General features: G+C 39.3%; 69 protein-coding genes, 2 tRNA genes and 1 pseudogene. 51 read left to right on the top strand and 21 right to left on the bottom strand.

The genetic code is table 11. From position 1 onward, the window contains the following. Positions 1 to 347 precede the first annotated feature (347 nt). Complete coding sequence (locus ORI89_RS18475) at positions 348 to 1,124, bottom strand: hypothetical protein (protein WP_268232001.1); 777 nt, start codon at positions 1,122 to 1,124, stop codon at positions 348 to 350. 516 nt (positions 1,125 to 1,640) lie between these two features. On the opposite strand from ORI89_RS18475, the gene ORI89_RS18480 reads away from it, so the two are divergent. The 6 genes from ORI89_RS18480 (at position 1,641) to ORI89_RS18505 (ending at position 5,198) form a co-directional block, all read left to right on the top strand. After that, positions 1,641 to 2,402: a hypothetical protein gene (locus ORI89_RS18480; RefSeq protein WP_268232002.1), complete on the top strand. Its 762-nt coding sequence runs from the start codon at positions 1,641 to 1,643 to the stop codon at positions 2,400 to 2,402. Then, positions 2,402 to 2,809, top strand: coding sequence for a DUF5675 family protein (locus ORI89_RS18485; protein WP_268232003.1), 408 nt, complete (start codon positions 2,402 to 2,404; stop codon positions 2,807 to 2,809). Before ORI89_RS18480 ends, ORI89_RS18485 begins: the two co-directional genes overlap by 1 nt. Continuing rightward, positions 2,806 to 3,048 carry a hypothetical protein gene (locus tag ORI89_RS18490; protein ID WP_268232004.1) on the top strand — a complete coding sequence of 81 codons (243 nt, stop codon included), beginning with the start codon at positions 2,806 to 2,808 and terminating at the stop codon, positions 3,046 to 3,048. The genes ORI89_RS18485 and ORI89_RS18490 overlap by 4 nt, the downstream gene beginning before the upstream one ends. Continuing rightward, on the top strand, positions 3,041 to 3,211 hold the full coding sequence (locus ORI89_RS18495; RefSeq protein ID WP_268232005.1) for a hypothetical protein: 171 nt from the start codon (positions 3,041 to 3,043) through the stop codon (positions 3,209 to 3,211). The genes ORI89_RS18490 and ORI89_RS18495 overlap by 8 nt, the downstream gene beginning before the upstream one ends. Positions 3,212 to 3,317: 106 nt before the next feature. Further along, on the top strand, positions 3,318 to 3,926 hold the full coding sequence (locus ORI89_RS18500) for a hypothetical protein (RefSeq protein WP_268232006.1): 609 nt from the start codon (positions 3,318 to 3,320) through the stop codon (positions 3,924 to 3,926). A gap of 351 nt (positions 3,927 to 4,277) precedes the next feature. Continuing rightward, positions 4,278 to 5,198, top strand: coding sequence for a DUF2971 domain-containing protein (locus ORI89_RS18505; protein ID WP_268232007.1), 921 nt, complete (start codon positions 4,278 to 4,280; stop codon positions 5,196 to 5,198). A gap of 869 nt (positions 5,199 to 6,067) precedes the next feature. Here the strand turns inward: ORI89_RS18505 and ORI89_RS18510 are convergent. The 7 genes from ORI89_RS18510 to ORI89_RS18540 all read right to left on the bottom strand — a co-directional run bounded on the left by ORI89_RS18510 (position 6,068) and on the right by ORI89_RS18540 (position 10,730). After that, positions 6,068 to 6,517 (bottom strand): protein-disulfide reductase DsbD domain-containing protein, encoded by a 450-nt coding sequence (locus tag ORI89_RS18510; RefSeq protein ID WP_268232008.1) that lies wholly within the window; start codon positions 6,515 to 6,517, stop codon positions 6,068 to 6,070. A gap of 66 nt (positions 6,518 to 6,583) precedes the next feature. Beyond that, positions 6,584 to 7,639, bottom strand: coding sequence for an ArsO family NAD(P)H-dependent flavin-containing monooxygenase (locus ORI89_RS18515; RefSeq protein WP_268232009.1), 1,056 nt, complete (start codon positions 7,637 to 7,639; stop codon positions 6,584 to 6,586). Positions 7,640 to 7,663: 24 nt separating this feature from the next. Further along, complete coding sequence (arsB, locus tag ORI89_RS18520) at positions 7,664 to 8,695, bottom strand: ACR3 family arsenite efflux transporter (RefSeq protein WP_268232011.1); 1,032 nt, start codon at positions 8,693 to 8,695, stop codon at positions 7,664 to 7,666. A gap of 8 nt (positions 8,696 to 8,703) precedes the next feature. Next, positions 8,704 to 9,312 (bottom strand): arsenate-mycothiol transferase ArsC, encoded by a 609-nt coding sequence (locus tag ORI89_RS18525; protein ID WP_268232013.1) that lies wholly within the window; start codon positions 9,310 to 9,312, stop codon positions 8,704 to 8,706. Positions 9,313 to 9,324: 12 nt separating this feature from the next. Further along, a complete protein-coding gene (locus ORI89_RS18530; protein ID WP_268232071.1) occupies positions 9,325 to 9,780 on the bottom strand; it encodes a DUF6428 family protein in 456 nt (151 codons plus the stop codon). A 55-nt stretch (positions 9,781 to 9,835) separates the two neighbouring features. Continuing rightward, positions 9,836 to 10,402, bottom strand: coding sequence for a hypothetical protein (locus ORI89_RS18535; protein ID WP_268232014.1), 567 nt, complete (start codon positions 10,400 to 10,402; stop codon positions 9,836 to 9,838). Between the two features lies 1 nt (position 10,403). Next, positions 10,404 to 10,730 carry an ArsR/SmtB family transcription factor gene (locus ORI89_RS18540; RefSeq protein WP_268232015.1) on the bottom strand — a complete coding sequence of 109 codons (327 nt, stop codon included), beginning with the start codon at positions 10,728 to 10,730 and terminating at the stop codon, positions 10,404 to 10,406. A gap of 311 nt (positions 10,731 to 11,041) precedes the next feature. On the opposite strand from ORI89_RS18540, the gene ORI89_RS18545 reads away from it, so the two are divergent. The 3 genes from ORI89_RS18545 to ORI89_RS18555 all read left to right on the top strand — a co-directional run bounded on the left by ORI89_RS18545 (position 11,042) and on the right by ORI89_RS18555 (position 14,090). After that, entirely contained in the window at positions 11,042 to 11,359 is a 318-nt protein-coding gene (locus ORI89_RS18545) for a hypothetical protein (protein WP_268232016.1), read from the top strand. Positions 11,360 to 11,490: 131 nt separating this feature from the next. Next, positions 11,491 to 11,850, top strand: coding sequence for a hypothetical protein (locus ORI89_RS18550; protein ID WP_268232017.1), 360 nt, complete (start codon positions 11,491 to 11,493; stop codon positions 11,848 to 11,850). Further along, entirely contained in the window at positions 11,847 to 14,090 is a 2,244-nt protein-coding gene (locus ORI89_RS18555) for a TonB-dependent receptor (RefSeq protein WP_268232018.1), read from the top strand. The genes ORI89_RS18550 and ORI89_RS18555 overlap by 4 nt, the downstream gene beginning before the upstream one ends. 62 nt (positions 14,091 to 14,152) lie before the next feature. On the opposite strand, the gene ORI89_RS18560 is transcribed toward ORI89_RS18555, so the two are convergent. Then, positions 14,153 to 14,947, bottom strand: coding sequence for a cation transporter (locus tag ORI89_RS18560; protein ID WP_268232019.1), 795 nt, complete (start codon positions 14,945 to 14,947; stop codon positions 14,153 to 14,155). 2 nt (positions 14,948 to 14,949) lie between these two features. Then, entirely contained in the window at positions 14,950 to 17,112 is a 2,163-nt protein-coding gene (locus ORI89_RS18565) for a TonB-dependent receptor (protein WP_268232020.1), read from the bottom strand. Positions 17,113 to 17,302: 190 nt separating this feature from the next. Between ORI89_RS18565 and ORI89_RS18570 the strand changes: the two genes are divergently transcribed. Beyond that, positions 17,303 to 17,488 (top strand): hypothetical protein, encoded by a 186-nt coding sequence (locus ORI89_RS18570; protein WP_268232021.1) that lies wholly within the window; start codon positions 17,303 to 17,305, stop codon positions 17,486 to 17,488. 7 nt (positions 17,489 to 17,495) lie between these two features. Here the strand turns inward: ORI89_RS18570 and ORI89_RS18575 are convergent, their stop codons facing one another. Continuing rightward, positions 17,496 to 17,900, bottom strand: coding sequence for a helix-turn-helix domain-containing protein (locus tag ORI89_RS18575; RefSeq protein WP_268232022.1), 405 nt, complete (start codon positions 17,898 to 17,900; stop codon positions 17,496 to 17,498). Positions 17,901 to 18,067: 167 nt separating this feature from the next. On the opposite strand from ORI89_RS18575, the gene ORI89_RS18580 reads away from it, so the two are divergent. Genes ORI89_RS18580 through ORI89_RS18600 form a run of 5 tightly spaced genes read left to right on the top strand, consistent with a single transcriptional unit; the run spans position 18,068 to position 22,383 of the window. Then, positions 18,068 to 18,922: a hypothetical protein gene (locus ORI89_RS18580; protein ID WP_268232023.1), complete on the top strand. Its 855-nt coding sequence runs from the start codon at positions 18,068 to 18,070 to the stop codon at positions 18,920 to 18,922. Then, on the top strand, positions 18,923 to 19,291 hold the full coding sequence (locus ORI89_RS18585; protein WP_268232024.1) for a hypothetical protein: 369 nt from the start codon (positions 18,923 to 18,925) through the stop codon (positions 19,289 to 19,291). It abuts the gene before it with no gap. Continuing rightward, positions 19,284 to 20,312 (top strand): hypothetical protein, encoded by a 1,029-nt coding sequence (locus tag ORI89_RS18590; RefSeq protein WP_268232025.1) that lies wholly within the window; start codon positions 19,284 to 19,286, stop codon positions 20,310 to 20,312. Before ORI89_RS18585 ends, ORI89_RS18590 begins: the two co-directional genes overlap by 8 nt. A 2-nt stretch (positions 20,313 to 20,314) precedes the next feature. Next, entirely contained in the window at positions 20,315 to 21,541 is a 1,227-nt protein-coding gene (locus ORI89_RS18595; RefSeq protein ID WP_268232026.1) for a hypothetical protein, read from the top strand. Continuing rightward, positions 21,541 to 22,383: a hypothetical protein gene (locus ORI89_RS18600; RefSeq protein ID WP_268232027.1), complete on the top strand. Its 843-nt coding sequence runs from the start codon at positions 21,541 to 21,543 to the stop codon at positions 22,381 to 22,383. The genes ORI89_RS18595 and ORI89_RS18600 overlap by 1 nt, the downstream gene beginning before the upstream one ends. Before the next feature lie 3 nt (positions 22,384 to 22,386). Here ORI89_RS18600 and ORI89_RS18605 read toward each other — a convergent pair whose 3' ends face one another. The 7 genes and pseudogenes from ORI89_RS18605 to ORI89_RS18635 form a co-directional block, all read right to left on the bottom strand. Then, positions 22,387 to 22,734 carry a hypothetical protein gene (locus ORI89_RS18605; RefSeq protein ID WP_268232028.1) on the bottom strand — a complete coding sequence of 116 codons (348 nt, stop codon included), beginning with the start codon at positions 22,732 to 22,734 and terminating at the stop codon, positions 22,387 to 22,389. A gap of 250 nt (positions 22,735 to 22,984) precedes the next feature. Then, a complete protein-coding gene (locus tag ORI89_RS18610) occupies positions 22,985 to 23,602 on the bottom strand; it encodes a hypothetical protein (protein ID WP_268232029.1) in 618 nt (205 codons plus the stop codon). 160 nt (positions 23,603 to 23,762) lie between these two features. Next, entirely contained in the window at positions 23,763 to 24,038 is a 276-nt protein-coding gene (locus ORI89_RS18615) for a helix-turn-helix domain-containing protein (protein WP_268232030.1), read from the bottom strand. Positions 24,039 to 24,121: 83 nt separating this feature from the next. Next, a complete protein-coding gene (locus tag ORI89_RS18620) occupies positions 24,122 to 24,970 on the bottom strand; it encodes an RteC domain-containing protein (RefSeq protein ID WP_268232031.1) in 849 nt (282 codons plus the stop codon). Positions 24,971 to 25,051: 81 nt separating this feature from the next. Continuing rightward, positions 25,052 to 25,975, bottom strand: a complete 924-nt coding sequence (locus tag ORI89_RS18625; protein ID WP_268232072.1) for a site-specific integrase — start codon at positions 25,973 to 25,975, stop codon at positions 25,052 to 25,054. A 78-nt stretch (positions 25,976 to 26,053) separates the two neighbouring features. Next, positions 26,054 to 26,299 (bottom strand): annotated as a pseudogene (locus ORI89_RS18630) (Arm DNA-binding domain-containing protein); the annotation flags it as partial. A gap of 262 nt (positions 26,300 to 26,561) precedes the next feature. Next, positions 26,562 to 26,646, bottom strand: a tRNA-Ser gene (locus ORI89_RS18635). 341 nt (positions 26,647 to 26,987) lie between these two features. Here ORI89_RS18635 and ORI89_RS18640 point away from each other — a divergent pair. Together ORI89_RS18640 and ORI89_RS18645 are read left to right on the top strand one after the other, a co-directional pair. Further along, positions 26,988 to 27,061: transfer RNA gene (locus tag ORI89_RS18640), tRNA-Arg, on the top strand. A gap of 114 nt (positions 27,062 to 27,175) precedes the next feature. After that, entirely contained in the window at positions 27,176 to 28,402 is a 1,227-nt protein-coding gene (locus tag ORI89_RS18645; RefSeq protein ID WP_268232032.1) for a phage integrase SAM-like domain-containing protein, read from the top strand. Here the strand turns inward: ORI89_RS18645 and ORI89_RS18650 are convergent. The 3 genes from ORI89_RS18650 to ORI89_RS18660 form a co-directional block, all read right to left on the bottom strand. Beyond that, positions 28,364 to 28,615 (bottom strand): helix-turn-helix domain-containing protein, encoded by a 252-nt coding sequence (locus ORI89_RS18650; protein ID WP_268232033.1) that lies wholly within the window; start codon positions 28,613 to 28,615, stop codon positions 28,364 to 28,366. The two genes, ORI89_RS18645 and ORI89_RS18650, sit on opposite strands and share 39 nt — an antisense overlap. 1 nt (position 28,616) lies before the next feature. Beyond that, the gene (locus ORI89_RS18655; protein WP_268232034.1) at positions 28,617 to 29,003 is read right to left on the bottom strand and encodes a hypothetical protein; all 387 of its coding nucleotides are present in this window, start codon (positions 29,001 to 29,003) and stop codon (positions 28,617 to 28,619) included. A 248-nt stretch (positions 29,004 to 29,251) separates the two neighbouring features. After that, a complete protein-coding gene (locus tag ORI89_RS18660; protein WP_268232035.1) occupies positions 29,252 to 29,944 on the bottom strand; it encodes a helix-turn-helix domain-containing protein in 693 nt (230 codons plus the stop codon). 118 nt (positions 29,945 to 30,062) lie between these two features. Between ORI89_RS18660 and ORI89_RS18665 the strand changes: the two genes are divergently transcribed. The 34 genes from ORI89_RS18665 to ORI89_RS18830 all read left to right on the top strand — a co-directional run. Beyond that, positions 30,063 to 30,260 (top strand): hypothetical protein, encoded by a 198-nt coding sequence (locus ORI89_RS18665; RefSeq protein WP_268232036.1) that lies wholly within the window; start codon positions 30,063 to 30,065, stop codon positions 30,258 to 30,260. 27 nt (positions 30,261 to 30,287) lie between these two features. Beyond that, a complete protein-coding gene (locus ORI89_RS18670) occupies positions 30,288 to 30,593 on the top strand; it encodes a hypothetical protein (RefSeq protein WP_268232037.1) in 306 nt (101 codons plus the stop codon). Positions 30,594 to 30,676: 83 nt separating this feature from the next. Next, on the top strand, positions 30,677 to 30,811 hold the full coding sequence (locus tag ORI89_RS18675) for a hypothetical protein (RefSeq protein ID WP_268232038.1): 135 nt from the start codon (positions 30,677 to 30,679) through the stop codon (positions 30,809 to 30,811). 19 nt (positions 30,812 to 30,830) lie between these two features. Next, complete coding sequence (locus tag ORI89_RS18680) at positions 30,831 to 31,667, top strand: AAA family ATPase (protein ID WP_268232039.1); 837 nt, start codon at positions 30,831 to 30,833, stop codon at positions 31,665 to 31,667. After that, positions 31,667 to 32,374: a hypothetical protein gene (locus tag ORI89_RS18685; RefSeq protein WP_268232040.1), complete on the top strand. Its 708-nt coding sequence runs from the start codon at positions 31,667 to 31,669 to the stop codon at positions 32,372 to 32,374. The genes ORI89_RS18680 and ORI89_RS18685 overlap by 1 nt, the downstream gene beginning before the upstream one ends. An 80-nt stretch (positions 32,375 to 32,454) precedes the next feature. Next, on the top strand, positions 32,455 to 33,033 hold the full coding sequence (locus ORI89_RS18690) for a 3'-5' exonuclease (protein ID WP_268232041.1): 579 nt from the start codon (positions 32,455 to 32,457) through the stop codon (positions 33,031 to 33,033). Then, positions 33,024 to 33,377 carry a DUF3127 domain-containing protein gene (locus ORI89_RS18695; RefSeq protein ID WP_268232042.1) on the top strand — a complete coding sequence of 118 codons (354 nt, stop codon included), beginning with the start codon at positions 33,024 to 33,026 and terminating at the stop codon, positions 33,375 to 33,377. Before ORI89_RS18690 ends, ORI89_RS18695 begins: the two co-directional genes overlap by 10 nt. Before the next feature lies 1 nt (position 33,378). Next, positions 33,379 to 33,705 (top strand): hypothetical protein, encoded by a 327-nt coding sequence (locus ORI89_RS18700; protein WP_268232043.1) that lies wholly within the window; start codon positions 33,379 to 33,381, stop codon positions 33,703 to 33,705. Continuing rightward, positions 33,638 to 34,102 (top strand): hypothetical protein, encoded by a 465-nt coding sequence (locus ORI89_RS18705; protein WP_268232044.1) that lies wholly within the window; start codon positions 33,638 to 33,640, stop codon positions 34,100 to 34,102. Before ORI89_RS18700 ends, ORI89_RS18705 begins: the two co-directional genes overlap by 68 nt. Then, complete coding sequence (locus ORI89_RS18710; RefSeq protein ID WP_268232045.1) at positions 34,083 to 35,114, top strand: AAA family ATPase; 1,032 nt, start codon at positions 34,083 to 34,085, stop codon at positions 35,112 to 35,114. The genes ORI89_RS18705 and ORI89_RS18710 overlap by 20 nt, the downstream gene beginning before the upstream one ends. 317 nt (positions 35,115 to 35,431) lie before the next feature. Beyond that, positions 35,432 to 35,740 (top strand): hypothetical protein, encoded by a 309-nt coding sequence (locus ORI89_RS18715; RefSeq protein WP_268232046.1) that lies wholly within the window; start codon positions 35,432 to 35,434, stop codon positions 35,738 to 35,740. A 430-nt stretch (positions 35,741 to 36,170) separates the two neighbouring features. Continuing rightward, positions 36,171 to 36,524: a hypothetical protein gene (locus ORI89_RS18720; RefSeq protein WP_268232047.1), complete on the top strand. Its 354-nt coding sequence runs from the start codon at positions 36,171 to 36,173 to the stop codon at positions 36,522 to 36,524. A gap of 10 nt (positions 36,525 to 36,534) precedes the next feature. After that, the gene (locus ORI89_RS18725; protein WP_268232048.1) at positions 36,535 to 37,380 is read left to right on the top strand and encodes a DUF6371 domain-containing protein; all 846 of its coding nucleotides are present in this window, start codon (positions 36,535 to 36,537) and stop codon (positions 37,378 to 37,380) included. A gap of 44 nt (positions 37,381 to 37,424) precedes the next feature. After that, positions 37,425 to 37,964 carry a hypothetical protein gene (locus ORI89_RS18730; RefSeq protein ID WP_268232049.1) on the top strand — a complete coding sequence of 180 codons (540 nt, stop codon included), beginning with the start codon at positions 37,425 to 37,427 and terminating at the stop codon, positions 37,962 to 37,964. Beyond that, positions 37,939 to 39,360 (top strand): hypothetical protein, encoded by a 1,422-nt coding sequence (locus ORI89_RS18735; RefSeq protein WP_268232050.1) that lies wholly within the window; start codon positions 37,939 to 37,941, stop codon positions 39,358 to 39,360. Before ORI89_RS18730 ends, ORI89_RS18735 begins: the two co-directional genes overlap by 26 nt. A gap of 46 nt (positions 39,361 to 39,406) precedes the next feature. After that, entirely contained in the window at positions 39,407 to 40,786 is a 1,380-nt protein-coding gene (locus tag ORI89_RS18740; RefSeq protein WP_268232051.1) for a phage portal protein, read from the top strand. A 2-nt stretch (positions 40,787 to 40,788) separates the two neighbouring features. Next, complete coding sequence (locus ORI89_RS18745) at positions 40,789 to 40,929, top strand: hypothetical protein (protein WP_268232052.1); 141 nt, start codon at positions 40,789 to 40,791, stop codon at positions 40,927 to 40,929. Further along, positions 40,926 to 41,165: a hypothetical protein gene (locus ORI89_RS18750; protein ID WP_268232053.1), complete on the top strand. Its 240-nt coding sequence runs from the start codon at positions 40,926 to 40,928 to the stop codon at positions 41,163 to 41,165. Before ORI89_RS18745 ends, ORI89_RS18750 begins: the two co-directional genes overlap by 4 nt. Positions 41,166 to 41,489: 324 nt before the next feature. Further along, on the top strand, positions 41,490 to 41,762 hold the full coding sequence (locus ORI89_RS18755; protein WP_268232054.1) for a hypothetical protein: 273 nt from the start codon (positions 41,490 to 41,492) through the stop codon (positions 41,760 to 41,762). Continuing rightward, positions 41,759 to 42,622 carry a phage minor head protein gene (locus tag ORI89_RS18760; RefSeq protein ID WP_268232055.1) on the top strand — a complete coding sequence of 288 codons (864 nt, stop codon included), beginning with the start codon at positions 41,759 to 41,761 and terminating at the stop codon, positions 42,620 to 42,622. Before ORI89_RS18755 ends, ORI89_RS18760 begins: the two co-directional genes overlap by 4 nt. 141 nt (positions 42,623 to 42,763) lie before the next feature. Next, a complete protein-coding gene (locus ORI89_RS18765) occupies positions 42,764 to 43,477 on the top strand; it encodes an HK97 family phage prohead protease (RefSeq protein WP_268232056.1) in 714 nt (237 codons plus the stop codon). 1 nt (position 43,478) lies between these two features. Further along, entirely contained in the window at positions 43,479 to 44,675 is a 1,197-nt protein-coding gene (locus tag ORI89_RS18770) for a phage major capsid protein (protein ID WP_268232058.1), read from the top strand. A gap of 53 nt (positions 44,676 to 44,728) precedes the next feature. After that, positions 44,729 to 45,172 carry a hypothetical protein gene (locus tag ORI89_RS18775; RefSeq protein ID WP_268232059.1) on the top strand — a complete coding sequence of 148 codons (444 nt, stop codon included), beginning with the start codon at positions 44,729 to 44,731 and terminating at the stop codon, positions 45,170 to 45,172. A gap of 29 nt (positions 45,173 to 45,201) precedes the next feature. Then, positions 45,202 to 45,753, top strand: a complete 552-nt coding sequence (locus tag ORI89_RS18780) for a head-tail connector protein (RefSeq protein WP_268232060.1) — start codon at positions 45,202 to 45,204, stop codon at positions 45,751 to 45,753. Between the two features lie 33 nt (positions 45,754 to 45,786). Beyond that, a complete protein-coding gene (locus tag ORI89_RS18785; RefSeq protein ID WP_268232061.1) occupies positions 45,787 to 46,125 on the top strand; it encodes a phage head completion protein in 339 nt (112 codons plus the stop codon). Next, positions 46,125 to 46,646 carry an HK97 gp10 family phage protein gene (locus tag ORI89_RS18790; protein ID WP_268232062.1) on the top strand — a complete coding sequence of 174 codons (522 nt, stop codon included), beginning with the start codon at positions 46,125 to 46,127 and terminating at the stop codon, positions 46,644 to 46,646. Before ORI89_RS18785 ends, ORI89_RS18790 begins: the two co-directional genes overlap by 1 nt. Then, positions 46,643 to 47,074, top strand: a complete 432-nt coding sequence (locus ORI89_RS18795) for a hypothetical protein (protein WP_268232063.1) — start codon at positions 46,643 to 46,645, stop codon at positions 47,072 to 47,074. Before ORI89_RS18790 ends, ORI89_RS18795 begins: the two co-directional genes overlap by 4 nt. Then, positions 47,064 to 47,504 (top strand): hypothetical protein, encoded by a 441-nt coding sequence (locus ORI89_RS18800; RefSeq protein WP_268232064.1) that lies wholly within the window; start codon positions 47,064 to 47,066, stop codon positions 47,502 to 47,504. Before ORI89_RS18795 ends, ORI89_RS18800 begins: the two co-directional genes overlap by 11 nt. Then, positions 47,501 to 47,818, top strand: coding sequence for a hypothetical protein (locus tag ORI89_RS18805; RefSeq protein ID WP_268232065.1), 318 nt, complete (start codon positions 47,501 to 47,503; stop codon positions 47,816 to 47,818). Before ORI89_RS18800 ends, ORI89_RS18805 begins: the two co-directional genes overlap by 4 nt. Further along, a complete protein-coding gene (locus ORI89_RS18810) occupies positions 47,806 to 48,270 on the top strand; it encodes a hypothetical protein (protein WP_268232066.1) in 465 nt (154 codons plus the stop codon). Before ORI89_RS18805 ends, ORI89_RS18810 begins: the two co-directional genes overlap by 13 nt. A gap of 139 nt (positions 48,271 to 48,409) precedes the next feature. After that, complete coding sequence (locus ORI89_RS18815) at positions 48,410 to 48,874, top strand: hypothetical protein (protein ID WP_268232067.1); 465 nt, start codon at positions 48,410 to 48,412, stop codon at positions 48,872 to 48,874. Between the two features lie 32 nt (positions 48,875 to 48,906). After that, on the top strand, positions 48,907 to 49,134 hold the full coding sequence (locus tag ORI89_RS18820) for a hypothetical protein (protein WP_268232068.1): 228 nt from the start codon (positions 48,907 to 48,909) through the stop codon (positions 49,132 to 49,134). Positions 49,135 to 49,138: 4 nt separating this feature from the next. Continuing rightward, positions 49,139 to 51,352 carry a hypothetical protein gene (locus ORI89_RS18825; protein ID WP_268232069.1) on the top strand — a complete coding sequence of 738 codons (2,214 nt, stop codon included), beginning with the start codon at positions 49,139 to 49,141 and terminating at the stop codon, positions 51,350 to 51,352. Continuing rightward, the coding region (locus ORI89_RS18830) for a hypothetical protein (RefSeq protein ID WP_268232070.1) at positions 51,349 to 53,968 on the top strand (2,620 nt) is incomplete at its 3' end. The genes ORI89_RS18825 and ORI89_RS18830, both read left to right, overlap by 4 nt.

Here is a 53,968-nt window from a genome sequence, read left to right on the forward strand (position 1 = left end):
ACCCACCCCCCCAACCACATGTCCTGAACCTCCTACGGATCGAACCCCGGCCAGCCCTTCTGCTTCTCATCCCTCTTAAACGCAAAAAACCTCCATCTTTCGATGAAGGTTTTGCTGCGGAGAGCGAGGGATTCGAACCTTTCTCTTAACGCATTGATATTGTATCTTTTATAGACTCTGATTTTTACGGGTCTCTAAAGGGTCTCGCTAAATCAATTTCTCGTCTTCCCTACTTCGATTTTCTATTACAAATATACGAAATGAACAGCGAAATTAGGTAAGATTGAGCTAGTATTTGCATATGCAGATGGCTGATATTTGGTCAAGTATTAGCTATTTAAATCCATCTAATTTCTACTTTTCTTCCATAGGTCGTATTCTTTTTGAGGCGAATCAATTACTTTTTCGCTACGCATTTCTTGGACTTTTAATCCTTTGGGGAAATCCCTCACCAATGCATCGACCTGCCATTTTGTTAAGCTGATAAGTTCATTATAATTATAGATTCCAGATAAATTATGTTCATGATTCTTTAATATAGCCTTAGTAATTGCACTTTTTGAATTATCATTCCAAGGAATATTGTTGTTATCCATTTTATTTACATCAAAATATAATAAGGCGCATTCTTTGGATACATTATAAGTAAAAGTAGAGACGGCATTATCATTCATATCAAAATCAGCATTTGGATATTGGATCATTATTTTTTGCACAACACAGTTACACCAATTGTCAACCATTTCACCGGTGTATCCAAGCTTACTTGCTTCCTTATTAAATTCTTGTAACAATTGAGACTCTTTTAAAAGATGCCATTTAAATTTCGTTGAATCGCTATATAATAAAATGGATTCCTTGACTGGATCCATGAAGTAATTATCGGTTAGCTTAATATTATCTTTGAATGACTGTTGATCGTATTTTCTTCTAAAATTTTGTATTGCAGTTTCTTTAACTTTCTTCTTGCTTTCTGGTGTTAGTTTAAAATGTTTCAAACTCTCATCAAAAACTCTTGATACATCACTAATTAATTGATCGTAAGATTGATGAAGCCTCTGTGCTTTCAAGCTTGAAAAGGTTAATAAAGCTAATGTGAGAAAGCATATCTTTTTGATATTCATATAATGATAATTGATTTCTTCAAATATATGAATTAAGCCTTGTTATCGTAGTTAATTATAAGATTCGCATTACAACTTTACTTTCTAAGCCTAAATATGTGCATACCTCATCGAGAGTAACTAACTGGTGAGGCTCTTTGTTATTGATTCTTTTGATGCTGTTGTAGATGCGTAGGCTCTGTCGATAGCTCTTGCCTGTGATCCTGGCGATGTCCTTTGGGTAAATACAAATTCTATTCATACCAATACTTTATGTATTCTTTATCTCTACTGTTGATACGCTGATTACCTACAGCAGCTGACTAGTTTTTGATGCTACCAAGTTGGTAACAACTTGTGTTTTGTATTGGTGACTTTTCATTGTTGCAATTTACGAATTCTTTATGGCTTGATTGTGTGTATCTATGTCTATTAACGCCATATGGTATAGATTGGCTTTGTTCTACGGGCTGTTTTGTCAAGATTTGGTTCTATATCACGATTGCTGCAGCGGTGATGGATTAAATTTTTAAGGAAATGGCAAGACAATCAAGTATTATCAAATTGAAAGGTACTATCGGGGATATTACCTTTTACAAAAGTAAGGATGGGTATCTAGCCCGTCAGAAAGGTGGCGTGGATCGAGACCGCATTATGAACGACCCGAAGTTTCAACGGACGCGTGAGAATGCTCAGGAATTTGGGCGCGCTGGAAAAGCGAGTAAGACTTTGTGTACGGCAATTCGACCGGTACTGAACAAGACGCAGGATTCGCGTATGATCTCGCGCCTGGTGAAGAAGATGATGGCGGTGATCAAAGCGGATGCGGTGAGCGATCGTGGGCAGCGTAATGTGTTGGATGGTGAGCTAATCTTGTTGCAAAGCTTCGACTTTAACGGTAATGCGGGTCTTTCGGCTACGGTGTATGCGCCTTTTACGGCTTCTATCGATCGTGTTGCCGGTGTGTTGGACGTAAATGTTGCGGCATTTACTCCGGAGAGCCAGATCGTGGCTCCTGGTGGGACTACGCATTTTCGATTGATCTCGGCGGGTGTGGAAGTGGATTTTGAGAATGAGACGTTCAAATTGGCGCAGAGTTCTTCTTCTGAAATTGCGTACGGCAACACGTTGTCTGCAGCAATTCCGTTAAGCAACGATATCGGTGTGGCGGATTCGACGAAACCGTTATTTTTAGTGTTCGGCATTGAGTTCCTTCAACAAGTGAATGGTTCTTTCTACTCGTTGAACAACGGTGCGTTTAACGCATTGAATCTGGTTGCTGTAGATACGGGCGTGTAATGATAGTTCGATTATTGCGGACTTATCATGGTCAAGGTACCAATGGTGAGATTTGGGTCGATGGTGAGTTTGTTAGCTATGCTATTGAGCTGCCCTGGCTAGGTAATGTCCGCAATAATTCCTGCATTCCGGAAGGCAGGTATTCACTGGCTGAGCGATACAGTAAAAAGTTTAAATGGCATATTTTGGTGAAGGATGTTGTGGGGCGAAGTGAGATTCTATTTCATCCGGCTAATAATGCATTGAGTGAGTTGCGAGGCTGTATTGCTCCGGTTAGTCGGCTTTCTGGAGTCGGGAAAGGTTTTGAGTCTATAAAAGCCTTTAATAAGTTAAAGGAGATGGTTTATGCTTCTATTGACGCAGGGAAATCGGTGTCTTTGGAAATTATTGAGAAAGGAAAATCATGAATGTAGTTGAACGGGCTCAGGCCCCTACCCCGAAGTTTTTTAAGATACTGCGTAATATTGGTATTGTGGTGGCGACGATTGGTGGAGCTATTCTGACGGCACCAGTTGCTTTGCCTGCTGCAATTGTCACCGTCGGTGGTTACTTGGCGGTGGCTGGTGGAGTGATATCGGCGATTAGCCAGGTGACTGTTGATGATAAGCAATTGAAGAAAGATGCGGAGGGTGTGAACGATGAATAGAGCTGCTATTGGACATGGTACTTTCGGAGGTATTCTATTGGGTGTTTACCCTGCCCTGATTATGGGTGATATCCTGAAAACTATTTTGTTAGCAGTGATTGGTGCAACTGTTAGTTTTTGCGTATCTTTATTGCTAGGGTCTTTGACCGAAAGAAAAAAATAAGGTTGTGGTGACTTTATTCTCAAAAGCTCAGCGTCATGTTGGGCTTTTGTTAAAACTGATAAAAATTGGTTTTTAACACCCTAATGCCAACCATTGTAAGCACATTATGTATAGACTGATCATCAATTATTTCATTGCTTTTTCACTGGCTGTAATGATATTATTGTGTTGCGGATCATGTGCGTCACTGTCCGATAAATATCTTCAGGAAGTTGAAAAAAGAACATCTCTTCAGGCTCCACAAAGTAATAAGGAATATATTTTTGAGAACTCAGCATTTTATGTTCGCAATAGAGTTGTTTTAGACTCAACAGAAAATACACCTTATAAATATGACATGTTGTGGAGGTGTTTTGAGCCTAAGTTTGATACCGAAGGAGTTGATTGGATTGACTACCAAGTCAAAATTGAAATAGTTTCGGACAAGAAACTCAAAGCTAAATTACTGAGCTCTTATGGAGAAACTATTAAGGAACGCACCTTAAAATATGACAGAATAGGTCCCTATTATAAAATTAAGCCTAAATTCTGGCTTTGGAATAATTACATTTTGGTCAATGGTTTTGAATCTCAAATTAGCGCTTTATCACTTAGTTATAAAGATGATTTAGTTATAGTACAGCGGTCTGTGGACGGAGCATTTTTAATAGTAATGCCTTTCGCCGGCGCAGAGACATCTGACGTATATCACTATAAACCAATCTCGAAAAGATAAGAAGTCCCCTATCTGCTTTAAAAATCTATTTTATTGTATTAAGAAGAAAAAGCTAGCTTGAATTGCTTTCAAAAGAAAAAGGAAAAAAAGAAAGTCATTGCGTCAATTGCCAGTGGCTAATAAAGCAAGGTTTTTCAGGGAAATACTATCCTGCCGTGGGCGGATGGAGATTTCTTTGAAAACCTAGGCTTGACCTTGCTGTTTAGCCAGTTGCATTTATTATTACGGTCTTTTTTGTCTTTTCTATTTTTGTTTCTATATTTTGTATTTTAATTGTGTAGAATTAATAGAAATTTACTGTTAGCTATTAAACAGTTAATTTCTAGAATGTTTTTGAAAAAAAGATAATTGATGTTCAGTATTAGCCAAGAAGCTCTAAATAAAATTTTTAATGATGATACTATTTATCATTACACTAAAGCATCGACTGCGATTGATTATATACTTCACAAGAACCAATTACGATTCAACGGTACTGTTACTTCAAGTGATCCAATAGAAAGTGAGAAAGCGCATAGAGGAACTGTCGCCTTTGGAAATTTAATTGGAGCTGAACGAAGTAAAAATGTTGATGACGATTTGAGGGAGTTGCATGAATATGTAGAAGAATTAGAAACGACATTTAATATGGTATGTTTTTGTAAGAATTCAACGTGTGAAAGTAGCATGTATGGGTTCGAAGGGAACGAAGAACTTTATGGCTTTACCAAAATGAGAATGTGGGACCAATATGCAGATAGATTTAGTGGTGTGTGCATTGCATTATCAAAGGAAAAGATCTTAGAATTAAATAATGGACTTGAGTTAATTGAGAAGGATGTTGAATATTTCAAATTACGAGAGCTTTGCACTAGGAAAGTTTCCTATATTCAAGAAAATCATCTGATCAAAGTTGGAATAGATGAGTATAAGAAATTAATTAAATCAATATTAGAGGAAAGATCTTTTTTTAGTAAACATACAGATTACTCGGGCGAGAATGAGTATAGAATTGGAACCTACTTTAAAACTGAGAAATGTACTATTGAGCGAGTAAAAAATGAGTATCATTTTGACAGGACAATGATGTTGAATATTGAAAATTGTATTAAATGTATTTTTGTTTCAAGTTTTGCAAATGATAAACAAAAAAGTGATTTGTTGAATTACTCGGACAAATTAGGAATTGATCTTTTTGAAATTGACTGGAAATACGACTCGTTTAAAGTAAGAAATGTGAAACAAGAAAAATTGTTTTATGAAAACCTAAGTCCTACATCAGGTACTAGCTAATGTTTGCAGGCGTTTGCAATGAGCGCAGCGGATTGCAAAAAGCCTGCAAGCGCTAGCTCGCCGTCTGCGAGTTGAGCGAGGGTGACGGACCGAGAGGTACGTAGTACCGGGGGCCGGCATATGTTGGTGAGATTGGCTGGCGGTATTTTTGATGGCGTTGGGGTGATAAGTGTATAATTGGCTTTGTGTGGGGGCATGTGAAATAGATTGTGCTTTATGTGAGGTGGGATTCTCAAAAATAGTGACAGCGGAAAGCTCGCCAACACAAGGTGCCTAGGTATGTATTGGTCAGCGGCTATGGAGGTGATCAGGGGGCGGAAGCGTGTAGCCAAATGGAGTGTAACGAAATGCAGGTGTATCGCGGTGATGCGCCATGTGAACCGGAATAGCTGCGATGAGGTAATGACCGATCGGCAAAAATGGTGACTATCTGCGTAGCACCCGTAGGGCTGATAGGCTCTATGTTCTTGGGGATTGTATGTGGCTTCATAGTGCCTATAGGATTGGCGCTATTTTTTGCTTAGGGAAATGGACGATGGTAGCGTCGGCCACCGATGGCACCGCAGCCCGAGCGATCTGCAGGCGAGCCAAACTCGAGGCGACGGTGGATGGAACTGGGCTGAACAGATGGTGATGTAATGAAGCTTGCGGAATGGAATGAACCAGATGTGATGCGCTGTGACAGACTGAGTAGTCGCCTATGAGGAGGAGGACTGAACTGCAAGGATGATGACAATCTGCGTTAGCACCCGAAGGGCAAAGAGGCTCTATAGGATGTCTTGGTTTTCTTTATTGTAGCCTATAGTGCCTCTTTGGATTGGCGACATTCTTTGCTGAAGGACGACGAGGAATGCCTTATTTCCTTTTCTTTATTTGACCTGAACGGTGAAATCTACTTCGGTTGGAGGTGTACAGTGCTGGTCGTCACATGCCATAAATTCTACTGTTCCTTTGATAGTAGCGGTGTTGCTCTTAAGTTTAATGCGTTGCTGGAAAACAACTTCTTTGTCAAAGTAATTGACATTCATATTGAATACTTTCTCAAATGCGCTTATGGATTTTGGTTCTATTGCTTTGCCATTAAGTGTGTATGCATTCGATGCAGTGAAAGTGAATTTGGTTGGTAGAGGGCCTCCATCTGGTAGATTCTGTGAATAGAGATGCCATCCTTTGTCAATAGTAGCCTTCAGGTATATTACCGCTTCATTTTTGTTTATCTTTTTACTGGCAAATGTCCATTTGACTGGATCTAAAATTTGTGCATTTACAACATTTAATAAAAACATTGATAATACTACTAGATATATTCTCTTACTCATTTTTACTGCTTTTTAAAGTTTAAAAATTATTGAATTGATAATTGTTAAAATTAGATGTTTTAATGATTAGTAATTTTTGATGTATTCCTCTACCTCGATTATGGTTGCTCGAGCAGAACGACCTACGCCGATTAAAGTTGCGGATGCGAAACCTGTCCAGTGACCGTACCCGACCAACCATAGTCCTGGTATATTATTAGATTTCGTTCCGGAAACGTTGATTTTTCCTTCGGCATCAGTAATGTTTAAGCTTTCAAGGTGCTGTGTTGCGGGTTTAAATCCTGTACACCATACAATAGCATCAAAGTTTTCTTGCTCACCTGATTCCCATATTACTCCGTCCGGTGTTATTTCGGCAACTTTGCCTTTGCTTTGAAGAACGTCTCTTTGTCTAGCATCGACAACCGAAGGTACCATTACGATATTGGATAAATCATATTGTGGTTTATCAATTGGACGACCTTCTTTTTGCGCATTGTACATGGCAGTTGCTGTGTCAAATAGCACACGACCATCGACATGATCTGGTAGAAATATAGGAGGCCCAAGTGTCGACCATTCAGTATGAGCAACTGTGGAAATTTCGGCTAATAATTGTGCGCCCGAGTTTCCTGCACCTACAACTAATACTTTTTGCCCTTCAAAGATGTCGGGTGTTTTATAGTGTGCAGAATGCATTTGTAAACCTTTAAATGATTCTCGTCCTTTAGTAGGTGGAATAAATGGAGCCGACCAGTTTCCGGTTGCTGAGATTACAGCCTTGGCGGAATAAGTTCCTTTTGTCGTTTCAATTTGGAAGCCACTGTCTGTTTGCTTTACTGAATTGACCTTTGTCGCTCTAAGAACTGGGATATTGTATTTTGTTTCATAGTCTGATAAGTAGCGAATAGTCTCTTTTCTTGATGGGAATTTACCAATAGACTCAGGCATAAACCAACCGGGTAATGAACTAAACTGTGCTGGTGAAAATAGAGTCAGAGAATCCCATCCGTGATTCCAGGCGCCACCGGGTTTTTCTTGGTCATCCAAAATGATATAGTTCAGTTGGGTACGTCTCAAAAAATAACCGCATGCTAGCGCGCTTTGCCCTCCTCCGATAATGATTACATCGTATATTTTCATTGTCTCCTGATTTGGTGCGAGATGTTAACTATAATATTTCTTTTTGAGCCATAAGCTCGCTCTCACAAGTGCAATGAGTACCGGGACTTCTACAAGAGGGCCGATAACTCCAACAAAAGCTTGTGGTGAATGTATACCAAAGACCGCTATGGCTACTGCTATAGCGAGCTCAAAGTTATTACCGGTGGCTGTAAAGGATATCGCTGCATTCTTGTCATAAGGTACGCCCATAGATTTGTTCATGAAAAAACTGATAAAGAACATCAGAACGAAATAGACTACGAGCGGTACCGCTACTTTCAGGACAAGCATAGGCAACTGTACGATCTGCTCCCCCTTAAGGCTGAACATCAATACTATGGTAAATAATAACGCATATAAGGTAAAAGGAGAAATGAACGGTAGAAATTTACGGGTATACCAATTTTCACCTTTTATCTTTGAAAGATATCTATGGCTTAGAAAGCCTGCTAAGAACGGAACACCTAGGTATATCAGCACACTTTTGATGACTTCGCTCATCTCGATAGAAATGGCGTACTCTGCAAAACCAAAATAAGCAGGCAACACATTTATAAACAACCAGACAAACATGCTATAAAAGAGTATTTGAAAGACACTGTTCAATGCTATGAGTAATGCTGCATATTCTCGATTTCCTTTTGCTAGGTCATTCCATACGATCACCATAGCTATGCATCGGGCCAGACCAATGAGAATAACACCTACCATGTAATCTGGCTCGTTTCTTAAAAAGATAACAGCTAGAATAAACATGAGAATTGGACCTACCAGCCAGTTGAGTATCAGAGATAAACTGAGTACTTTTTTATCTTTGAACGCTAATGGCAGTAAATTGTAATTAACCTTGGCCAATGGTGGGTACATCATTACAATCAAGCCGATGGCCAATGGAATGTTGGTTGTACCAATAGATAGTTTATCCATCATATCGGATATTCCAGGAAATATATTTCCAAGGAGCACCCCCAGTGCCATAGCTAGAAAGATCCAAAGGGTGAGGTATCGATCCAGAAACTTCATTTTTACCTGCATAGTTTGTATTATTTAATTTGTGAAAAGACGTAAAACATTTCTGCAGCTATTTCTAAACTTCGGTTGTGATATACCTCGTCCTGTTGTGGAGTGTTGTCTGATATTTTCGGATCTTCAAAAGTGATGGGTATCCGCTTCTCAGCACCCGGGATAAAAGGACATCCGCCATCCGCCTGCGAACAGGTCATAATTGCTGCAAAATCAGACTGAGGGTTGAATGGATCATCATATTTTTTGGAAAACCCAATAATTGGCTGTGCATTGACATCGTACTTCAATGCATAGATAGGGTTAGCGGCTTCTGAAATAATTTGAACATCGACGCCCTGATTTCGGAGTGTGTCGGCGATTTTTGGAAATAATGCCGTCTCTTCCGTACCCCCAGAATAACAATTTACTTTTGGGATCTGATAATATGCTGCTGCAATCTGCGCCCAGACCTGGCATAGGTGGCTGCGTCTCGAATTGTGCGTGCATATAAAGTTGAGGTTTATATCTTTACCTAAATCCAGTCTTTGCTGAATGTATTCAACCAAAGGACGTAAGATGGGATTACGCCCTTGGTTGATCTCCGATTTCTGAATGAACGAAATAGTATCGGTTAACTTTGAATACATAATAGATTTTTTTTAACAACAGCCGGAGCCTGGTGTACAACTATTGGAATTAGATTCGACCACGTTCAAACGACTCGGTATTCCACAGGCGTCTTCTGCTAAGCAAGCTGTGGTTTTACTCGTTAGAATAAAATGCTTACCATTAAAGTCCAATCCATATTTACCTATAGTGCCGCTCTGGTACTCGACTTCAATCTCGTAGTCACCAATATTTAAAGTCTTTTCGGACAGTTCGATAATGTGCAATAGTTTTCCTGGTTTCAACCTGTGCTCGTAGTCGTCTGCATTCCATAATTGGAAATTGACGGTGTTTTCTGTTCGCGTTACACCACCACAATCAATAAAGTGTTTATTGATTTGGCCGACTTCGGTGACATGGAAATGTTCTGGCACAAAGGAGCCATCTTCCAATTGGAACTCTACATTCTCGAGTGTAGGTAGAATTGTTTTGATTTCTGATAGTTTCATAATATTTATTATTTTATACATCGTTATATTACGATGTAAGTGAGTAAAAAAAATGTTAACAACAATTTAAACTTATACGTTTTACGTATTGTTTGATTTTTAGATTTAGAAGAAGGATATGGGATAACCCAATGATGATCGCACCTGGTAATAAATTGTAAGCTACTAGGTGAAAATATTTATAGTTTTGAACATCACTAAAACCATGTACCAAAATCAACCCTCCGTTAGTGAGCCTGAATTTGATGACCAAAAGCACCGCGATTCCTGCGAAGTGTAGTCCATTAACCACTAAATGAATAATATATTCCCATCTTGGTAAACCTCCCATGAAAGCTCTACTGTCTTTCTCTATATAAGCATCTACAAGAAGTGTAACAATATCGAGAACGACTAACACGACTCCTGTTAGAAATAAATAATCATTTTCTATATTGACAAAGGCTGTCGCAAGTATACCTATGAACAAAAACGCTCTGATAGTGTGAACAATATGTTCAAAACGACTTTCTTCTCGATCATGCAATCTGAATTTGTAAAGATGAAGATAAACACCGTCATAAAGAGCCAAACTTACGTAGGCAATAAGCAATATAGTCGATATGAGAAAGGCAAATTCCATCCTAGCAGCATTTCTGATTATTGACTGAAACTATAATATCTGCAAAATACTGCTTCAACATCGCAAACGTTGTTTCCTCGATACAATAGCATATAGATGTACCTTCAATGCTACCTTTAATAAGGCCCGCATTTTTTAATTCCTTAAGATGTTGAGAAATGGTTGACTGAGCCAACGGTAATTCGTCTACAATATCGCTACAGATGCACGCATTGACCTTTAGCAAATACTCTATTATTGCTATACGAGCAGGATGTCCTAACGCTTTTGCAATGCTGGCAATCTTATTTTGTTGATCAGTGAAATGATTTGTCTTAGTTACTCCCATTACTACCTCTATTTATACATCGCAATATTACGATATATTTTTAAAAGATGAAAATTTTATAAAAAATATCAGAATAAAATGACAGAGTTATAACTCTCAAATGCTTGCAGATACTTTATTGTATCTTGCTGTTATTGCTTCTTTGAGTTGTGGATTTATTTGTTCAAGGACAATGAGGAAATTTTTATTTCCTTTTTTTACTATTTGTATTATTGTTGAAACAATTTGGATGTCTTCTGAAAATAGCTTTTCTTAGTCTTATGAAATTTTTCTCACTTTTACTCGGCGTTATATGCCTACTGGAATCAGTTATGATGCCACCAGTATGCAACGAACATGGAGATAGTGGTGAGTCTATTTCATCGGTGTGCAGTAAGCATAGCTGCTGTTCTGAAGAGAGCAGTAATTGTGGATCAGGAGAACACACGTCGCCAGATGATTGTGAATCGGCCTGTAGTCCATTCCAACACTGTGGCTGTTCGAAATTAGGTTCCAATGCTACGCTGATTGTTTTCTTAAGTTTACCTGAGGTATTCGATTCTGTCGTAGAACGTGAAGAAATTGTTTATCACGAGCGACTTCCTGATAGTTTTTTATCTTTAAATCATCCCCCTCCTAAGTTTTCTTAAATTTCTTTTGCTATAAATATTTTTTGAGCTTCATTTGAGATAAGACTATCGCATTGGTCATCTGTGAATGATGCATTTATTTACTTGGCGATAGGTTAAGGTCTATTAGCCACTTTAGGAATTTAAAATTTATGAAAACGATATTAACTACACTTTTGATCGCATTTATCAGCGTCATTTCTTTCAATAATTCTTTCGCACAAGAGCAAGCTGCGGAAATTAAAAAGACGAATATTAGAGTTCGTAATCTTCACTGTAATAATGATATGCCTACAATCAAGGCACAGTTGCTTAAACAAGATGGTGTAATGGATGTGACTTTTACGGAGAGAAAAACGGAAATGTCTGTTTTTACGATCAAATATCACGAAGGAGCTGTCGACAAAAATGCAATAGAGAAATTTATTGAGGATACACCTGGCTGTGATGATAAGTCTTCTAGACCTTACAAAGTTGTCAAAGGAAAAGATAAAGAGAATAAAAAGATATGAGGATAGCGTTTTTTATAACGCTATTCAGTTCATTATTTTTCAAACTTCATGCGCAGGATATCCAAGGAAAAGTCTTTGGTAAGGACGGTGCTGGAGAAAGAATTGTATTGAAGGGGGCCAGTATTAAGTGGATGGACACTGATATTGGCTCTACTTCTGACGAGAATGGCGCATTTCGTATTGGCCGTAATTCCACTGGTAGCAATAAAATAATTTTCACATATACGGGATTCAAAGCAGACACGTTGGTGTGGAATGGAAAGAGTTATATCAGTGTGGAATTGAGGAATTTGGACAATACGCTAGAGGAGGTTGAAGTGAAAGGTAGAACAAGTCCTTATGTCAATAGTGCAATAGCTAAGACTGAGGTAATCGGAATTAAGGAGCTTAGTAAAGCTGCTTGTTGCGATTTGGCTGGATGTTTCGGCACTCAGGCTTCTGTACAGGCGCACCCTACCAACGCGGTTACTAATGCTCAAGAGTTAAGACTTCTAGGTATTTCAGGGGTATACAATCAAGTCTTATTTGAAGGTATGCCTATGATTCAAGGACTAAGCTATACTTATGGTATAAGCACCTATCCTGGAAGTTTAGTGGAAGCCATTCATATTTCTAAAGGAACGACTTCTGTTCTTCAGGGATTTGAGAGTATAAGTGGACAGATTAACGTTGATGGACGAAAACCAGCTACAGCTGAGAAGTTGTTCTTGAATGTTTATACCAATAGCTTTTTGGAGAAGCACTTGAATGCGAACGTAGCTTGGGGATTAGGGAAAGATAAACATTGGAAATCTATTTTAGCGCTTCATACTGTACAACCAGGTAATAGAGTAGATAATAATGATGACAATTTTCTGGATATTCCTTTGCTGACACGCTATATGGCCTATAACAAATGGGAATATAATAATGGTAATTCTACAGGATTGACGGCAAAACTTGGATGGCGTTTTGTACATGAAAACCGAATTGGCGGGCAGAAAGACTTTAGGCCTTCTCGTGATCAAGGGAGTCTATCGATCTATGGGCAGGATGTGACGTTTACGCAACCCGAGTTCTTCGCAAAAGTAGGCTATCGTTTAAATGACAAAAGTGCTATCCAAGCTACATTTTCTGGACTTTATCATGATCAGGAATCGTGGTTCGGCAGTCTTCGGTATAGAGGTAAACAGTGGTCGGCACAGGCAAATGTACAGCATGAATGGAAGTGGATGAAAGGGAATGAACTTAAGTATGGTGTTAGTTATCGCTTGCAAGAGATCGATGAGAATATCTTGTTGACGGATCCAAATGATACTAGAACTTATGCAGGAGATTATTCGACCCGTTTGCGAGTTCCTGGCTTCTTCGCGGAAAATATGTTTGAGTCTAATGACGGTAAACTGTCTTTGATTACTGGCTTAAGAATGGATCATCACCAAAAATATGGTTGGTACCTTACGCCTCGAGCAATGGCGAAATATAGTATTAATGAAAATCATACAACGCGTGGATCTATTGGTACGGGATGGCGCCAAGTAAATTTATTTAGTGAGCAAGTCAATTTATTGGCAAGTTCGCGAGATATTATTTTCAAAGAAGATTTGGAGCCTGAAAAGGCGACAACTTGGGGATTAAGTCATACTTGGACTTTTTGGGCGGGTAGCTCAAACTTTACTTTTTCTGGCGATTTTTATCAGACGCTGTTCAGTAATCAATTTTTCCCTGACTATGATACAGATCCTACCAAAGCTTATATTAATAACTTTACAAAGGATTCTAAATCGAATGGCGTTCAACTTGAAGGATCTGTTCAATTTGTTTCAGGTCTAGAGGTGCGCGCTGCATATAATTATCTTGATGTATATCGCGATGAGAACGGTGGGAAGTATAGGCTACCATTTAACCCTAAGAATCGTGTAATGCTTGCAGCTAGCTATGTGACTCCTAATGAAATGTGGCAGTTTGATGCTAATGCTCACTGGTTTGATCGTATGTATTTGCCTAATACAGAAAGTAACCCTGAGCCTTACAGAAGGCCATCCATGTCTACACCATATTCGGTAGTTAATCTACAGACAACGGTGAAACTTGGTAAATTTGACATCTATGCCGGATGTGAAAACGTTGCAAATTATAAGCAGAAGAATGCTATAATCGGAGCGGATAATCCTTTTGGTCCATACTTTGATATCTCTTCGGTATGGGGGCCAATTCGTGGTCGTGAATTTTATCTCGGCGCGAGATTTAAACTAAAATAATTAAGATAAAGTAGCCTATTTTATAGGCTACTTTACTTTTATCAATATGACACTTCTGTTTTCTAATCTAAGCGTAGTATTCTATACGCTCCCCTAGCAACTATCACAAATACTATTGCTCCAATTATTAAATCAGGATAGCCTGAATTTGTAAGTTTTACCAAGACTCCCGCAGCTATTACTCCAGAATTTATGATTACATCATTGGATGTAAAGATCATCGATGCTTGCATATGGGCTTCTTTGCTTTTGTTTTTCTGTAATAGATATAGGCATAGAACGTTTGCCAAAAGAGCTAGAAGAGACACTGAAATCATCGTTTGAAATTCAGGCATTTCCTCTACTCCAATGAATCTCCGGACTACTTCTGCAAAACCGATTATGGCAAGAACTATCTGAAAATACCCTGCAAATCTCGCAATGGTTATTTTTCTTGAGGCAGCTGCTCCAACAGCAAAGAGTGCCAAAGCGTATACGATGCTATCGGCTAGCATATCTAAGCTGTCTGCAATTAAGCCCATCGAATTGGAAAAAACACCAAACAACATTTCTAAACCAAAGAAAAGGAAGTTGATAATCAAGACTGTCCACAATAATTTACGTTGTTTATTGTCTTTTTCATCGGTACTGATCTCTTTGTCGCTTGTCTCAGTGGATATAAGTGTGGTGTCCAAGTTGAGCCCCTCTAATGCTGACAAAATGGGTGAAGGGTCATCTAAATGATAAACATCGAGTTTTCTTTGAGGGATATCAAAATCTAGATTTTTTATTGTATCTATTTTTTCAAGTTTCATTCTAATCAGCTGCTCTTCACTAGGGCAATCCATTTTTGTTATTTGGAACTTAGTTTTATTCATAGCTATAATTTAAATTTTATTCCTCCATTTATCAAAAATCCATCTAATGGAGCATAAATATCGTTGAATACTGGATTCGAAATGGAACCTGTATATATGGTATCGAACTTTGACTGACGTGTGTCTAGAAAGTTTTCAAAATTAATATAAAGCGAGAATTTTTCCCATATCTTCTCTGCCATAAATCCGCAGATCAGATAGTCCTTTCCAGTTGTGCCATTATTTAACTTTTGCTTGCCAAAGTAATAAGCTTCTAGCCCGATTTTCCAGTTGTCTTCCTCTTCGTACATTAGTACGGAATTTATTCTATGTTTGGGTGTCAGCGGGTTTTCTTCACTAATCCCGTTCTGGTTTAGTTTTGCGTCGGTATAGGTATATCCTAAGAATAATTTGAAGTCTTCATACCCTAGTTTTACATTGGTCTCTGTTCCTTTGGTATTCATATTCCCTGAAGAGTTTATGAATTTGTAAGCATTTGAGGAGATGTTGTGTAATAATAGCGGGTTCTCTAATAGTGTGTAAAAAAACAGGTGATTAACTGATAAGGATAATTTCTCGCTTAAATTTGTTCTATAATTTAAGTCCGCATTGGCTCCATAGCTGCGCTCTAATTTGTTATCATCTTTGTCTATGGCTAAGACATTTTTGAACTGGAGCCTTTCACTGTCCTCGGTGAATATGGTTGGCGTCTTATATCCCAAACCTCCACCTATGCGGGACGTAAGTCCATCTGTAATCTTGAAGAGTGAAGAAATCCGTGGCAAAAAGACAAAACCGTAGTCTATCACATAATCTGTTCTGAAGCCTGTCTCGAGTTGGAGCCAATCTGTAGTGGTCCATGTGTTTTGTACAAATGCGCCAAAGGTTGTCTGATTATAATCTCTTAACGGTAGATTGGATAGATTACGTTCATCGAAATTATCTGTAGTAATATTCAATCCTGTAACCCATTCAAATTTTTCTGTGCTGTGTGCAAAGTTTGCTTCTGTGAAAGTGGATTTTTGAGTGCCTTCAAATACATAATCTGGAACGGATATCTCTCTATTAAAATAGCTTAGGCTGTTTTTAATTTGAAAGGTGCTGTTATCATCAATTGTGTGGTCTAGGGTAAACTGGGTATTATATCTTTGGGTTTTGTTCTTTTCGAAGTATTTGTTGGTGGCATCACCGTTTCCTTTTATGTAATTAATGTCACCTCCGATCCGATCTTCAAAGGTGGTATTGAGACCAATATTAAATTTGGTCTTATCATTGAGGTATACAAATAGCTTTGGATTAATTGTCATCCTTTCAAATTTCGGTATTGCTGTCAATCCATTTTTTGCCGGATCGTATGGTCTGTTTCTATTATGGGAGATAAACACGGTTGTACCGACTTTGTCAAACTTCTGGCCGAAGTAACCATTGATGTCTAATCCTCCTCCTGATGTTCCGTTGAGGTGAAATTTCAAATCCCTTTCTTCAGTTGGGGTTTTGGAGATTAAATTTACTAAACCTGCTATAGCACCACCACCGTACAACGTTGATGAAGAACCCTTAATAACCTCGACTTGTTTTAAATCTAAAGGTGGTATTTGTAAAAGGCCTAAGCCACTTGCAGCGCCAGAGTATATGGGGAATCCATCTCTTAAAATCTGAGTGTAGCGACCATCTAAGCCTTGAATCCTGATACTTGCATTGGCACTTGTTGGCGAAGTCGTTTGAACATGGATACCCGTGCTCTCACTGAGCAGCATTCTGATATCTCCTGGTTTCATGTTGGATTTTTCTTCTAATTCTTCTGAACCGATAAACTCAACCCGTGTCGGGATATTTTGGATTGTTCTGGTACTTCTTGTAGATGTGACTACTGCTTCTTCGAGCTCTTCTGCTTTTTCTTCCAGGAGGATTTCTAGTTGGGGAGCAGTAAGGGGGATGGTGACAGTTCCTTCCCAATCCGTAAAACTGATGTGTGAAACGGTTATGGTATAAGTTCCTGATGGTATCTTATCGAATGTCGCGTAGCCAGATTGATCTGAAGAGGCTTTTATATTGTTAATCGTTACGGACGCTCCGGATACCGGTTTTAGATTTTCTTTATCCTTTATAATTACCTTGAATGGGCTTTGAGAGAAAGCCACAATACTATATGCCATTAGCAATGACATTATGATTATTTGTTTCATTTATATCTTAGTTATGTTAATAAATACGTGTTCGCGTTCTTCGGTTTGAAAAACGAGTATATTATTTTACACAACTTTTGGGGGATTCCAAATGGATAAAGGGTTGCTTTGAGTCAGAAATTTCTTTTTCAGTATTAATACTTCCTTTGGTATTTTTAGAGCTACATCAAAGGAAAATACAAAGTTAGATATGACAGGACCTGAACAAGTTTTACATTTTATAAATGGCGAACAACAGTCTCCTTGTTTTTCGTCGGCTGAAGAGGTTTCTGTTGTTACTGTTTTTTCACAACAGTTATCATCCATACATAACGGTTCTATTGATAAGAATAGAACTATTATTGCTAGTATGTACGATAGTATTTTCAACATTTGAATAACTACTATTTATTTAAGAGTTTTTCTAGTAATTCTACTTTGGATTTCTCAGCTTCAAGAAGGCGTTCATAGAGCTTTTTGTTTTCTTCGTAAACCTCAACGAGTTTATCAAGAGGATTAAAAGTTGGGGCTGTATGGATTGCTATCGATGTTGATGTATCATTACTTGTGAAAGTGTTGTTTATAATACTTAACACAGCTTCTTCGTCAAAATTACGTATTGCATCCGGAGTAACACCAAGTATCTGTGATACCTGGGCTAACAAGTCTTCTTCTATTTCCACACTTCGCTCTATATTTGATACCGTTTGCTGACTTACGCCTAACGCAGTAGCTAATGCTTCTTGCTTCATGCCGCGCAATTCACGTAAGCGGCTAATTTTTGGTCCGATCTTGTTTTCCTTACTCATATTCCAAAGTTAATAATATTCTATCATTTGTTTATCGAGAATATTTAGCCTTAGTAATTTACAAAATAGCTCTTGTTTTTTACTAATCAGATTGGTGCGTTACAATCTATTTTAGTTCGATACATGATTGATTATTAGGTTATTTGAAGAAACTAATATAAACAGTTATGGAAACAAAATATCACGTAAAGGAATACGAAGATAAGCCTCACATCCTAGAGATGCATCAACGGGACATGGAATCTTTTTTCAGAGAGAACAAAATTTGGGTTCTTAAAAACAAGCTTAGCCAGATGACGACCGAAATTCTCAGCAGCAGACAATCTACTAAAGATTATACGGACTTTATAGAAAAGATAAAATATCTCGTCAGCTTTGGTTGGGAATTAGTTTTTCAAGAGCACAGGTTCGGAATAGGATTGGTAATTGAAAACCACTATTACGTTAAAAATCCGTTCTTTTTAAAAGAAGCGTTTCAATCTGCTGAGTTTCGGCAACGAAATTCTGGATTGAGTGGGTTTCATGGAGAAATCAGTAGTTTATCGCTTAGAGAAGCCTCTGATATTTATGGTACTTTGAAAAGCTTTTATAATGTGATTTCGGTGGTTAGTTGGCTAAACCTGTTAGACGATTGGCTGTATGTTATGGAAGAAGAAAGTAGCTTATATGCCATCACGGAAATTGATCAGAACCCAATAAAAACGCAGGTATATATTTCTAAGCTAATAGAAGTTCTATATTTATTTAGCCGCCCTGATTATCTTGTTGAAGCATTTAAGTACCCCACTATGCATCTATTTGCAGGACCAACATCATTGATGCACATGGACTATGATAGTATGGAAAAATACAATCCATATTCTTGGTTAGCGGATATGTTCAGAGAGAAAACTGTGGACGATTACATTAGGAACCTACGCCTTCTTTATGAACCAGTAGAAGAAATTCAATCTATAGAATTATCTAACAGTGAGTTATTCGACCTTGGAGTTGAGTTGAAGATACTTATTCAGGTCACATAGATGAATATTCAATGTCAGTTTTTGCCTGAAGAGTGGGCTAATTCTATCGACAAAGATGAAAGCGCTGAAGAGCTAAATAATTATATCAAAGATCAATTGCTCTTATTATCCCCAAATAAAGATAAGCCGATTAAATTTCAAGATCTTTTTGTGGACTTGTTCGGAAGAGAGTGGAAATTCTTGGCCTACAAATGTGCAATTGATGAAATGGTGAGAGGAAAAATATGTAATAGTAGTCAACAAGTCAATCTTGTATTGTGCAAAATGAATGAATTAGAGTTGATAGTAAAAGTTTGTTATTTAATGTACCTCAAACTGAAAGTGAAAAAGACCTGGGGACAGCTTCATATAAATTACTCTCATGTATAGCCTAGAACAAAAAAATGTTTGGATTTATGAAGAGGACTATCCAAGCACGCTCAGTGGAATAGAGATGAGTAACCCGTTAGATATTATATATAAGTTTTATAGGACCTGGTCGCTACCTCAAGCTAAACTCTACTTGTGGCAGGCTGTCAAGTACAATTTAACGGATATATCTACTCCTAGCAAGGAGTTGCGACCGAAATATCATAGATTTTTAATCGAGATAGAGCGATTGGTGGACGCAGCGTGGATTGTATACATGACACATTCTAAGAAAGCTATTGGAACAAATCGGTTTTCAAAGGACTATTTAAAATCTATACAGAATGATGACTTCATCTCTTTTTTAAGTACAACCGAATTATCTAACCCAAACGCTGCAATTCGGGATTTTTTTGAATTTGATTCACTATGTGACTGGAAAAAATGTTTTCTAGAAAAAATTAGAAAAGCAATCGTGAATCCTTCGTACGATTTGTTTTTCTCCTGTAACACGCTAACTGAATTTGTTCGCTTTTCAAAGCTATCCAAATTGTTAGAGGGACTCTTTTTACTACTGGATCAATATGGTTACCATTTAGATCATAGTGAACACAATGTCGGTAAAAATTGGTTTACTGGAGTTCTGCCGGAGGTCATTATTGAAAAAATTGAACACTTCAAAAGTGACGATTTACATGTCAATCTACAACACTTTGCTAATATTTGTTATGTTCATCGATTTCACCACGAATGGAATGGATATAATACCTATAGGGTTTTTGAAAGTTATGAGAATGTACTAGAAGTGACACACACGGTGATTCATCTATTGAACAAACCCTCGAGTAAAAATAAGCGCGAAAACATACAAAAAATAAGGAGACTATTTAACAACTGGTCACCCGGGCGAATCACGAGGTTTGTTAGCAAATTGCTATTGACTTCTAGAACCTTTGAGTGGGGCTACAAAGAATATATCTCACCACAAAAGGAGATTGATGAACTAACACGGTTGATTTATTTAGCGCATGAAATTTATTAAGAATGGAACAAGAAAATACTTTTCAGCAAGCAAATGTTATCCATAAGATGGATAAGAAAGCTTTCAGAGTGAAATTTAATGTCAGTTTTCTAGAGCGCACCGATAAGCATAGAGAGTTCTTGCGATTGCTTTATGCATCTGTTATAGGTAATGATGCTTTATCTCAACCAATGATTAACGTGTTGAATGAGATGATTGAAGATGTTTATACATTGCTTGATTGGGCATGGTTAGAGTATTTCGAGCGACTTGAAAGAATAAAAAAGCATGGACTATCTCCTGGTGTTGCGATAGATAAACCTATGTTTATAGATTATACAATAGACAGCTACTACCCTAATTTACAATATTCCGAATGGATTAAAAATCGACGGGAACGTTATATTGGGAATATAAACCATCTAAGGCAGGCGGAGATTTATGATGAATCAATTGTGTTTACTGATTTATTTAATCAGCGGTCTATCACTGATTGGAAATGTACGATAGAAAGATGGATTTCATATGCTATTGATGATCAAAATAATATAGTAGATGATCAGATATCATCAGCTTATGAGGTTTATGAAGATTATGTGCGTCTGCAGAAGCTAGTCGAATGTTGCTGGATAAGCATTAAACAGGATGCTAATCTGAATTTTCAAGATCTTTGTCCATGGTTCAATAAGGATAACTATCCTGTATTCTCAACACTAGAATATGCATACAATCCATACAACGAAATATATGGTCTATTTCATTATGATTCGTTGATAATACAGAAGAAAAAAATAAACAATTGGATCGAAGCAACACTAAACATAGATAAGATATGGGAAGGAGTGCCAGCGGATCTTATCGATTTCTATAGAAGTATGGGACTTATGATTGAATGTTGTTGGGTGATCAAAGAATTGGGACCAAACTATCCTAAACAATGGAACAATTACAATAATTATTTCTCAACTAAAAGGGCTTCAGATGTCGGAGAGAAACATCCATTTAAGCTCAAAGAACTGAAGGACAAACCGGAGGTTTATCTTCAGCAATTTTTTAAAAATCGAAATCTAAATGATTGTCGGCACATTTTATATGAGTGTCTTTACACCGCTTTGGGGCATCTTGAAAATCACCCGTTTTCTGAGGATGACATCAAAACGTTTAAAAAAGATTTGATCATGCTAGTTGAGGCAGGATACCTTATCCAGAAAGCTAAATATCCAAACAGAGTTTACTTATTTAATCGATAATGATGCATTTTGAAAGCAAAGAATTTGATTCCCTGAATCTAATTACAAATCGCCTTGTATCGTTGGTAGAAATAGATCAAGTGTACTTTTCTAGCTATTGTTTCCAAGGTAAGTCGTTTAAGGAGGTCCTGGTGCTAATCCCCAAAATTAACCGGCAGCATATTACAGAAGCACGTCCAATGGTTGGTATGGTGATGTGTCAGTATAGCCATTTACGTTATCAAATATACTACGTTGATGAGGTGCGTAGTAGTATATTTCGCGGAGGTGGCGCTTTCATAGAGAGATGTCATTTTGATAACCTGATTTATATTAATCCTAAATCGGCTCCTGTTATGAGTAAGATTCCGGATATACAAGGGTACCTGAGAAAGGCTCATGAAAGCTTTGAAATGGAATGCACTAAAATCAAATCTTTTAAGGATGGGGCTGAATACTTCTTTAAAAAGAGACACATTCCACTGTGTGCCTTTATGCTTCACCAGACGTTTGAACTGTTATATAGGATGACCGAAATTGTGTTCTTGGGTAGAGAAAAGATTTCCCATCAACTGCGTAATCATCATCAACTGTTGTTGCCCTATTTACCTTCATTGAAAACAGTTTTTGATACCGATCATGAATATGACATGTTCTTACTGGAGATTTTGAATGAAGCTTATCTTTCTGTTAGGTATGAAAACAACTTTAGTGTAGATATGGACGATCTAGAATGTCTATTTGCTAAAAGTTCAGCAATAGAGAGACTCCTCACGGAAAGCTGCTCACAGATGATTACTTATTACAAAAGAGTAAACCTTGATGTTCAAAATATCAGTTCGGCAGATGTATTGCCGAACTGATTTCTATTTCCTCTTGTCCTGTACACTCATATCAAAACCAATTAGATTGACCATTTCTCGGAGTCGTGAGCGGAGTCTATTCCCGTAGGCCTCTTCAAGCTCGGTAGCGGACAGATTGGTGGTAATATGTGTCTTCAACTTTCCGGCAACAAACAGATCATACCTGGAGAGCAGGATCTCGGCCAGTACATTGCACTCGTTGCCAAAATGCTTCATATTTTTCTCGGTGCCGAGATCGTCAAAACAATAGTTCCTAAACTCGCTGGCGTAAATCTTCCCACGACTGTAACGGTGTATGGTTTCGTAGCCATCTTGTATGAATTCGAATGTGATATCCCTCGCACTCTTCACGACAAATCTGTCTTCCTGGCTACAAATCAATCGGAATAGGTTCATGAGCGTGGTCTTGCCACAACCGATCGGACCGGTGAGCATGATTCCTTTTCGAAGGTCGATGCCGTGATCTTCGCAAAGTGCTGTGTCCTGAAGAAAGTAACCGGCCAACTTCAAGATGGTCGGAATGTCTTCGTGCTGCAGCTGAAACTTGGGGCCGTAGAACTCTTTACCTTTCTGATCAAGAAAGCGGAGGACACGGTTGTAGTCATAGCGGTTCGAAATAGTTTTTGCTTCCGACGGTATGAAGCTGCTGTGCTCGAGTTGTGTTATTGTGTTTTGCATGATTGTTAAATTTCGTTGAGTTTGCGATCCAATTTTTTGCTGATGCTTCCCAGTCTATCATGGGGCTCTTCCCTCCTACCAACCATCCATTGGCGGTGTAGTGATTGATGAAGCGACGGGCCTCCTGGATGGTGGAGCTCTGACCTAGGAAGAACTCTTCGACCTGGTGCGCAGCAGGTGGAATTTTCTTTTCTTTTTTAGCGGAACTTTTTTCTTTTTTTTCTGCGGTACCTACAAATCCTGAGCTGACTAAATTTTGATTTCTATTTTCCTTTTTCTCTCGCGCGGTTGTACTGATATTATCTGTGATAATATTAGTACTAGATAGTTTACTATATGGCTCGTTTAATGATCTTGTGGTTAAATTTTGAACGGGTTCGTCTGCTGTACTGCTTTGGGACTCTTCTTTCGGAAAAAAGGAAATCTGACTTCCCTTTAGGGGATTGTAAGATGGTTTGTAGTTGATGTAGCGCTGGGCATGGAGATAGGCCATGGCTTTGTGGTAAGTAGCCTTGGAATTTATCTTACTGAGGCGCATCATGTCGTCGCGGATGATCTGTATCTGCTGTGGAAAGCGTGACTGGTTCCATGTCTGGAACAGGGTCATAAAAAGGCTTAGGTGTGTCGGAGTCAGATTTGGATCTGAAGTGGACTTGTTGAAAAATAATGTTAACTGCTTTATGTAGTTCATGTTGGATTGTTTATGATACGGGGCTAAATGAGTTGTCGTCGAATGAGTCGTTTAGGGCATCTAAACAGTAGAAATAGGTGCTGCCGATTTTTCGCCATTTGATGGTGCCATTGATCCGGTAGTTCTGCAATGTTCCTGATGATATCTTTAACAATTGCTCTACTTCTTTGGAGCGAAGCCATTTCTTTTTGTTTGACTCGTTGCCTTTCATTAATGTTCTGAGTTCTGCGAGTAGCTCGATTTTGAAATTGAGAAGGTCTTCTTTGGTTAGAATCTGTAGTGACATGTTTTTATGATTTTAATGAATGATAAAGTTGGCTATTATATAAATTCTTTTTTCCCAACTTGTTACCAACTTGGGAAAGATATTTATAGAAACAACTCGCTGTCAGTATCTTTCATTCTTTTGGTCAGCGCATCCCGAAGCGAGTCTAAGAACTTGGTCTTGTTATTTTTGCGTGCCCGTATGTCGTAGAATACGCGATTGTACTGTCCTAGATCGAGATCAAAGATCTCTTCGAAGTATTCGGCTATTTCTTTGAGGTCTGCTTTGCCATTATTGAATACACCTGCGGAATGGAGTGCATAAATGGATTCGATAAGATCGGATTTGGAGGAGGTCCATTTTAGCCTGGATTGTTTGGGCTGAATTGTAATCTGGGGTGAGGTCAGAGATTTTATTTTCTTTTTGAGGTAATGCCTGGTCATCTCTAGGGCTTCGACATTCGCAAACATGTACACGGATGGTGTGGTGTATCTTTTGTCTATATCCATGATAATGCCGTCATTGGGCAGAAAGAAATCGTGCTCTAATCGGGTGAAGAACTGTCTATCTAATTTGTTGGAGTTGGTCTTGTAGTAATTGTAAAAGAAATGATTGGTGCCAATCTGTTTCTTTATCTTGTAGAGTGCCTTGAGATAGTATTTTTTAATCTTTCGGAGGGGAATAGCGGGCTTTTTGATTTCTAGCTTTTGGACCATATGGTAATATTGTATCAAAGCCAGGAGATGGCATTTGATATTTTTGAAGTAGAAAATCTCGTCTTCAGGGCTTAGGCTGTTTAGGTTCTCAAATTTGTCTTTTACAAATTCAAGTCTTCCGGAGATGAAGTGTATGGCCATCTCGGTGATCTGGGAGCTGTCGTGTCTATACTGTTCTTCTAGTTTTTTGACATAGGTGGTGATGTCTTCATTGATTTTTTGAAAAATTTGATTCATTGTTGTTTATGTTGGCTCGTGAACCTCAATTTTAAAGATTATATCGCTAGGTCGCTTTTGAATCGTGTAACATATATATGGTTAACTTATTCTTTTTATGTGATTTATCTGCTGTGCTTCCATAATTGCTTTAAGATTGTCCATGTCATTTGCGACCTTGCTATCAGTAATCTTGGCATAATGCTGTGTTGTTCGGATGTTTTTATGCCCTAGCATCTTTGATACGGATTCAATAGGTACGCCATTGGATAGCGTGACTGTAGTGGCAAAGGTGTGCCGTGCGCAGTGAAAAGTTAGTTCTTTCCTAATTCCGCAGATGGCTGCTATCTCTTTTAGGTATGCATTCATCTTTTGATTACTGGATACAGGCAGTAGTGTATTTTCATTGTTGCATTTTGGGTGATCTTGATACTTTTGGATGATGTCTAAGGCGGTTCTCAGTAAAGGGATACGTGATGGCGTACTGGTTTTTTGCCTCTTAGTGTCTATCCATAGTTGACCGTCTATGCCTTTGACGATGTTGTCGGAAGTGAGTTGCTTGACATCAATATAGGCTAAGCCAGTGAAACAGGAAAATAAGAATATGTCGCGAACTACAGCTAGACGCTCCATGTTGATTTGCTTCTCGACAAGGGCTTCTAGTTCTTCTTCTGTAAGGAAATTTCTTTCTATTTCCTGAAGCTTGACTTTATAGTTGATACATGGGTCTGAAGTCATCCATCCATTTGCTAGGCATATCTTTATGATCTTTTGGAAGTTCTTGATGTATTTGACTGTTGTATTGTTGCCACATAGTCTCTCTGTTCGTAGATAAAAATCGTAGCCGGTTACGAATGCGTGATCTATCTGACTTATGGCAATATCGTCAGTACCGTATTGAAATCGGATGTAATCTTGGGTATGCTTGAGCGATATCTCGTAACGGCCATGGGTTCCCTTAGCATAGTCTATTCCAATGAGAGCTTTTAGTTTTTTGTTGTGGTCTTTGAAGATCGGAATGAGCATGCGTTCTCTCTGGGTACTCTTTCCTTGGTAGGCGTTCATAAAGGTATCGAGCGTCATATTGGCTGCTTGGTACTCGAGTACAACTTGGGTTTGGGTGAGCTTGTTTCTTACGCTGTCTAGATAGCTGTTTATTGAACGGGCTTCTTCGGTGTTGCCCTTCATTTTCATCTTTTTCTGATCCCATTTGCTTGGGCTGATAAATTTCTTGGTGGAAAATTCGGTGCGCTTGCCTTGGATGGTAATCCGTACATAGATGGGATGCTGACCTGCTGCGTTAGCTTTGGACGCACGGGCGTACACGTAAATGGTGACTTGATGACTCATGGCTGTGGTGTTTTATTTCAATACTTAATTTATTCCTTATGTACGGAACTGTCAAGATGTTCAGGCTTTGGTCTTGTGCAGACCAATTTATACTGATTCTTGGAGTTCATTTTAGCGAGACCCTAGATGACCAGATATTAGGGTCTCGCTAGGGTCTCGCTGAAAACGAGAAGTATTGAAGAAAACGGGATTGGCCTATAAACAGAAAACCCTACAAATCTTTGAATTTGTAGGGTTTTGATACATTTTCCTTGTTAGGATGCGGAGAGCGAGGGATTCGAACCCCCGAACCTGTTACAGTTAACGGTTTTCAAGACCGCCGCATTCGACCACTCTGCCAGCTCTCCGCCACAAAAGTACAAATTTTATCTATCTATCAAAATTATTTTCTCCTTTTATTCAATAAAAAAATACCTATTGAAGTTAACCTAACTGATACCTAACAAAATAGGCGCATAAAAAAAATAAATAATCTAAAGCTGTTATTTTAAAGGCTATTTTCATGTTTTATTAAGCATAAGAAAAAGACAATATGGCCCAGTCATATGGTCTATGAGCAGTATAATTTACAAAAAATAAAATATCATGCTGTTTTGCAACAGGTTACTAAATATCTTTCCAAAATTGCAGTTTTTATTTGGGAACAATCTAATAAATACCTACTTTTGTAGCACTGCAACGCAGAGGAGCGCCAATAGCTCAGCTGGATAGAGCAACGGTTTTCTAAACCGTCGGTCTCAGGTTCGAATCCTGATTGGCGTACAAATAAAAAGCCCTTAGATACTCTCTAAGGGCTTTTTTTATTTTTAAGCCTCAATAAGATTGTGCCTGTAAACTACTTTTTATACGTTTGTGTATTACAAAGGTATTACGAAAATGGCTACAGTAGATTATGTTGTATTTAAACATCACAGAAAAAGTAACGGCACGTATAATATTAAATATAGGCTTACACATAGGCGAAAGCAGGTTTACAAAGCATCATCACATTATGTTGTCGATGCACAACTTAAGCCAAACATGACAATTAAGGACTATGTCGTTCTGAAAAAAATAAATAGAGATCTGGAAGTTATGCGTGATAATATTGGCGCTATCGGATTCGATTTAGATCATATGACTGCCGATGATGTATTACAGCGTATTACAGAATCTAAAGAACCAGTCGACATAGACTTTATAAAGTATTGTAAAAAACACCTGGATAAACTACAATCGGATGGAAAGCAAGGAACACATCGGGCACGCAGATCAGCAGTGAATCATCTGATTGATTATACTAAAGGTTCTTTAGATGTGAACAAGGTTACCACTATGTTTTTAAGGGGATTCGAGAACTTCCTTAAAAAACCACGGATAATAGCAAGGGAAAATCAGTTTGGTGGTATTACTAAACTTAATTCTAAAGGTCTTGAAAGGTCAGGGATATTTAAAGTTATGACTAACATAAGGACCATGCATAATATGTGTCGTAAAGAATATAACAGTACTGGCAATATTCTAGTAACTGCCAATCCTTTTGAATACTATGATATGCCTGTGCCTATTAAGTCTCGTAAGAAGGGTAGTGATTTATCTATACAAGATATTATAAATATGCGTGACGCTGACTTAACAGGGCGTGCAAAATTGGGTAGGGACATATTTATGTTATCTTTCTATATGTGTGGCCTAAATATGGTAGATATGTACGAATCTGAACGCTCGATCGTTGATGGACGCTTAGAGTATTCTAGGTCTAAAGTAAAAGACAGACGAAGCGATGAAGGCTTTATAAGTATTAAAATACCAGCCCCTGCCCTACCCCTACTCGAGCAATATACCTCCGAATATTTACAACGCAGGTATTCTAATTATACAAATTTTAATGCGGCTGTAAATAAAGGTTTAGGCGAAATAACATTCTATCATGCCCGACATACGTTTGCAACACTTGCCAGCAAAGAATTTGGACACTCAGATCGCGATATTGGTATTGCTTTAAACCATAGTTCCGAACAATCTGTAACCAGCCGATACATAGACACCGACTGGTCGATCATCGATAAGATACAGGCTGACGTATTATCCCTGATCTCCGCAAATGATAAAATTGAGGTCTAAACCTTGCTCCTTATATAAGTATCTTAATAGCTCTACAGTTGGTGCGCGTCTACCCGATTCAACCATCTGTAGAGCTGAATAACTTACGTGTTCGCCTGTAATATCTGTTTGTTTAAGGCCTTTAGACATTCTCCACTCCTTTATACGCATACCTATATCATCGTATGGCCTTGCAATATCCTCTTTTGTCCGTATGTTTTTGTCTGGTCTCATTTTAGTTTTGAAAATCTTTGTCTGTTACAGTGTAATGTAGCTGTATATTTCTTTCCCCGTCTTTTCCACTTACTTCACTAACCAGCTTGCCGTTAATTGTAAGCCTTATGTCAAAGTTTCCTTTAGGTTCTTTTGTAGTGTTCATCCAAAGTTTGATATTGTCACCTTTTTTGACCACGTCTGTAAAGTTTTTTAGTGTTGTTATGTCGGATTGACCTCTATTTGCTTTATCAACTTGACTATAATAACCAACGTCTGACGTTACAAGCCCCGGATGAAACGTATAGGTAGCCTGTAACGTCTTTCCTGTATTATCAATATTGTTGTCTTTGTCTTTTGAACAAGCCATCACTAATGGCAATGCTAATAGTAGTAATAGTTTTTTCATTTTGGTAATAGTTTTAATTATTCGTCTTTCTTTTCTATTGTGTTTATAACTCTAATATATAATTCAGCCATAAGGCTTTCGTATTCCGATATTATATCATTTGCATCATCATCTTTTGTGAGCTTCACTAATATCATCTTTAGTAAAGTGTTATTTTCCATGCAAAGTCTTAAAATCTCATGATTTACTTGGTCTTGATCTGTTTCTTCCGTGAATAGATTATTTAGGTCTGGTAGCATATTTTTTATTTATCCGTGATCAATTCTTGTTTTTCCTTTTACAATAAACATTCCTATAATATTTCGTTTTTTAATTTTTGTGTCTCCTTTAAAATTTGGGTTTGAAGCCCTTAATACGATATACTCCTCATCTTTATCATAAGGGTGTACTGTTTTTATAGTTCGTAGGTTGTCGTATTCTGAATCTGTAACAACCATATAGGCCTCACCCCACAATATGGCTTCAAGGTTATAAATTCGTTTAATAGCTATTATCTCACCATTGCCATACTTAGGGTACATACTATCTCCGTACACACGCGCGTAAGCATCGCAGTCGTTGAAAGGCTTAAAGTCTATATAGTAGTCGGGGGTCTGTCCACTATCCATGTACGACCCCGTTATTGTCGCTGTTACATCTAAATCGAAAAAAGGCACTCCGTTAGTTTTTGTAGGTGGGTTGTTAGTTTTTTTTGCCGAATTATCATTTGACACAATCATTTCACCTGTCCCAGTCTCCCACCACTCAGGATTAAGGTTAAATTTATCACTTAAAACATAAAAAGTGTCCTTTGGAACATTTCGTCCATCCTCATTATTCTCAATTTTAGATAAATTAGACCTGTTCAATCCTAATACACTAGCCATTTGCTGCTGGCTTAGGCCTAATTCCTTTCTAAAAAGTTTAAGTCTAGTATTTTTTTCTTTATGATTATCAGTCATTTACAATATTATTAGTGTCAATTGATACATTATACTTGCAATTGTGTCATTTGATACCTATGTTTGTATAACAATTCAGAACAAAGATATATAATAATTATATAACAAATAATAAGACATGGAGTTTCCACTTACTAAAAATGAGATCAGAACAGAAGTTCTATCAGCTGAAATAGACGAAGTGTGTCAGTTTGACGTAGCTCATACCCTACGTGTTAGGCAGGTAGTATCAGAGATTCACAGTTATACAACTTTGCTATTTGAGACATCAACAAAGGCGGTCGCTGGTAAGATAGCGGTACGCAGAATAAAATAACCACAGAGAAAACAAAACCACAGAGAAATGGATTACGTAACACTATCGCCAATCGAATTTCGCAAAATGCTTATGGAAGCGGCGGAAATTGGGGCAAAGAATGCGCTAATAGATGTGGGGGAAACTTCCCCTATCATCTGGCGTGTCGAAGCGATTAAAAGACACGGAGAAAAGCTAATAAAGCGATTTGAAAAACACGGACTACTGGAGCGTAAACAACACTATGAGAAAGGCAACTATTACTACGATGTAAAGGAGCTTAACTACGCATTAACAGCAGAAAATAGAATTAGATTTTTAATGATTCCAAAAGATGAAAAAGCTACTGGTTAAGAAATCGGTTGATCCACCAAAGGAGTGGAACCCGAAAAGCACGGAAGCAATAAATAAATGGTTTAACTACATACATAAACAAAATGAGACTACTAAAATTAACCCATGACTTCGGAACAGAATATATTCTTAAAATAGGTCGTACAACATTTGAGTACAGCACAGGACGATTTGACATCGTTCACAAGGGGCGTGTTGTATTAGCATTAGAATTTTAAATATTAAAACCACAGAGAAATGATACTAAAAAAAGCTACACGAAAAGCCGTAAAGCTTAAACTAAACCTATCTGCACCGAGTGGAGCAGGTAAAACCATGTCATCGTTATTGATGGCTAAAGGGATAACAGGCAACTGGACAAAGATTGCAGTTATCGACACAGAGAACGGTTCAGCATCGCTATACAGCCACTTAGGAGACTTTAACACGATAGAGCTACAGCCACCGTTTACGCCTGAAAAATATATGCAGGCTATTGACACCTGTATTGATGCCAGTATGGAGCTTATCATAATTGACAGTACCACACATGAATGGACTACGCTGTTAGAGGAAAATCAAAAGTTAGCAGACGCTAAGTTTAAAGGTAACACATGGAGTGCATGGTCTCATACCACACCACGTCACGACGCTTTTGTCAATAAGATTTTGCATTCCCCTGTACATATCATCACTTGCACAAGGTCAAAAACTGAAACTATTCTGACTGAGAATGCAGGACGCAAGGAGGTCAAAAAAGTAGGTATGAAAGACCAGCAGCGTGATGGCTGGGAATATGAACTTACCGTATCGTTAGAAATTGACAGAGACACACACTTAGCTGTACCATCCAAGGATCGTACGGGATTATTTGAGGGTAATAGTCCGTTTCTAATCACCGAGAAAACAGGAGAGCGCATCAAAGAATGGTGTGAAAGTGGAGTGTCTGAAAAGCAGGTTGCCATCAGTGAAATGGAAGTAGTGCAGACGCTTGACGATTTGAAGACTATTTGGAGTAAATACAAGTCTTTACAAACTGATGATGACTTTGTGTCAGTTAAAGACAAGCGTAAGGACGAACTAACACCAGCGTAATGAAAAAATTTCCAAAATTCAAAATTAGATGCTCTGCTATAAGCAATATCATGGGCATCAAAGGACTTGGTAAAACAGGGTATGATTATCTAAATGAATGGATGAAAGAACAAATATACGAACGTAGAAAAGACTTTGCATCTAAGTACTTCGACAAGGGCAATGCCTGCGAGGACGAAGCTATACAGTACGCTGCTGAGAATCTTGGTTGGGGCGAAGTACATAAAAACGATGAGTGGTTTGAAAACGACTTCATGCAGGGAACGCCTGACGTAATGAGGCCCAAAGCCGATACCATCATCGACATTAAAAATTCGTGGGATTGCTTCACGTTTCCATTATATGACACTATTATACCATCCAAAGGATATGACGACCAACTACAGGGTTATACGGAACTTACTAACTACGGAAAAGCTCAGCTAGTCTACTGCCTTATGGATGCACCTCTTGACCTTATGAAAAAGGAAATGTCCCGACTTTCTTGGAAAGAGGGTTACAGAGGTGAAATACCTCCCGAGGTGTACCAAAAGGTTAAGGAGGATATGACCTATTCCAACCTGCCCCCCGAATTAAGGTTAAAGGTATTCGAGGTGGAGCGAGACCCTAAGCGCATACTTGCAATAGCCGACAGGGTACTTGAATGTCGTAAGTATATCGAATCAACAGGATTCTACTCCCAATCATTTTTAAAAGAGATAGCATAATGCCCATTTGGATAAAATTTATAATAGCTATCGCATTTATATGTGCGATGATGTACACAGATAGTAAAGCAAAGAAGTAAATGGCAAAATTATTTTTCTATGACCTTGAAACAACAGGTTTAGACCACGAAAGAAACGGGATACATCAAATTTCTGGAGTTATTGAAATTGACGGTGTGGTTCGTGGAGAGTTTAATTACAAGGTTAAACCTCACTACAATGATCAAATAGACCCGAAAGCTTTGGATATTTCGGGTGTGTCTAAAGACGACATTATGAAATACCCTGACATAAGAGAAGTGTATAGCCAAATTATCGGTGTTATAGGCTCTTACATAAACAAATATGATAGTCTGGATAAATTCCACCTTGTTGGGTACAACAACAGGGGATTCGACGATAAGTTCTTTAGGCAGTTCTTTCACAAAAACCTTGATAAGTTTTTCGGATCTTACTTTTGGTCGGATAGTGTGGACGTAATGGTACTCGCTTCAAACAACCTATTGGAGCAAAGGCCTATGCTCGAAAACTTCAAACTTTCTACCGTAGCCAGTCATTTAGGAATTTTATTTGATGAAGAAAAGCTTCACGATGCGCTATATGACGTGAAATTAACAAGAGATATTTACCATAAAATCAACAACACATCATGCAATTAACAGGAAAAGTACACGAAATAGGAGCTACACAACAAGTAACGGAATCATTCAAGAAACGTGACCTTATCGTAGCGTACGCAGAAAACCCACAGTTTGTGGAGTATATACGATTTGAAGCTACACAAGACCGTGTAAGCATCTTTGACAATCTAATACCAGGAGATGAAATCGAGGTTTCATTCAACTTGAGAGGTCGCCCATGGCAAAACAAAGAAGGTGTAACAACTTACTTTAACAGTCTTGTATCTTGGAGGGTTAACAAGTTACAATCAGACACTACGCAAGCAACTCAGCCACCTGTAGATATTAATATAGATGAACCAGACGATGATTTGCCTTTTTAAAATGATACTCAGGGAGGATGTTTACTTAGCGGTAGACCCTAATGTAAAATTAGGTAGTGAGGGCGATGAGGTTAATATTATAGACAAAAGAGGTCACGTGCTAATAGTTCAGCACGTGACTAAGTTGTCAAACCCATTTTCAATTACCACAGAGAAAATTAGTTATGACAGGGACGAAGATAACAATAACAAGCGAAGAACTAAAGAAAATTCACAACGAGTGCAAAGGGAACGGGCTAAAGGTGTTAACCGAAATGTGGGTGCTTCAAACAAGAAAACGATACCCAAACAACCCGTATCCGACGGCCAAATCTTATTCAGTTTCTAAACCAGCTAACAGGCTTACAAATCAGATTGTAGATTTCCTACAGCTATTAGGTTATCAGGCAGAGCGGATAAACACCATGGGTGTGATGCGTGATAATAGGCAACAAGTAACCGATGTATTAGGGCGAACTAAGATGATAGGCTCGACTACTTGGACACGTGGAGGATCAACAGCAGGAAGCGCAGATATATCGGCTACCATCGAGGGAATGAGCGTAAAGATTGAAGTAAAGATTGATACGGACAAACAGTCCGACAAGCAAAAAAAGTACCAACAGGATGTTGAAGCGGCTGGAGGTGTGTACTATATTGCTAGAGACTTTCAAAGTGCATACGAGTGGTTACGAGGTTTCATAGATCACGTAAAGGAGGTGCGCAATGCCGTTAGATTTGGTTGATAGCATACGTAATGAAGCGGTAGAACAAGAGACTACTAGCAGCACTCCTATTGACCTTGTGTTAAAGCATATCATACCGCAGGGTGTAGAAGTTCCGATGCCCGAAAGCATATTCGAGTTATCGGGCATTCCTGTTTTTACAAAGAAATCTATTTCTACACTTATAGGCAAGGCGAAGTCGGGTAAAACAACGGCTACATCTTGGATAGTAGCGCAGTGCATACAACAAGGCATGGTGGTGTTATGGCTTGATACGGAGCAAGGAGAGTACTATGGGAGTAGAACACAATCATGGATATTAAACATTGCAGGTATGAGTTTATGCCCTAACCTGCATTACCTCGATGTACGTGTTTTTAACCCTGTAGAGCGATTTTCTATGCTCGAACAAGCAATTGCACACTTTAACCCTGATCTCGTTGTAATAGACGGTATTCGTGACCTTGTGTTCGACATCAACAACCCTGAGGAAGCCACTATAATGAGCGGTAATATGATGCGTGTTGCTCAGCAGTATGAGTGCCATGTGTTAAGTGTATTACACACCAACAAAGGAAATGATAACGCACGGGGGCATTTAGGTACAGAAATGATAAACAAGTCGGAGACCGTTATTTCAGTTTGCACAGATGACTATAAGAACGTTGTTTGTTCGCCTGAGTTCACACGTTCCGAGCCGTTCCAAGAGTTCGCATTCCAGCGTGATACATACGGAATACCTCAACTCATACAAGACTACATGGGCCATGTAGAGGTTGGTGTTGGCAGGCGATCGGTGCAGCCAGCTGACTTTACATTAGACGAGCATAGGGATATGCTAAGCACTGTCTTTAACAATGTAGTTGAGCTATCATACGGAGAGTTACAAAGTGCTGTTATTGCCGGATATGGATTGCACGGAATATCTTTTGGGGTAAGTAAATCGAAATCTTTTATATCCCATTTAGTGCAACAAAACTTGATAATGGGCGAGAAAGATTGGAATAAAACATTATACAAATTAGTTCTTTAAAATATGGTTTATCATGGGTTAACTAAAAAAGCTTAATTAACCCATGACAAACAAGTTGCTGACAAGCAGTTGGTTATATTGGGTTAACGGTAGTAATTCTTTTATTGGGTTAACTCTATTGGGTTAAGATACGATTGCTAATTAACCCATGATTATAAACAGTTGAATTATAGAGTGTTTTATAACGGGTTACTTAACCCATGATAGTTAGCCCGTTATATTGGGTTAATGGGTTAAGCCCCCCTATATATATAGGGGGCTAACCTTAACCCATGATAGAACGGTAGGATTAAACCGAATATTAAAAATTAAATAAAATGGAAATGACAGAAAAAGAAAAACAGAATTTAGCCCGCAAGGAATGGGCGATCTTAAATAAATCAGTGTTGATAGGTTGGTCGATTATCTATTTAATAACCTATGCGATTTGTGCATATTTATTTGAAGATATAAACTTCATGGATTGGAGTGAAGAGCGAAAAGAAAAAGCTAGTGCGACATTCTTTGTCTTGAACTTTACGCTTATCGTTTCTTACATGATATCTGTCGCACCTTGTGGTATAGGAATTTCGCAGATAGAAGAGCAGGGCTGTAAAGAAAAAGAACAAAAGCAAGATAAGCCATGAATCTAGAGATTAATGTGCCCATATCTTGGTTCGCAATTCTATGAAATTTTGTTATTTCAAAATCATTAAATATGTAAGGAATCACTAAAAACACTGTGATGGTAGTGCTTTGATAAAAAACAGCAAAAGGCATAATAAAACTAGATGTGTCGACCGTAAATCCATCTGAAATTATTTTGTTAGGGAATAAAAGAACCGTAATAAAAAAGTGTATAGAGATCGAGATGATACCGAGACTTAACAGTAAAGTCAGAGTTACAACAATACTAGAATCATTCAAAAAGCTCTTATCAAATAAGTAAATGAAGATTGAAGGGGCTGAAAGAGTTCCTAACAAAGAGATGCAGGCTAACGAAAAGTCGCTGACTTTAATGTTTTTAAATAGGTCTGTATTAAAATTGTTCATAAAACAAACATAAACAAAACATACATGGAAATTATAAAATATGTAATCAGCATTTTGATAATGTTTTCTGGGATATTATTTCCAGCATTTGCATTAATAGCTATCAAAATATCGAACGGTGACAGAGGTTCAATAGATGGAGAAATAAAAAAGGACGATATGCTAGGCAATATGAATGACGATGTAGACCTGTCAGAGGAAGTGCAATCGTTAAGGGATGAAATCAATAGAATGACATTGATGGAGTTCGCAGCCTTCATGCGAGACTATCGGGAGTCATTATCAGATCATTGCCCCGGGTTAAACGACTTTCTTTTAGCGAGAGCGTACGAATTTGATGATATAGCGAGTTATGCTATTAAACGAAAATCGGTTTGACATAAACATTATGGCTGTAGATTTTAAATTCAAACTTGATACTTCCAGCAAGAAATTCAGATGTCCGAATTGTGGTAAGAAAACATTTGTCAGGTACCGTGATGAAAAGGGTAATTATGCTGCTGATATTTTCGGTAGATGTGACAGGGAGGTTAACTGTGGTTATCTCAATATTCCAGATAATGAAAAGGTTATTGTTGCTCCTAAAATTCAGCGCAGAAAGAAACTTATGTTTATCGACTACGAGGACGCTGTAAAAACGTCCACACGATTTGAGGAAAACAATTTGATAAACTTTCTAGTCGATAAGCTCGGGTATGATGCAGTTGATGCAATAGTCGAACGTTACCGTATCGGAATTGACCAAACGTTCCCCACAACGCAGAATTGGATTATTTGGTGGCAGTTTGATGTAGATGACAATTGCAGGTCGGGCAAATTGATGAAGTACGGACCTGACGGTAGGCGTGACAAATCGCAGTCATCAACGTGGTATCACAAGGTTAATCCGAAATATAAAGGCTTTGAGGTCACACAGTGCTTTTTTGGTGAACACCTGATAGTAGGTAATCAAAATAAAATTGCAATCGTAGAGAGTGAGAAAACAGCGTGTATAGCTTCGCATTTTATGCCAGAGTTCATTTGGCTTGCATCAGGTTCTTTGACAGGATTAGGGTATCATAAGTGCAAGGTGCTTAAACATCGTCACGTGACGCTATTCCCTGACCTTGGGGCGTTTGACAAATGGAAAGTTAAAGCGAGTGAGTATGGCTGGAATATTAGCCGTGCGCTTGAAGATAGGGCAACGGCTGATGAAAGAGAGTTAGGATTGGATATTGCAGATTATTTAATTTAACACCTACATTTGCAAGTGTCGAAATTGGTTGTTAACTTTGGAGTATGAGTGCACCTGTAGGTAACGAATATTGGAAATTAAGGAAAACAGACGGGAGATGTAAAAACTTCACCCCTGACGATATTTGGCAACTGTGGACTGATTTTGTGATTTGGGCTAAAGATAACCCTAAGTTGATATTCCAGTTAAGCCAGAAGCTTGGTAAAGCTGTTCAGGTGCCCGTTGAAAGGCCGTTAGTGCTAGAAGAGTTCTACACTTGGGTAGATGCTACTCACAACAGAACGATACATCATTACTTCAACGAGCAAGACGAAAGGTACAAAGAATACTTGGGTGTCATTACCCGTATAAAAAACCACAGATACAGTGATGTAGCTGTCGGGGCACTTGTAGGTCAGTATAATAGTAATGTATCGGTCAGAATATTAGGACTTGCAGACAAGGTAGAAGCTAAACAGGAAATAAAGCAAGAGGTCAGAGAGGCTAAACCTGATCTAAGCAAATTGTCAGTAGAGGAGTTAAAAGCATTCAGGGAGATCAGCAGAAAGATGAGGAGTGATGATGGATCTGCTGACTCTCACTGATGATGAAATAACAGCGGAATTATGCCGCAAATCGTTCTTTGAGTTTGTAAAAGAGTTTTGGGATGTTATCATCCCAGAGACACCTGTTTACAACTGGCATATACCGTTTTTGTGTGATCAGTTGCAAGAAACGGTTTTTCGTGTTAAACAGAGACTTCCAAAACTGTATGACGAGATTATAAACATTCCCCCAGGTACAACGAAAAGTACAATTGTAACTGTGATGCTTCCAGCATGGGCATGGGCAGTTGACCCAACACTTCGTATCGTAACGGGCAGTTATTCTGCTTCACTTGCGACGGATCACGCTATTAAGTCACGGGATATAATAAAATCAGAAAAGTACAGGAGGTTGTTCCCTGAGGTGGAAATAAAGCGTGACCAGGACAATAAGACACACTACAAAAACACAAGTAACGGTGAGAGATACGCTACATCTGTAGGTGGTACAATTACGGGTATTCACGCACACATAATATTAATTGATGATCCGCTGAACCCTAAGCAAGCAGCGAGTGAAGCTGAAAGGTTGACAGCTAACGAATGGATGGACGTAACGTTATCGTCTCGTAAGGTTAACAAGGAGATGACCCCTACGATACTTGTGATGCAGAGGTTGCATGAGGAAGATTGTACAGGAAACTGGTTGAGCAAACAAGGAAAGGCATTACGACACTTTAAACTGCCTGGTAAAATATCCAGCGGTGTAGAGCCTATACCAGCAGAGCTTGCAAAACATTACGTTGATGGTAATCTTGACCCCGTTAGGTTATCCGATAAGGCTCTTAACGATGCACGTATCGACTTAGGTAGTTATGGCTATGCTGGTCAGTATGACCAAAACCCTGCTCCAGCTGATGGCGGTATCTGGAAGCGTTGGTTTATTCCAATACCTGATAAAGAGCTGGACGAGCTTATTCCAAAACTAAAACAGTACGGCACAGATTGGGACTTGGCGTATACTGACAAGGACACGAATAGTGCGAGTGCTTATGTCACGTCAGGTGAGTATGAGAAAAATATGTACATCACCGATATTGGCTTTGATTGGCTTGAATTTCCGCAGTTGATAGATTATATGAAGAAGCGTAAAGCACCCCACCACATCGAAGCTAAGGCTAGCGGAAAAAGCGCAAAGCAGACATTAGTCAATCAGGGTATATCAGCCAAAGAGGTCAACCCTCTTGGTGGAGATAAGGAGGCTAAAGCGAATATGGCGACACCTTATGTGGAGAGAGGTAGTGTGTATGTGAGGGCTTCGCTATTGGAGTTCCTTTACACGTGTGATAAGCAAGGGATATTGAAGTTTCCGAACAACAATAACGATGACCTTCAAGATGCGCTATGTCAAGCGATACAAAGGGTTTTAGGAAAGAAAAAAATGTTTGTGATTTAAGATAAATAAAGCCCCCATAGGGTACAGTCAAACCAAATAAATGATAATGGTAGATATAGTGAAAGGGATAAGATCGCTTGTTAGGGGCGACGCAAAACAAAGTACAGGGTTACCCTACCCTACTTGGCAATTTGTCGGCGGTATGTGGGTGCAAATGGCCGATACAGGTGCAAATTACATTGATAAGGCCTATAAGGTTAATAGTTACCTGCATTCGATAGTACATACGATAGCTGATAGGGCAAGCGATGCACCTATCGGTGTTTTTCGCATTAAAGACGAAGCTAAGGCGCACGGTTATAAGATGCTAACAAAAGGAAAACAAGATGCGGCTACGATAAAGAAATCGGTTATTCTCAAAACCCAGGCATTCGAAGAAATAAAAGAACATGAGTTCGCTAAGAAACTCAACGGTAAACCTAATACATACCAAACAGGCAAGCAGCTAAGGCGTGAATTACACGGTTATAAGCTCATAACGGGTAATAGCTATATGTACGCCTCTGTTGTTGGCGGAAACTTCTCTAACGGTTTTAAGCCTGTACATCTATGGTGTATTCCTTCGCCTTGTGTGAACATAGTTTCGGGTGATAGATTACACCCCGTTTCAGGTTATCAGGTTAGCTACTTTAGCGAGGAAATAATAGACCCACGCCAAATATCACACTTTAAAGACTTCAACCCCGTTAGCGAGGTTGTTGGTGGTCAGTGGCTGTACGGTCTATCAAGATTAAGCGCAGGCAGGGGAACAATAAGCGGTTTTGAGGAAGCGCAGAAAGCGCAAGGCACATTATTTCATAATATGGGGCCAGCGGGAATTATTAGTGGAAACTCAGATAAGGGCCCTGATGAGGAAACTGCAGTAGCTATACAAGATAAGTTTGAACAGAGACATACAGGGAGTTTAAACGGTGGTAGAATTATGGTTACTCCTGCTGATGTGAAATTCACGGCTATTGGCATCAGCCCCGTTGATTTAAATATTATCGAAGCAAAGGGTGACTATTTGCAAGAACTGTGCGCATTGTACAATTTCCCGAAAGAACGTATTACGGGAAGTCAGAACACAGCATCGCAAGGATTAGCAGATAAGCAGGTGATTACATCGTGTGTGTTGCCTGCATTACATGATTTTGATGACGTGATGACAGAACGTGTAAGGACGTGGTATGGCGACGAAAGTCTTGTAGTTATATCGGACACGCAGTACTTCCCTGAACTACAAGAGAATATGAAAGAGTTATCTGAGTGGTTGGATCGCAGTTGGTGGATTAGTACGAACGAGAAACGCAGAGTAATGGATTACGACGAAGTGGATGGTGGAGATGTTATGCTTGTGCCTATGGGGTTAGCTCCGCTTGAAGATGTTGTTTCGTCTACTGTTGAGCCTGATGTAGATATGTTGGAAAGAGAAAACGCGTTATAGATATGAGAAAACTAAAGCTAACTAAAGACTACCACGTACACAAAGCAGGTGACGTGATAGAGGTATCGCAGCCAAGGCTTGAATACCTTGTTAGATTAAAGATAGGTACAGAGGTTAAACAGCCAAGAGCAAAGAAGAAATGAAAGAGATAAAGCACTATACAGCAAAGGAAGCAAGGGCTAAAACAAAGCTATTCAACCTTGATGAGGCTATGAAGCAAATAGAGGATGACGCAGAATCGGGGCGCAACAAAACTTTTGTCCACCCTAGCATCTTGGTTGATGAAAACCTGACAGTTGAGCTGTTTAAATTAGGCTACAAGGTTAGTTATTTCACAGACCAATTTTTAGGTGAGAAAGGTCTTTTAATAGAATGGTAGCCCTATCCTACCTATTCTTTATATCATTCTTTGTGGTCAGCTCAATCAATCGAGCAAGGACGCACCGCATGAGCTTTAAAGAGATTATAGAGGGACTACTATTGTGGTCAGCGTGTTGGTGTGTGATGTTTTTAATTATTTGGTTATGTACAAAATAGAAAAGATAGCGCAGTTAACAGCGTTTTTATGCATCATTATATTATTAATAGTGTTGGGTATTAAAGCACTCATGTTGATGTCTATTGAGTGGTGTATCCCCATTGCTGGATTATACCTTAGCTTGTTGACTTGGGTAACTTGCTTGATTATTAGAAAGGGTTTGTGATGAGTAAAGCACCTGATATACCACAAAGGAAAAGGCATAAACAGGAAATATGCCTAGATATTACAGCTGATTTATGGAACAGTATGCAGACTATCCTTATAGATGATGGACTTCATCCTGATGACATGAATGATTTGAGGCATCATATTCATGCAATTCAAAACATACTTTACACTCAGCTATATATTAAGAAGCATGGCAAGCAAGGATCAGTATCAATTCAACCTCCACCCATCAGGAAATGGCCTGATGACATTATAACTAACTCATGACCCCCAAGCAAGTACATAAACAGTTCCTAAGGCGGCATGGCATATATGAACGTAGATATGCCCGTCTATTCCTTGACATACTTCGAAAGCAGTACAAGGAAGCAGCGGAGCAATATCCTGCAGCGTACACTGTAAACCCCGAAGACTACAGGCAAGCGATAACAGCATTATACTTGACTGTATTGCCCTGTGAAGCAGAGCAGGCATTCAATATTTTCGTTAAGCCACTTGCAGGAGAGCAGAAAGATTTTTTCGATGACCTAATGTCAATACTTGGCATACCACGTGGAGATGGTGAGTGGATACGCATTTGGCGTGATACCGCCAGGGAGTGGATGAGCTTAAACATTCTAACTAAGATACAGAACATAGCGACCACCACACAGAGAGCCATTGCTAAGGTGATTGAGGATAAACTAAACCAACCTGAGGGAACGAGTATCGCAGAGATTAGACACCATATACAGCAGGCAAGTAACGGAGAGGTGAACAAGCATAGGGCTGTTGTTATAGCTCGTACGGAGACGTTAGCAGCGATGAACAAGGGCACAAGGTTATCTATGTATTCAAGCGGTTTGGAGTACTCCAAGAAGTGGTTGGATACACCCGATAAGCGCACAAGGTTAAGCCATCGAGCTATTGCACAGGAGGAGTGGCGAGGTATGGACGATGCGTACTGGTTAGTCAACAAACTTGGCGTGCTTGAAGCTGGTTATTATCCAGGAGACCCGTTATACAGCGCAGAGAACGTTATACAGTGCCGTTGTTGCGAGATGTACGAAGTTGTTAGGGATGCGGCAGGTAGACCAGTTAGACGACACAATCCTGTAGATGTTTCGGAGTTAGCGAATATTATTTAATTTATTTCACACTTTCATTTGTAAGTGTCATTTCTATCATATATATTTGTAATGGTTAATGTGGTAGGGATACTAGTGTAGTCATAACTCTTTGTATTAGAGCCTTATCACTTAAATGTGGTAAGGCTTTTTTTATTCGGTATGGGATTGTTGGAATATAAAGATATTATAGGTGGTATTTCAGACGTAGACTTGGCTTCTCATACCATTAAAGGTTATGCGTCTGTTTTCGGCAATGTTGATAGCGATAACGACATTATCGAAAGAGGTGCATACTCCAAGACCATTAAAGAATGGGGTCCACAAGGAAAGAACCGTATTAAGATGTGCTGGCAGCACGATCTAACTGACCCAATAGCCAAAACAAATGAACTTTTTGAGGATAACTACGGGTTAGCCTTTGTTGCATCAGCAATTAAAGGTGTGGCACATATCGATGACCGTATTAAGATGATTGAGGGCGGTATCGTTGATGAGGTGTCTGTAGGTATCGTGCCAGTTAAGACCAATAAAGGAACGGGTGGTATTCGCCATTTAACAGAAAACAAGCTTTATGAGTACTCCTCTGTTACTCTTGCATCTAATGAGTTAGCAAGGATAACGGCTGTTAAAGGTATGGCGAATATTGATGTGATGGCAAGGCTTGAAACAAAGAGCCAAAACATCATGAAGATGCTTCGTGATGGGACGCTTACAGATGAAGCATTTCACACATTGGAGTTTTACCACAATCAACTATTAAAACATATTTCTGACTTGTTGAAGCCGTCCGCAGACACTTCAATTGAGCCGTCAAACGACACTCAGTCAGCCGAGGAAATAAAATCAATAATTAAAAACGCATTTAAAAATTAGTATGTCAACAATTGATATTAAAGAGATAAGGGATGCTGTCGAGGATGGGATTCAGGTGTTGAAAAAAGACTGGTCGTCTGCACGTGAGGCAGACCAAAAGTCATTCGATGATAAAGTAGAGAACGTTTTAACCGAGGTTAAAGAGTTGTCAAAAGTCAAGGACAACGTAGATAAGCTGCAAAAAGACCTTAACACGGCTATCGTAGAAATGAAAGAGTCTAACAGCTCTAATCAGCCAAAACACAAGTCTTTTTCGCAAGCTTTAGCAGACTCATTGAAAGATGGGCACGCAGGCTTGTTAAAGAGCTTGGAGACAAACGGACAAGGGCAAATCGAGATTAAAGGTTTTGATTATCCAAACTTCAACGGTTATGAGGGCTTTGTTACAGAGACACGCCAGCAAATGTATGGCTTGAAAGATGACCCATTCCATTGGCGTCAAATCATACCGCTAGGCTCGACCTCTAAACAAATTATCGAATACCCTAAAGAGGTTGAGGATATTGGAGCGCCTGAACCGTGGGAAGATGTATCGCCTCGTAAATCTAAGGAAGATTTTACGCCTGGTATAACAATGGCGTCGAACAAAATCGAATGGATTGCAGGTATTATCAAGGAAATTCCTTTGTCGATGCTTGAGGATTTGCCTTGGTTAACATCATTCTTAAACCGTCGTGCTTACCGTGCACTTTTGCGTGCTGAGGACAAGCAATTGCTTAGTGGCAACGGTACATCACCACAACTTAGCGGTTTGCTCATGAACTCTGTAGCGTATGACGGAACTGAATATGATTTGTTCTTAGAGCAGATTATTGATGCAGCTGAGCGTCAGATTGCCGACAATGAGAATGACGCTAACCATATCGTTATGAGTAATGCCGATAAGGTAGGTATCATCTTAAATAAGGCTTTGGGTTCGGGAGATTATAACTTGCCAGCGGGCGCAATTGGATATGTAAACGGTCAATTGAACTTATCGGGGTTAGCGTTGCATTCTACACGTCAGTTTAATAAAGGTCAAGCTTTAGTTGGTGACTTTAGAGAGACCGAATTTATTATTCGCTCTGCTCCAGTCCTTAAATGGTTTGACCAAAACAAGGATGATGCAGAAAAGAACCAGTTAATGCTTCGTATTGAGGAGCGTGGCGGTTTAGCGGTTTACGATGAAAAAGCTCTCGTCAAAATTGGGTTTAATTAATCATATCAACCACATAGGGGAGCTTAACCACTCCCCTATTTAACATTTACACAATGGCGATTCTAAGATATAACACAAGACTTTACGAGGGCACTGCGACAGAGTTAGCAGCCGATACGAACATATACGCACCTAATGAGCTTATTTGTGAAACAGATACAGGGGTTATGAAGCGTGGTAATGGTGTGGACAAATACGCAGACCTTAGGGCTATTGGCGGGGGCGAACAGGGCGATACTGTTACATGGTCAACACTTTCTGGTAAACCTGCTGTAATAGCAGCTGGAGCAGATGCGGCAGATGCTCGTAATTCTATTGGTGCGGGCACATCCGATTTAGTGATTGGTACTACAGCAGAAACAGCGGCTAAAGGAGATCATAACCATGCAGTAGCGGCTCATGCGGCTAGTGGATTAGCAGCAGCAACAACAGTGCAAGCATTAGCACAGGCCTTATCTACTCGCATTAAAGCACTAGAGGACGCAGCATCAGGATAGATATGGCTGACTACTACAAAAATATCGACATGGTGTGCGCAGACAGAATAGGTGCTAACATAACACGTAAGCCAGCCGTTAGCGGTTTGGAATACGAGTTATTGACCGATTTAGAGGCTGAGCCTGTTACACTGTCTGACTTCAAAGCGCATTGTCGTATCGATTACAACGTAGATGACCGACTGCTTGAAATATACTTAAAAGCATCACGTCAGCATCTTGAAAAAGTAGCACAACTGTCTTTTGGTGAGCGCAAAGTACGTATGACAGCGTTAACAATGGTCGACAACTGGAAAGTTATGTATGGACCTGTCGACAAGGTAGAACTCCCTCACGTAAAATTTGGCAAGGACATTATCACTAACAGTGGCGGCACTAACGTCAGTATCGAGTGGACTACCAAGTGGAGCACAGGTCTGCCAATGGATATTGTTGTTGCTATCTGCCGTTACGGTGCGGGACTGTACGCTGTCCGTGAAAATATGATACTATCGGTTAACGGTGTTGTCCATGAACCTAAAAATTACATGGATGAAGCCCAGAAGATGGTAATGAAGTGGGGAAATGCAACTTTTTTATGAGACGGGATAACTACGAAAACAAAGTAAACAAAGATGCTTACAGCAGGAAAGTTAAACGAAAGAATACACGTAAGGCGAGCGGTCGAGGTCGAGAAGCCCGAGGGGAGCACGAAAAAGGAATGGGCGGAGATACACACGGCTTATTGCCACGTAACAGAAAAAGATGCAAGTATTGACCTGATAGCATCGCAAGATAACATCGGTCAGGTAGTCATGTTTACGCTCCGTTATAATCCTGAGGTATTCTATCAGATTGGCGACCGTATAACTTGGCGAAGCAGAGATTTCAAGATCCATTCGTTAAAGGTTGATACAAAGCGCATCAGTACGGTGATCGTCGGTAAGGCTCACAACGAAACAACACAGATGTAATGGCAAAGTCTACGATAAAGATTACAGGACTTAAAGAGCTTCAAAAGAAGCTTGGCAAGCAAGGGCAAAAGCAGGTGGTTAGCGAGATAAGTACGACGATGAGGAATGCAGCCGAAAGTATCGCTTTTAAATCTAGATCAAGAGTGCCTATAAATAATGGGCACCTAAGAGGCAGTATCGGAGTCGAGGGAAAAGACCTTTTGTGGGTGATACAAGCAAACATGGACTACGCTACATATCAAGAATTTGGGAGTAAAACGATGGTCAACATACCTCCTGAAATGAGAGACGCAGCAGTAGCGGTGAACGATGGCAAAAAGAGCTACGACACCTTCAAAAAAGCAATAGCATCTTGGATGCGAAACAAAGGAATACCCGAAGAAGCCCTATACCCTATTATGGCAAAGATAATGAATGTGGGTATCGAGCCAAGACCGTTTATGTACCCATCTTTTCAAGAGGGAACAAAGAATTTAGAAAGAGACATTAATGACATTATACAAAGCTATTTAGACAAGTGAAAGACGTAACAAGGGCAGTAAGGACAGCAGTGGTGAGTAAACTACGAGACAAGGTGACGCTTGATGGCAATATCGTTAAGGTGTACGGAACAATTGCCCCTGTTAGTAATGCTGGAACTTACATCTATACCCCCATGCAATCTAGCGCTGACGGTAGCGCAAAGGATTATTTCAGTACTGATCATGCTATTGATGTAGAAGTTGTTTACTGCTCTGAAGATGGTACAGACTCTAATCCACTTGACGATATGGTGGAGCAAGTGATGGATATTTTGGCTGTTAAACATCAAATTGATATGCCGCAAACAGAAGGTGTGACGATGGTTGATTTTGAGTTTGTGAGGTCAACATCACTTATAGATTACGGCGGGACATACACGATTCTACGTAGAGTATTATCGTTTAACTGTATTGTAGATGAGGGCTAATATATCAGGTAAACTAATAGGCGTGACAGTTGGAGGAACATTCATCAGCTGTGAGATAGAAAGCAGTTTGCAGTATGAACGTACCTTGCTTCCATCTTCCAGCGTGACATCGGGTAAAGATTCGGAATTTATAGCTGGTAAAGGTAATTGGTCAATTAATGTTAGCGGAAACTTGCTAAGCCGTGCGGTTGGCGCAGACTTTAAAACGTTGTTTACAGCATGGAAAAATGGGGGCATAATACGTGTGCAGTTTAGAACAAATGCAGGTTTAGCAGGACACCTGATATATGAGGGAGATGCGATTGTGCAGTCTGGAAATGCATCTGCACCGATTAAAGGGTCGGCAAATTGGAATAATGTACTTCACGGTACGGGACCATTATCGCAATCGTTTCAGGAATTTTGGTCTAACGTAAATAGCGGATTATGAGTGGAGATATTGTGGTGATAGGTAGTAGCTTACTTGTGTCGAACATGGCAACACTGGATTATCACACAGATATTATAGACACTTCCGAGGGTAAACGTTCGATTAAAACGAGTGTTTTCGAGATAGCAGAGCCGTTTGGTAGGATACAGACTAACGAAATAGTAGATGTGGCGTTCAAAGCAGAAGACGGAACGAAAATAAGCTACATAGGAAAAGTAACACAGTGCACAGATGTTAGGTGTACGATTGAAATAACGGAGTTAACAAATAATTATAAACAAATAATTAGGAGGGCTAAGGAATGGCAGGAATAGCAGGTAAATTATTAAGGGTAAAATTAGGTGATAAGTACATTAAGTGTCAAGCAGATGCGACAGCTACTTTCACAAACACAGCAGTTGAGGAGGAAGATTGTAAACCTGATGGCTCAACACTTGTTACAGGCGGCAGTTGGGTTAATCGTGATGAAGCAGAGTCACAGGACTGGTCACTGTCTGTAAGCTCACGTGTATTTTTGGATGCACTTGATGGCGCATCGGTTACGCAGGCCGATTTGATTGCGGCTAATATCGCTGGAAATTTAAACTTTGATGTGGAGTTTTTGACAACACCTGGTCAGCATAATGGTGAAAACGATTTACTTATTTCAGGCAATATGTTTTTAAGCTCTATTTCGTTAAATGCTGTATTAACAGGAAAGGCAACGACCGACATTGAGTTTTTAGGCAATGGCAAGCCAACACAAACCGTAATACCAACAGCGTAGATGGCATTTGAGGTTACAAGGGTTAAGCGTGTGTCTCCGCTGTACGTTACTATTTACTATAACGTATGGATAGATAGCTGCAAGCCTTGTAGCCTTAAACGTAAAATTATGTTACACAGAACAAGCGAAGATATAACAGATGAGCAAGCAAGGAATATTATTAAAGGATAAAGGTTACATATTTGGCCTAGGTGCATTCCGCAGATACAAGGAGGTTACAGGCGAAGACTTGGCGCATTTCGAGGAAGCTTTGAAGCCTGTTTTTGAAGTTGATAAACATGGTAATATAGTCGAAGATGACGAGGGTAACCCTGTTCGCATCCGTGGTATTGACGATGTAGAAGCCAACTACCGATGGGCTGTGATGCTTAAATGCGCTAACGACATTCATTGCGATGTTAATAATAGTGAAAAAACTTCGGTTGCGAGCTTTACAGTACTATTGGACAATGCCGAACAGTCGGAAAGTAACGATCTCCTTAAACAGTACCTTGATAGCTCCTACATGGGTAAACCAATGAGAGATTATTACGGCATCCCATCGCCTAGAGAAGAAGCAAAAAAAAAGCCTACAGCACGGGCGAAGCGTATAGTAAAGCCCTAAGTTACGGATATAAGATTAGCGAGGTCGAAATAATGACCTTACGAGAATACCTCTTATTGGACAACGCAAATAGGCTGAAAGAAGAAAACGAATGGGACAGAACTCGTAACGTGATGACGGCTATTATTAACTACGCAGGTTTTGGGGCAAGTGAAGCTATAGCAGTAAGCGATGTAATACAGCTTAGCAAAGATTTAGAAGACGTTATTAAACCGATTTCATCGGTGGATCAGGCGAGAGTATTGATAGATAATATGTGAGTAAATGGCTGGAATTAAAACGGTTTTAGAGGGTGATTCGAGGGGTTTAGTCTCGGCAATGAACAAGGGTGAGAAGTCTGCTATCGGTGTTGGCAAGTCGATGGATGCTGCACGCAAACAGGTTGAAGCATTCGATAAAGCTGCAAGGCGTAACAGTTTAGAACAGTATGATGCAAGCCTACGCAAGACTGTGCAGGCAACAACAGGTGTTGCGTCGGCCAGTAACGTGGCCAGTAAAGCGACAGCAGGGTTAAAGGGGAATATTGGGAGCGCCAATGGTGTGGCAATGGAATTTAACCGTATTATCCAAGATGCGCCGTTTGGGATAATGGGTGTAGGAAATAACATCACGCAGTTAACTGACAACTTCGGCAGGCTAAAAACACAAACAGGATCGACAGGTGCAGCTTTAAAAGCTACGTTCGCTTCGATGTTGACGGGGGCTAACCTGCTTTCGTTAGGTATCAGCGCAGCTGTTACAGGCTTAACGCTTTGGCAGATGCACAGTCGTAAGGCAAATAAAGAAACAAAGGAATTAGAAGACGGCACAAAGACTTATATCGATACACTTAAAGGATTGGAGCAGGCTACTGCTAAAGGCCAAGAGAGCGCACAAAAAGACCTTACAAACTTAAAGCTGCTATATGAGGCTACACAGAATCTCACTATTCCTATGGATGCTCGTAGGCGTGCAGCTGATGAACTTATTAAACAATACCCAAAACAGTTTGAGGGACTTACTACAGAGGCGGTGCTTGCTGGCAAGGCGTCTACTGCTTATGATAAACTTACTAAGAGTATAACGGCAACGGCAACGGCAGCAGCTTATGCAAATAAGATGACTGAGAATGCTCAAAAACAGCTTAATAATTACTTGCAGATACTTGATAAGCAGAACAGGTTGAATGATGTGCAAGCTAAACTAAAGCCTATGCAAGGTGTGATAGATGACACATCGGGCACTGCATCGCAAATAGCTGCTAGGAGGCGAAGTGTTTTAACAGAAGCTACAAAATTGCGTTATGAAGAAATAAGGCTTCAAAAAGAAATAAATGAATTAGGAAAACAGAATAGTGGTATAACTAAAGAAAATAGCTTATTACAAGGAAATTACAATAGCCAACTTGCCGATGGCGCAGATGTAGGCGGAAAAGTTAATGGGAAGCTAAAGAAGGTTAAAGAAACTACAGACGACATTACAAAACTTACTAACACATTGCAAGGTACCGTAATGAGTGAGCTTGACCGCAAAGTATTTGAAGTTGAGAACAAGTACAAATCTATTTTCGACACGATAAAGAAGATTACAAATGCTTCTAAGCAAGCTGACGCTTTCGGGTTAGCCACACAGGCTAAACAAGCTGAGTTATTGCGCTTAGAGACAGAGCGGATGCTATACCTAACTAAAGGAGTTTTCACGGAGGCTAAGATAAAGACTACTACTGGAGGATCTCCTTACAATACCTCTACCCTACCTGGTATTGATAAGGCTCAAACAAGAATTAATAAAGCGGCTATTTCCAATTTATCTAAAGATTGGGAAAAGTCTGTCGAGGAAATGAGCAAAAACCTTAACCGAGCGGTACAAAGTTTTGGCAGGAATTTCACAAAGACACTTTCTAACATCAACCGTGATGCGGACGCTACGTTTAGAAGTGTCTTCGCCTCACTGTCAAGCTCATTGATTTTGGGTATTGGCGACGTGTTACAACAAGGATTGCTAAAAGGTTTGGGCGATTTAGTCAACAAATCGATGATTAACCTTGGAAAGAATGGCACCAAGTGGGCAGCAGGCTTAGGTGTTGCAGGTAGTGCAATATCAGGAATAAGCAAACCTACATCAGGAATTGGTCAAGCAGCAGGTGGTGCTTTGTCAGGTGCAGGTGCAGGCATGGCAATAGGTTCAATTGTCCCTGGAGTGGGCACGGTAATCGGCGCAGGTGTCGGCGCAATAGTCGGTGCAATCGGTGGTATATTCTCATCGAGTGCAGCAAAGAAACAAGAGAAGATTAGGGAACAACAGCTTGCAGAACAGCGCAGGCAAACATCTTTAATCGAGTATCAGAATGCGCTTGCCTATCAGAACGACATTATCGGGCAAATGACATCAAATGGCTTTGTGACGGGTTTTGATAGATCCGCAACGGGTGAGCTGGTGGCTAAGGTAAGCGGACAGGATTTGTTATTTATTATGGAACGTGCAAGAGGTAAAAGATGATAAAGTATAGAATACCATATAAAAGTTTTGATGATAGCGAGTGGCTTGTAACGATTGATTTACCAGCCTATAACGGCAATCCTATAGATGTTCGAGGCGTTGAGGGTAGTGCGTGTAATTTACGATATGAGGGCGGTACAGATGATCCGTTCGATAACCCAGTTGTTAATACGATAGCAGATATAAATATCTACAACGAAGGACAAATTAATGTAGAGGAATTACAACTATCGAAAGATAGGTCTATTGTAGTTGCGGTTACCCGTAATGAGCAAATAAAGTTTAAAGGTTATCTAATAACAGACAATATACAAAGGGAGTTTGCAGCACCGCCGTATACGGTTCGTTTATCAGCTACTACAGGATTAAACTTACTCGAAGATATTACCTATAAGCACAAGGATTTAGCAGGAGGCAGAACACCTTTAAACTACTTTAGACAAATATTACAGAGTACAGATAATTTAGGTATAAACCTACCTATCCGTTGGGTTACTACGGTAGAGGGGGCGCGGTCTCCTATTAACGGCGATCCGTTAACCAAACTTAACTGGGGTATAGATGATGACGCTTTTTCTTATTTCGATGTAGAAAAAGAAATCTACATATACAATAACTGTAACTTTATTATAGAGGGAATTACACAGGCTTTACAGGCTCGAATTGTACAGATTGATGGTGCTTGGTGGATATTAGACTTGCGTAAATCTTTAGGCGATACCCTCTCCTATTTAGAATGTGCTAACACCACGGGTACGCCTGTTATTACAACAGGAACACGAAACAATAAGCGCATTGTCGGTACAGATTACACGTTTAAAAACGAAGATGCAGTAGTAACGACTAAGCCCGCTTTAAGCAAAGTAAATGTACGATATAAGCAAACACAAAATCAAAATATTTTGCCTAACGGCGATATGGATGATTGGGATGAATACTTAGGACCTGAATATTGGGGATTGGCTTCCCCTGGATTTACAATAAATAAATACCCACACATTAACGACCGTGGTGGAGCTTCTGCATTGTTAAGTAATACGAGCGACGTAGAAAAAACATTCGGCTTAAACATTCCTATTCCATTAGATGGAAATGTTCTTTTTAATAAGATACGTTGGGGTTTTACTTTTATGGCTAAGGATGGTTTTCCGCAAAATGAGTTTGGTGCAATTAACTTTAAGAAAAGCCAGCTAAAAACATCCGTAAAGTACACTATTAATAAAGACGGACAGCCTAAAGAATACTACTTAAATGAGTTTGGCTATTGGTCAGATAAAAACTTGCAGCCTAATCAATCGGGCAGAGGCGAGTATATTGATGCTTATAAATGGTTTTCAATAAACTTTGACCCCGATAAGTCGTGGATGATAGGCGACGCTGTTTACATAAAGTTTTTTAGAAACGGGGAGTATGAGGAGTATCTCACTGTTTTTACAGAAGTTATGGATGCCGCTACGGGTACTAATTATATTGACTATGATATACCTAATACTAATAGACCAGCACCTGCAACAATAACTGTTAATAATGCAAGATATGGGGAACTACAGGAGGTAAGAGTTTATAAGGTTGAGGACTATTACAAATACATATATTTTAACGTCGAAAACCTACGTGTTAACGATGCAACCGCTATTACATTTACAGGTCCAGGCAACTTAGACGTTAAATTAATCGACCCTGGTGCAATTAACGAGGATACTCCTGTTGGCGTAGGACTATTAAGTATTTACTTCTATCCGCAAGCAGGCCAAAAGTATGTTCTTGACGATATTTGGTTTGAGGTAAACGATAACAACGACCTATATACAGCTGTACTAGACGATAGCAACGCTAATACGCAGGATATAGACTTACATATATCCAGTTCTTTTAGTGGAGTGTTCCTATCCAACTTTATGCGAGGTTACTATAATTCGGATAGAGATTGGCTATTTACTGACGGGACACACAAAGGTTCTCTAACAGAACTATATGCACGCATGGTAATGGGCTTTAGAAATAAGGCATCGAGAGTATTTAACGGCACTATTTCGACACGGGGCAAAGATTGGAGTTACTTAGATAACTATGAGATTATACAACTTATAGGTGAGCGATTTTTGAATATAAACCCCGTTTATAATACGGAGCGAAACGAGGTTAATCTTATCGCTATGGGGTTGAAATATGACATCCTGCCACAATTAAAAATTGGACATAACATTGCTAATCTTCCTGCTCTAATTAATCGTATTGTTACAGGCAATGGCAGCGAGGGTGGTGGAGCTGATTATGGGGATTTTCAAGACCTCCAATCTGTTACCGAGATAGGTAATGAAACGAGTCTCGAAATAATCACAAAGGGCACACACAATACAAATATTCTTGGTGTTCCCAAGACGTTGCCCTCTGCGGAAAGCATGCAGGCTGATCTAGCATATATACACGAAGATGGAGGTTATATAAAGGATAGAGGTGTTAAGATTAAATCTGGACATGCGGATACCGCAGACTTAGCTACTCACTCCCTTACAGCAAATCACGCAAATACTTCTGACTTAGCGAAACGTGCTTTAAGAGCAGATCTAGCGGATAATTCTATTTTGTGGAACGGGTTAGCGCAACCTAATTATT

It is taken from the genome of Sphingobacterium sp. UT-1RO-CII-1 (assembly GCF_026711005.1).
Lineage (GTDB): Bacteria > Bacteroidota > Bacteroidia > Sphingobacteriales > Sphingobacteriaceae > Sphingobacterium.

Excerpts from the sequence above, each read along its gene's own strand:
- ORI89_RS18475 (WP_268232001.1), bottom strand. The coding sequence starts at position 1,124 with ATGAATATCAAAAAGATATGCTTTCTCACATTAGCTTTATTAACCTTT.
- ORI89_RS18480 (WP_268232002.1), top strand. The coding sequence starts at position 1,641 with ATGGCAAGACAATCAAGTATTATCAAATTGAAAGGTACTATCGGGGAT.
- ORI89_RS18485 (WP_268232003.1), top strand. The coding sequence starts at position 2,402 with ATGATAGTTCGATTATTGCGGACTTATCATGGTCAAGGTACCAATGGT.
- ORI89_RS18490 (WP_268232004.1), top strand. The coding sequence starts at position 2,806 with ATGAATGTAGTTGAACGGGCTCAGGCCCCTACCCCGAAGTTTTTTAAG.
- ORI89_RS18495 (WP_268232005.1), top strand. The coding sequence starts at position 3,041 with ATGAATAGAGCTGCTATTGGACATGGTACTTTCGGAGGTATTCTATTG.
- ORI89_RS18500 (WP_268232006.1), top strand. The coding sequence starts at position 3,318 with ATGTATAGACTGATCATCAATTATTTCATTGCTTTTTCACTGGCTGTA.
- ORI89_RS18505 (WP_268232007.1), top strand. The coding sequence starts at position 4,278 with ATGTTCAGTATTAGCCAAGAAGCTCTAAATAAAATTTTTAATGATGAT.
- ORI89_RS18510 (WP_268232008.1), bottom strand. The coding sequence starts at position 6,517 with ATGAGTAAGAGAATATATCTAGTAGTATTATCAATGTTTTTATTAAAT.
- ORI89_RS18515 (WP_268232009.1), bottom strand. The coding sequence starts at position 7,639 with ATGAAAATATACGATGTAATCATTATCGGAGGAGGGCAAAGCGCGCTA.
- arsB (WP_268232011.1), bottom strand. The coding sequence starts at position 8,695 with ATGCAGGTAAAAATGAAGTTTCTGGATCGATACCTCACCCTTTGGATC.
- ORI89_RS18525 (WP_268232013.1), bottom strand. The coding sequence starts at position 9,312 with ATGTATTCAAAGTTAACCGATACTATTTCGTTCATTCAGAAATCGGAG.
- ORI89_RS18530 (WP_268232071.1), bottom strand. The coding sequence starts at position 9,780 with ATGAAACTATCAGAAATCAAAACAATTCTACCTACACTCGAGAATGTA.
- ORI89_RS18535 (WP_268232014.1), bottom strand. The coding sequence starts at position 10,402 with ATGGAATTTGCCTTTCTCATATCGACTATATTGCTTATTGCCTACGTA.
- ORI89_RS18540 (WP_268232015.1), bottom strand. The coding sequence starts at position 10,730 with ATGGGAGTAACTAAGACAAATCATTTCACTGATCAACAAAATAAGATT.
- ORI89_RS18545 (WP_268232016.1), top strand. The coding sequence starts at position 11,042 with ATGATGCCACCAGTATGCAACGAACATGGAGATAGTGGTGAGTCTATT.
- ORI89_RS18550 (WP_268232017.1), top strand. The coding sequence starts at position 11,491 with ATGAAAACGATATTAACTACACTTTTGATCGCATTTATCAGCGTCATT.
- ORI89_RS18555 (WP_268232018.1), top strand. The coding sequence starts at position 11,847 with ATGAGGATAGCGTTTTTTATAACGCTATTCAGTTCATTATTTTTCAAA.
- ORI89_RS18560 (WP_268232019.1), bottom strand. The coding sequence starts at position 14,947 with ATGAATAAAACTAAGTTCCAAATAACAAAAATGGATTGCCCTAGTGAA.
- ORI89_RS18565 (WP_268232020.1), bottom strand. The coding sequence starts at position 17,112 with ATGAAACAAATAATCATAATGTCATTGCTAATGGCATATAGTATTGTG.
- ORI89_RS18570 (WP_268232021.1), top strand. The coding sequence starts at position 17,303 with ATGACAGGACCTGAACAAGTTTTACATTTTATAAATGGCGAACAACAG.
- ORI89_RS18575 (WP_268232022.1), bottom strand. The coding sequence starts at position 17,900 with ATGAGTAAGGAAAACAAGATCGGACCAAAAATTAGCCGCTTACGTGAA.
- ORI89_RS18580 (WP_268232023.1), top strand. The coding sequence starts at position 18,068 with ATGGAAACAAAATATCACGTAAAGGAATACGAAGATAAGCCTCACATC.
- ORI89_RS18585 (WP_268232024.1), top strand. The coding sequence starts at position 18,923 with ATGAATATTCAATGTCAGTTTTTGCCTGAAGAGTGGGCTAATTCTATC.
- ORI89_RS18590 (WP_268232025.1), top strand. The coding sequence starts at position 19,284 with ATGTATAGCCTAGAACAAAAAAATGTTTGGATTTATGAAGAGGACTAT.
- ORI89_RS18595 (WP_268232026.1), top strand. The coding sequence starts at position 20,315 with ATGGAACAAGAAAATACTTTTCAGCAAGCAAATGTTATCCATAAGATG.
- ORI89_RS18600 (WP_268232027.1), top strand. The coding sequence starts at position 21,541 with ATGATGCATTTTGAAAGCAAAGAATTTGATTCCCTGAATCTAATTACA.
- ORI89_RS18610 (WP_268232029.1), bottom strand. The coding sequence starts at position 23,602 with ATGATGCGCCTCAGTAAGATAAATTCCAAGGCTACTTACCACAAAGCC.
- ORI89_RS18615 (WP_268232030.1), bottom strand. The coding sequence starts at position 24,038 with ATGTCACTACAGATTCTAACCAAAGAAGACCTTCTCAATTTCAAAATC.
- ORI89_RS18620 (WP_268232031.1), bottom strand. The coding sequence starts at position 24,970 with ATGAATCAAATTTTTCAAAAAATCAATGAAGACATCACCACCTATGTC.
- ORI89_RS18625 (WP_268232072.1), bottom strand. The coding sequence starts at position 25,975 with ATGCTCATTCCGATCTTCAAAGACCACAACAAAAAACTAAAAGCTCTC.
- ORI89_RS18645 (WP_268232032.1), top strand. The coding sequence starts at position 27,176 with ATGGCTACAGTAGATTATGTTGTATTTAAACATCACAGAAAAAGTAAC.
- ORI89_RS18650 (WP_268232033.1), bottom strand. The coding sequence starts at position 28,615 with ATGAGACCAGACAAAAACATACGGACAAAAGAGGATATTGCAAGGCCA.
- ORI89_RS18655 (WP_268232034.1), bottom strand. The coding sequence starts at position 29,003 with ATGAAAAAACTATTACTACTATTAGCATTGCCATTAGTGATGGCTTGT.
- ORI89_RS18660 (WP_268232035.1), bottom strand. The coding sequence starts at position 29,944 with ATGACTGATAATCATAAAGAAAAAAATACTAGACTTAAACTTTTTAGA.
- ORI89_RS18665 (WP_268232036.1), top strand. The coding sequence starts at position 30,063 with ATGGAGTTTCCACTTACTAAAAATGAGATCAGAACAGAAGTTCTATCA.
- ORI89_RS18670 (WP_268232037.1), top strand. The coding sequence starts at position 30,288 with ATGGATTACGTAACACTATCGCCAATCGAATTTCGCAAAATGCTTATG.
- ORI89_RS18675 (WP_268232038.1), top strand. The coding sequence starts at position 30,677 with ATGAGACTACTAAAATTAACCCATGACTTCGGAACAGAATATATTCTT.
- ORI89_RS18680 (WP_268232039.1), top strand. The coding sequence starts at position 30,831 with ATGATACTAAAAAAAGCTACACGAAAAGCCGTAAAGCTTAAACTAAAC.
- ORI89_RS18685 (WP_268232040.1), top strand. The coding sequence starts at position 31,667 with ATGAAAAAATTTCCAAAATTCAAAATTAGATGCTCTGCTATAAGCAAT.
- ORI89_RS18690 (WP_268232041.1), top strand. The coding sequence starts at position 32,455 with ATGGCAAAATTATTTTTCTATGACCTTGAAACAACAGGTTTAGACCAC.
- ORI89_RS18695 (WP_268232042.1), top strand. The coding sequence starts at position 33,024 with ATGCAATTAACAGGAAAAGTACACGAAATAGGAGCTACACAACAAGTA.
- ORI89_RS18700 (WP_268232043.1), top strand. The coding sequence starts at position 33,379 with ATGATACTCAGGGAGGATGTTTACTTAGCGGTAGACCCTAATGTAAAA.
- ORI89_RS18710 (WP_268232045.1), top strand. The coding sequence starts at position 34,083 with ATGCCGTTAGATTTGGTTGATAGCATACGTAATGAAGCGGTAGAACAA.
- ORI89_RS18715 (WP_268232046.1), top strand. The coding sequence starts at position 35,432 with ATGGAAATGACAGAAAAAGAAAAACAGAATTTAGCCCGCAAGGAATGG.
- ORI89_RS18720 (WP_268232047.1), top strand. The coding sequence starts at position 36,171 with ATGGAAATTATAAAATATGTAATCAGCATTTTGATAATGTTTTCTGGG.
- ORI89_RS18725 (WP_268232048.1), top strand. The coding sequence starts at position 36,535 with ATGGCTGTAGATTTTAAATTCAAACTTGATACTTCCAGCAAGAAATTC.
- ORI89_RS18730 (WP_268232049.1), top strand. The coding sequence starts at position 37,425 with ATGAGTGCACCTGTAGGTAACGAATATTGGAAATTAAGGAAAACAGAC.
- ORI89_RS18735 (WP_268232050.1), top strand. The coding sequence starts at position 37,939 with ATGATGGATCTGCTGACTCTCACTGATGATGAAATAACAGCGGAATTA.
- ORI89_RS18740 (WP_268232051.1), top strand. The coding sequence starts at position 39,407 with ATGGTAGATATAGTGAAAGGGATAAGATCGCTTGTTAGGGGCGACGCA.
- ORI89_RS18745 (WP_268232052.1), top strand. The coding sequence starts at position 40,789 with ATGAGAAAACTAAAGCTAACTAAAGACTACCACGTACACAAAGCAGGT.
- ORI89_RS18750 (WP_268232053.1), top strand. The coding sequence starts at position 40,926 with ATGAAAGAGATAAAGCACTATACAGCAAAGGAAGCAAGGGCTAAAACA.
- ORI89_RS18755 (WP_268232054.1), top strand. The coding sequence starts at position 41,490 with ATGAGTAAAGCACCTGATATACCACAAAGGAAAAGGCATAAACAGGAA.
- ORI89_RS18760 (WP_268232055.1), top strand. The coding sequence starts at position 41,759 with ATGACCCCCAAGCAAGTACATAAACAGTTCCTAAGGCGGCATGGCATA.
- ORI89_RS18765 (WP_268232056.1), top strand. The coding sequence starts at position 42,764 with ATGGGATTGTTGGAATATAAAGATATTATAGGTGGTATTTCAGACGTA.
- ORI89_RS18770 (WP_268232058.1), top strand. The coding sequence starts at position 43,479 with ATGTCAACAATTGATATTAAAGAGATAAGGGATGCTGTCGAGGATGGG.
- ORI89_RS18775 (WP_268232059.1), top strand. The coding sequence starts at position 44,729 with ATGGCGATTCTAAGATATAACACAAGACTTTACGAGGGCACTGCGACA.
- ORI89_RS18780 (WP_268232060.1), top strand. The coding sequence starts at position 45,202 with ATGGTGTGCGCAGACAGAATAGGTGCTAACATAACACGTAAGCCAGCC.
- ORI89_RS18785 (WP_268232061.1), top strand. The coding sequence starts at position 45,787 with ATGCTTACAGCAGGAAAGTTAAACGAAAGAATACACGTAAGGCGAGCG.
- ORI89_RS18790 (WP_268232062.1), top strand. The coding sequence starts at position 46,125 with ATGGCAAAGTCTACGATAAAGATTACAGGACTTAAAGAGCTTCAAAAG.
- ORI89_RS18800 (WP_268232064.1), top strand. The coding sequence starts at position 47,064 with ATGAGGGCTAATATATCAGGTAAACTAATAGGCGTGACAGTTGGAGGA.
- ORI89_RS18805 (WP_268232065.1), top strand. The coding sequence starts at position 47,501 with ATGAGTGGAGATATTGTGGTGATAGGTAGTAGCTTACTTGTGTCGAAC.
- ORI89_RS18810 (WP_268232066.1), top strand. The coding sequence starts at position 47,806 with ATGGCAGGAATAGCAGGTAAATTATTAAGGGTAAAATTAGGTGATAAG.
- ORI89_RS18815 (WP_268232067.1), top strand. The coding sequence starts at position 48,410 with ATGAGCAAGCAAGGAATATTATTAAAGGATAAAGGTTACATATTTGGC.
- ORI89_RS18820 (WP_268232068.1), top strand. The coding sequence starts at position 48,907 with ATGACCTTACGAGAATACCTCTTATTGGACAACGCAAATAGGCTGAAA.
- ORI89_RS18825 (WP_268232069.1), top strand. The coding sequence starts at position 49,139 with ATGGCTGGAATTAAAACGGTTTTAGAGGGTGATTCGAGGGGTTTAGTC.